Source organism: Streptomyces sp. NPDC056222 (assembly GCF_042264065.1).
In the GTDB taxonomy this organism is placed as follows: Bacteria; Actinomycetota; Actinomycetes; order Streptomycetales; family Streptomycetaceae; genus Streptomyces.
This window is the reverse complement of record NZ_JBHJTL010000062.1, coordinates 1-48,814: the sequence shown is the minus strand read 5'-3', so window position 1 is coordinate 48,814 and position 48,814 is coordinate 1. Positions and strand designations below refer to the sequence as shown.

Annotated in this window: 46 protein-coding genes and 1 other RNA gene; 27 read left to right on the top strand and 20 right to left on the bottom strand. The window is 72.3% G+C overall.

All coding sequences use genetic code 11. The features are described 5' to 3' along the window. From ACFC0D_RS25835 to ACFC0D_RS25815, 5 genes are all read left to right on the top strand, one after another. A partial coding sequence (locus ACFC0D_RS25835; RefSeq protein WP_376440381.1) for a (2Fe-2S)-binding protein occupies positions 1-222 on the top strand: 222 nt, incomplete at its 5' end. 2 nt (positions 223-224) lie between these two features. Beyond that, complete coding sequence (pucD, locus tag ACFC0D_RS25830) at positions 225-2,624, top strand: xanthine dehydrogenase subunit D (RefSeq protein WP_376440378.1); 2,400 nt, start codon at positions 225-227, stop codon at positions 2,622-2,624. A gap of 112 nt (positions 2,625-2,736) precedes the next feature. Next, positions 2,737-4,899, top strand: a complete 2,163-nt coding sequence (locus ACFC0D_RS25825; protein ID WP_376440375.1) for an acyl-CoA dehydrogenase — start codon at positions 2,737-2,739, stop codon at positions 4,897-4,899. Between the two features lie 13 nt (positions 4,900-4,912). Then, a complete protein-coding gene (locus ACFC0D_RS25820) occupies positions 4,913-6,106 on the top strand; it encodes a lipid-transfer protein (RefSeq protein WP_376440373.1) in 1,194 nt (397 codons plus the stop codon). A 49-nt stretch (positions 6,107-6,155) separates the two neighbouring features. Further along, a complete protein-coding gene (locus ACFC0D_RS25815) occupies positions 6,156-7,580 on the top strand; it encodes an MFS transporter (RefSeq protein WP_376440371.1) in 1,425 nt (474 codons plus the stop codon). Positions 7,581-7,689: 109 nt separating this feature from the next. On the opposite strand, the gene ACFC0D_RS25810 is transcribed toward ACFC0D_RS25815, so the two are convergent. Together ACFC0D_RS25810 and ACFC0D_RS25805 are read right to left on the bottom strand one after the other, a co-directional pair. After that, positions 7,690-8,295, bottom strand: coding sequence for a response regulator (locus ACFC0D_RS25810; protein WP_376440368.1), 606 nt, complete (start codon positions 8,293-8,295; stop codon positions 7,690-7,692). Further along, positions 8,292-9,446: a sensor histidine kinase gene (locus ACFC0D_RS25805; protein ID WP_376440365.1), complete on the bottom strand. Its 1,155-nt coding sequence runs from the start codon at positions 9,444-9,446 to the stop codon at positions 8,292-8,294. The genes ACFC0D_RS25810 and ACFC0D_RS25805 overlap by 4 nt, the downstream gene beginning before the upstream one ends. Positions 9,447-9,787: 341 nt before the next feature. Between ACFC0D_RS25805 and ACFC0D_RS25800 the strand changes: the two genes are divergently transcribed. Genes ACFC0D_RS25800 through ACFC0D_RS25790 form a run of 3 tightly spaced genes read left to right on the top strand, consistent with a single transcriptional unit; the run spans position 9,788 to position 12,698 of the window. After that, positions 9,788-10,651 (top strand): MaoC/PaaZ C-terminal domain-containing protein, encoded by an 864-nt coding sequence (locus ACFC0D_RS25800; protein WP_376440363.1) that lies wholly within the window; start codon positions 9,788-9,790, stop codon positions 10,649-10,651. A 14-nt stretch (positions 10,652-10,665) separates the two neighbouring features. Beyond that, a complete protein-coding gene (locus ACFC0D_RS25795; protein WP_376440360.1) occupies positions 10,666-11,742 on the top strand; it encodes a Zn-dependent alcohol dehydrogenase in 1,077 nt (358 codons plus the stop codon). 14 nt (positions 11,743-11,756) lie between these two features. Next, complete coding sequence (locus ACFC0D_RS25790; RefSeq protein ID WP_376440357.1) at positions 11,757-12,698, top strand: 3-oxoacyl-ACP reductase; 942 nt, start codon at positions 11,757-11,759, stop codon at positions 12,696-12,698. Between the two features lie 133 nt (positions 12,699-12,831). Here the strand turns inward: ACFC0D_RS25790 and ACFC0D_RS25785 are convergent, their stop codons facing one another. After that, a complete protein-coding gene (locus ACFC0D_RS25785) occupies positions 12,832-12,957 on the bottom strand; it encodes a hypothetical protein (protein ID WP_376440354.1) in 126 nt (41 codons plus the stop codon). Positions 12,958-13,004: 47 nt separating this feature from the next. Then, positions 13,005-14,120 carry a hypothetical protein gene (locus ACFC0D_RS25780; RefSeq protein WP_376440351.1) on the bottom strand — a complete coding sequence of 372 codons (1,116 nt, stop codon included), beginning with the start codon at positions 14,118-14,120 and terminating at the stop codon, positions 13,005-13,007. A 259-nt stretch (positions 14,121-14,379) separates the two neighbouring features. On the opposite strand from ACFC0D_RS25780, the gene ACFC0D_RS25775 reads away from it, so the two are divergent. The 5 genes from ACFC0D_RS25775 to ACFC0D_RS25755 all read left to right on the top strand — a co-directional run bounded on the left by ACFC0D_RS25775 (position 14,380) and on the right by ACFC0D_RS25755 (position 19,520). Beyond that, positions 14,380-15,417: an ABC transporter substrate-binding protein gene (locus tag ACFC0D_RS25775; protein WP_376440348.1), complete on the top strand. Its 1,038-nt coding sequence runs from the start codon at positions 14,380-14,382 to the stop codon at positions 15,415-15,417. 154 nt (positions 15,418-15,571) lie between these two features. Next, positions 15,572-16,405, top strand: a complete 834-nt coding sequence (locus ACFC0D_RS25770) for a Nif3-like dinuclear metal center hexameric protein (protein ID WP_376440346.1) — start codon at positions 15,572-15,574, stop codon at positions 16,403-16,405. After that, positions 16,402-17,145 carry a zinc ribbon domain-containing protein gene (locus ACFC0D_RS25765; protein WP_376440383.1) on the top strand — a complete coding sequence of 248 codons (744 nt, stop codon included), beginning with the start codon at positions 16,402-16,404 and terminating at the stop codon, positions 17,143-17,145. The genes ACFC0D_RS25770 and ACFC0D_RS25765 overlap by 4 nt, the downstream gene beginning before the upstream one ends. Further along, positions 17,145-18,617 carry a bifunctional RNase H/acid phosphatase gene (locus ACFC0D_RS25760; RefSeq protein WP_376440344.1) on the top strand — a complete coding sequence of 491 codons (1,473 nt, stop codon included), beginning with the start codon at positions 17,145-17,147 and terminating at the stop codon, positions 18,615-18,617. Before ACFC0D_RS25765 ends, ACFC0D_RS25760 begins: the two co-directional genes overlap by 1 nt. A 75-nt stretch (positions 18,618-18,692) precedes the next feature. After that, the gene (locus ACFC0D_RS25755; RefSeq protein WP_376440343.1) at positions 18,693-19,520 is read left to right on the top strand and encodes a GNAT family N-acetyltransferase; all 828 of its coding nucleotides are present in this window, start codon (positions 18,693-18,695) and stop codon (positions 19,518-19,520) included. Between the two features lie 31 nt (positions 19,521-19,551). Here ACFC0D_RS25755 and eda read toward each other — a convergent pair whose 3' ends face one another. Beyond that, positions 19,552-20,184 (bottom strand): bifunctional 4-hydroxy-2-oxoglutarate aldolase/2-dehydro-3-deoxy-phosphogluconate aldolase, encoded by a 633-nt coding sequence (eda, locus tag ACFC0D_RS25750; RefSeq protein ID WP_376440340.1) that lies wholly within the window; start codon positions 20,182-20,184, stop codon positions 19,552-19,554. Positions 20,185-20,329: 145 nt separating this feature from the next. Then, positions 20,330-21,094, bottom strand: a complete 765-nt coding sequence (gene yaaA / locus ACFC0D_RS25745; RefSeq protein WP_376440338.1) for a peroxide stress protein YaaA — start codon at positions 21,092-21,094, stop codon at positions 20,330-20,332. 96 nt (positions 21,095-21,190) lie between these two features. Here yaaA and ACFC0D_RS25740 point away from each other — a divergent pair, with 96 nt between their 5' ends. Beyond that, the gene (locus ACFC0D_RS25740) at positions 21,191-22,636 is read left to right on the top strand and encodes an RNB domain-containing ribonuclease (RefSeq protein WP_376440335.1); all 1,446 of its coding nucleotides are present in this window, start codon (positions 21,191-21,193) and stop codon (positions 22,634-22,636) included. A 1-nt stretch (position 22,637) separates the two neighbouring features. Here the strand turns inward: ACFC0D_RS25740 and ACFC0D_RS25735 are convergent, their stop codons facing one another. Next, a complete protein-coding gene (locus ACFC0D_RS25735) occupies positions 22,638-23,501 on the bottom strand; it encodes a hypothetical protein (RefSeq protein WP_376440332.1) in 864 nt (287 codons plus the stop codon). Next, positions 23,498-24,265 carry a MerR family transcriptional regulator gene (locus tag ACFC0D_RS25730; RefSeq protein ID WP_376440329.1) on the bottom strand — a complete coding sequence of 256 codons (768 nt, stop codon included), beginning with the start codon at positions 24,263-24,265 and terminating at the stop codon, positions 23,498-23,500. The genes ACFC0D_RS25735 and ACFC0D_RS25730 overlap by 4 nt, the downstream gene beginning before the upstream one ends. 77 nt (positions 24,266-24,342) lie before the next feature. Between ACFC0D_RS25730 and rnpB the strand changes: the two genes are divergently transcribed. Next, positions 24,343-24,747, top strand: an RNA gene (gene rnpB, locus ACFC0D_RS25725) — RNase P RNA component class A. Between the two features lie 147 nt (positions 24,748-24,894). Here rnpB and ACFC0D_RS25720 read toward each other — a convergent pair. Continuing rightward, the gene (locus ACFC0D_RS25720) at positions 24,895-25,209 is read right to left on the bottom strand and encodes a MazG-like family protein (RefSeq protein WP_376440327.1); all 315 of its coding nucleotides are present in this window, start codon (positions 25,207-25,209) and stop codon (positions 24,895-24,897) included. 255 nt (positions 25,210-25,464) lie between these two features. On the opposite strand from ACFC0D_RS25720, the gene ACFC0D_RS25715 reads away from it, so the two are divergent. After that, a complete protein-coding gene (locus tag ACFC0D_RS25715; protein WP_376440324.1) occupies positions 25,465-25,788 on the top strand; it encodes a nuclear transport factor 2 family protein in 324 nt (107 codons plus the stop codon). Between the two features lie 74 nt (positions 25,789-25,862). Here the strand turns inward: ACFC0D_RS25715 and ACFC0D_RS25710 are convergent, their stop codons facing one another. Further along, positions 25,863-26,618, bottom strand: coding sequence for an SDR family oxidoreductase (locus tag ACFC0D_RS25710; protein ID WP_376440321.1), 756 nt, complete (start codon positions 26,616-26,618; stop codon positions 25,863-25,865). Between the two features lie 135 nt (positions 26,619-26,753). On the opposite strand from ACFC0D_RS25710, the gene ACFC0D_RS25705 reads away from it, so the two are divergent. Then, positions 26,754-28,385: an alkaline phosphatase D family protein gene (locus ACFC0D_RS25705; protein ID WP_376440319.1), complete on the top strand. Its 1,632-nt coding sequence runs from the start codon at positions 26,754-26,756 to the stop codon at positions 28,383-28,385. Here ACFC0D_RS25705 and ACFC0D_RS25700 read toward each other — a convergent pair. Then, positions 28,372-29,382, bottom strand: coding sequence for a Gfo/Idh/MocA family protein (locus ACFC0D_RS25700; RefSeq protein WP_376440317.1), 1,011 nt, complete (start codon positions 29,380-29,382; stop codon positions 28,372-28,374). The genes ACFC0D_RS25705 and ACFC0D_RS25700 overlap by 14 nt on opposite strands. Positions 29,383-29,459: 77 nt before the next feature. Between ACFC0D_RS25700 and ACFC0D_RS25695 the strand changes: the two genes are divergently transcribed. Both ACFC0D_RS25695 and ACFC0D_RS25690 read left to right on the top strand, forming a co-directional pair. Further along, complete coding sequence (locus ACFC0D_RS25695; protein WP_376440315.1) at positions 29,460-30,731, top strand: Bcr/CflA family multidrug efflux MFS transporter; 1,272 nt, start codon at positions 29,460-29,462, stop codon at positions 30,729-30,731. Between the two features lie 123 nt (positions 30,732-30,854). Further along, positions 30,855-31,838 (top strand): small ribosomal subunit Rsm22 family protein, encoded by a 984-nt coding sequence (locus tag ACFC0D_RS25690; protein ID WP_376440313.1) that lies wholly within the window; start codon positions 30,855-30,857, stop codon positions 31,836-31,838. Positions 31,839-31,943: 105 nt separating this feature from the next. On the opposite strand, the gene ddaH is transcribed toward ACFC0D_RS25690, so the two are convergent. Further along, complete coding sequence (gene ddaH, locus ACFC0D_RS25685) at positions 31,944-32,768, bottom strand: dimethylargininase (RefSeq protein ID WP_376440311.1); 825 nt, start codon at positions 32,766-32,768, stop codon at positions 31,944-31,946. A 145-nt stretch (positions 32,769-32,913) separates the two neighbouring features. Here ddaH and ACFC0D_RS25680 point away from each other — a divergent pair, with 145 nt between their 5' ends. Together ACFC0D_RS25680 and ACFC0D_RS25675 are read left to right on the top strand one after the other, a co-directional pair. Then, positions 32,914-33,534, top strand: a complete 621-nt coding sequence (locus ACFC0D_RS25680; protein ID WP_376440309.1) for a TetR/AcrR family transcriptional regulator — start codon at positions 32,914-32,916, stop codon at positions 33,532-33,534. 113 nt (positions 33,535-33,647) lie between these two features. Further along, the gene (locus tag ACFC0D_RS25675) at positions 33,648-34,418 is read left to right on the top strand and encodes a bifunctional DNA primase/polymerase (protein ID WP_329121201.1); all 771 of its coding nucleotides are present in this window, start codon (positions 33,648-33,650) and stop codon (positions 34,416-34,418) included. A gap of 131 nt (positions 34,419-34,549) precedes the next feature. On the opposite strand, the gene ACFC0D_RS25670 is transcribed toward ACFC0D_RS25675, so the two are convergent. Further along, positions 34,550-35,545: a hypothetical protein gene (locus ACFC0D_RS25670; protein ID WP_376440306.1), complete on the bottom strand. Its 996-nt coding sequence runs from the start codon at positions 35,543-35,545 to the stop codon at positions 34,550-34,552. 271 nt (positions 35,546-35,816) lie between these two features. On the opposite strand from ACFC0D_RS25670, the gene ACFC0D_RS25665 reads away from it, so the two are divergent. Then, a complete protein-coding gene (locus ACFC0D_RS25665) occupies positions 35,817-36,680 on the top strand; it encodes a hypothetical protein (RefSeq protein WP_376440303.1) in 864 nt (287 codons plus the stop codon). Further along, positions 36,658-37,344, top strand: a complete 687-nt coding sequence (locus ACFC0D_RS25660) for a PhzF family phenazine biosynthesis protein (protein WP_376440301.1) — start codon at positions 36,658-36,660, stop codon at positions 37,342-37,344. Before ACFC0D_RS25665 ends, ACFC0D_RS25660 begins: the two co-directional genes overlap by 23 nt. Positions 37,345-37,450: 106 nt before the next feature. Here ACFC0D_RS25660 and ACFC0D_RS25655 read toward each other — a convergent pair whose 3' ends face one another. Both ACFC0D_RS25655 and map read right to left on the bottom strand, forming a co-directional pair. Beyond that, positions 37,451-38,101, bottom strand: a complete 651-nt coding sequence (locus ACFC0D_RS25655; protein WP_376440298.1) for a heme oxygenase (biliverdin-producing) — start codon at positions 38,099-38,101, stop codon at positions 37,451-37,453. A gap of 114 nt (positions 38,102-38,215) precedes the next feature. Beyond that, positions 38,216-39,073: a type I methionyl aminopeptidase gene (map, locus tag ACFC0D_RS25650; protein WP_376440295.1), complete on the bottom strand. Its 858-nt coding sequence runs from the start codon at positions 39,071-39,073 to the stop codon at positions 38,216-38,218. Positions 39,074-39,131: 58 nt separating this feature from the next. On the opposite strand from map, the gene ACFC0D_RS25645 reads away from it, so the two are divergent. After that, a complete protein-coding gene (locus tag ACFC0D_RS25645; protein ID WP_376440293.1) occupies positions 39,132-39,362 on the top strand; it encodes a hypothetical protein in 231 nt (76 codons plus the stop codon). A 22-nt stretch (positions 39,363-39,384) separates the two neighbouring features. Here the strand turns inward: ACFC0D_RS25645 and ACFC0D_RS25640 are convergent, their stop codons facing one another. After that, the gene (locus tag ACFC0D_RS25640) at positions 39,385-40,698 is read right to left on the bottom strand and encodes an MFS transporter (protein WP_376440290.1); all 1,314 of its coding nucleotides are present in this window, start codon (positions 40,696-40,698) and stop codon (positions 39,385-39,387) included. Positions 40,699-40,762: 64 nt separating this feature from the next. Continuing rightward, entirely contained in the window at positions 40,763-41,365 is a 603-nt protein-coding gene (locus tag ACFC0D_RS25635) for a hypothetical protein (protein ID WP_376440288.1), read from the bottom strand. A gap of 102 nt (positions 41,366-41,467) precedes the next feature. Here ACFC0D_RS25635 and npdG point away from each other — a divergent pair, with 102 nt between their 5' ends. Both npdG and ACFC0D_RS25625 read left to right on the top strand, forming a co-directional pair. After that, positions 41,468-42,166, top strand: a complete 699-nt coding sequence (gene npdG, locus ACFC0D_RS25630) for an NADPH-dependent F420 reductase (protein ID WP_376440286.1) — start codon at positions 41,468-41,470, stop codon at positions 42,164-42,166. Positions 42,167-42,189: 23 nt separating this feature from the next. After that, entirely contained in the window at positions 42,190-42,417 is a 228-nt protein-coding gene (locus ACFC0D_RS25625; protein ID WP_376440283.1) for a hypothetical protein, read from the top strand. Here the strand turns inward: ACFC0D_RS25625 and ACFC0D_RS25620 are convergent. Continuing rightward, positions 42,414-43,208, bottom strand: coding sequence for a site-2 protease family protein (locus ACFC0D_RS25620; protein WP_376440281.1), 795 nt, complete (start codon positions 43,206-43,208; stop codon positions 42,414-42,416). The two genes, ACFC0D_RS25625 and ACFC0D_RS25620, sit on opposite strands and share 4 nt — an antisense overlap. A gap of 99 nt (positions 43,209-43,307) precedes the next feature. On the opposite strand from ACFC0D_RS25620, the gene ACFC0D_RS25615 reads away from it, so the two are divergent. After that, positions 43,308-46,826, top strand: a complete 3,519-nt coding sequence (locus tag ACFC0D_RS25615; protein WP_376440278.1) for a BTAD domain-containing putative transcriptional regulator — start codon at positions 43,308-43,310, stop codon at positions 46,824-46,826. A 12-nt stretch (positions 46,827-46,838) separates the two neighbouring features. Here the strand turns inward: ACFC0D_RS25615 and ACFC0D_RS25610 are convergent, their stop codons facing one another. Further along, entirely contained in the window at positions 46,839-47,702 is an 864-nt protein-coding gene (locus ACFC0D_RS25610) for an ABC transporter permease (protein WP_376440275.1), read from the bottom strand. Beyond that, positions 47,699-48,691 carry an ATP-binding cassette domain-containing protein gene (locus ACFC0D_RS25605; protein WP_376440272.1) on the bottom strand — a complete coding sequence of 331 codons (993 nt, stop codon included), beginning with the start codon at positions 48,689-48,691 and terminating at the stop codon, positions 47,699-47,701. The genes ACFC0D_RS25610 and ACFC0D_RS25605 overlap by 4 nt, the downstream gene beginning before the upstream one ends. Positions 48,692-48,814: the final 123 nt, after the last annotated feature.

Below are 48,814 nucleotides of genomic sequence, written 5' to 3'. Positions count from 1 at the left end.
TCGCCGATCCAGCAGGCGTTCATCGACGCCGGCGCCGTCCAGTGCGGCTTCTGCACCCCCGGTCTGCTGGTCGCCGCCGACGAGCTCCTGGAGCGTCAGAGCGACCCGTCCGACCAGGACATCCGCGAGGCCCTCTCCGGCAACCTCTGCCGCTGCACGGGCTACGAGAAGATCCTCGACGCGGTCCGCCTCGCGGCCGCCCGTCAGGGAGAGGCGGTCTGACCATGGCTCAGAACACGCGCACCGCTCCGGCGGGTACGCCGACGAACGTCACCCAGAACCACACCAAGGGCGGCATCGGCGAGTCCACGCTCCGCCCGGACGGCACCCTCAAGGTCACCGGTGAGTTCGCGTACTCCTCGGACATGTGGCACGAGGACATGCTGTGGGGCCAGATCCTGCGCTCCACGGTCGCGCACGCCGAGATCGTCTCCATCGACACCTCCGAGGCCGTGGCCATGTCGGGCGTCTACGCGGTGATGACGTACGACGACCTGCCGGCCGAGATGAAGTACTACGGCATGGAGTTCAAGGACACCCCGGTCCTGGCGCACGGCAAGGTCCGCCACCACGGTGAGCCGGTCGCCCTGGTGGCCGCCGACCACCCGGAGACCGCGCGCCGCGCCGCCGCGAAGATCAGGGTCGAGTACAAGGAGCTGCCGCTCGTCACCGACGAGGCCTCCGCGCTCGCTTCCGACGCCGTGCTCGTGCACGAGAGCCGCGACGACCATCACGCCGGTCACGTCCCGCACCCGAACATCGTGCACCGCCAGCCGATCTTCCGCGGCGACGCGGACGAGGCAGCCAAGAAGGCCGACGTCATCGTCTCCGGCGAGTACACCTTCGGGATGCAGGACCAGGCCTTCCTCGGTCCGGAGTCGGGCCTCGCCGTGCCCGCCGAGGACGGCGGCGTCGACCTGTACTGCGCCACCCAGTGGCTGCACTCGGACCTGTACCAGATCGCTCCGGTCCTCGGTCTGCCCGAGGAGAAGGTGCGGATGACCATGGCCGGTGTGGGCGGTGCGTTCGGTGGTCGCGAGGACATCTCGATGCAGATCCACGCCTGCCTGCTCGCGCTGCGCACCGGCAAGCCCGTCAAGATCGTCTACAACCGGTTCGAGTCCTTCTTCGGCCATGTGCACCGTCACCCGGCGAAGCTCTGGTACGAGCACGGGGCCACCAAGGACGGCAAGATCACGCACATGAAGTGCCGGATCGTGCTCGACGGCGGCGCCTACGCGTCGTCCACGGCCTCGGTCGTCGGCAACGCGGCGTCCCTCTCGGTCGGCCCGTACGTCATCGACGACGTCGAGATCGAGGCGATCGGCCTCTACACGAACAATCCGCCCTGCGGCGCGATGCGCGGCTTCGGCGCCGTCCAGGCGTGCTTCGCGTACGAGGCGCAGATGGACAAGCTCGCCGCGAAGCTGGGCATGGACCCGGTGGAGTTCCGGCAGAAGAACGCGATGGAGCAGGGCACGGTCATGCCGACCGGCCAGGTCGTGGACTCGCCGGCCCCGGTCGCCGAGCTGCTGCGCCGGGTCAAGGCGCGCCCGATGCCGCCGGAGCGCCAGTGGGAGGTGGCCGGTGAGGGCGCGGACGTCCGCGCGTTGCCGGGCGGCCTCTCGAACACGACGCACGGCGAGGGCATCGTCCGCGGCGTCGGCTACGCGGTCGGCGTCAAGAACGTCGGCTTCTCCGAGGGCTTCGACGACTACTCGACCGCCAAGGTGCGTATCGAGGTCGTCAACGGCGAGCCCGTCGCGATGGTCCACACGGCCATGGCGGAGGTCGGCCAGGGCGGTGTCACCATCCACGCGCAGATCGTCCGTACCGAGCTGGGTGTCACGCAGGTGACCATCCACCCGGCCGACACCCAGGTCGGCTCCGCCGGTTCGACGTCCGCGGGCCGCCAGACGTACATGACCGGCGGCGCAATCAAGAACACCTGCGAGCTCGTCCGGGAGAAGGTTCTGGAGATCGGCCGGCGCAAGTTCGGCTCGTACCACCCGGCGTGGGCCACGGCCGAACTGCTGCTGGAGGGCGGCAAGGTCGTCACCGACGGCGGCGAGGTCCTCTCCACCCTCGTGGACGTCCTGGAAGACGAGGCCGTGGAGGTCGAGGAGGAGTGGCGGCACCGCCCCACCGAGGCCTTCGACCTGCGCACCGGCCAGGGCAACGGCCATGTCCAGTACTCGTTCGCCGCGCACCGCGCGGTGGTCGAGGTGGATACCGAACTCGGTCTGGTCAAGGTCGTCGAGCTGGCCGTTGCGCAGGACGTCGGCAAGGCGCTCAACCCGCTCTCCGTCGTCGGCCAGATCCAGGGAGGCACGACCCAGGGTCTGGGTGTCGCGGTGATGGAGGAGATCATCGTGGACCCGAAGACCGCGAAGGTGCGCAACCCCTCCTTCACGGACTACCTGATCCCGACCATCCTCGACACTCCGACCATCCCGGTCGACTACCTCGAGCTGGCCGACCCCAACGCGCCGTACGGAGTGCGTGGCATCGGGGAGGCCCCGACCCTGTCCGCGACACCGGCCGTCCTCGCGGCGATCCGGAACGCGACGGGCCTGGAGCTCAACAAGACGCCGGTCCGCCCCGAGCACCTCACCGGGATCTGACCAGCGCCCTTCTCCGGGCGGGCTCCGGGCGGCGCGGGTCGGTGCGTCGCGCCGCCCATCACTTCGGTATCTGACCTTCCGTCAGAATGGAACGTGTTCTAGTCTGCCGCGCATGGGCATCGGAATCACGCAAGAGCAGCGGGAGTTGGCCCGGTCCGTGCGCGGCTGGCTCGGTAGGGCCGTGCCGCCGGAGGATGTGCGCAAGCTCCTCGACGCGCCGGCGGACAGCGTCACCGGACGCCCCGCCCACTGGGACGGGCTCGCCGCCCAAGGGCTCCTCGGGATCCATCTGCCCGAGGAGTACGGGGGAGGAGGCGGCGATCTCGTCGATCTGGCCGTCGTGCTCGAAGAGGCCGCGAGGGCGCTGCTCCCGGGGCCGTACCTGCCCTCCGTCCTCGCCGGCGAGGTCCTGGCCAGGGCCGGGCAGCGGGAGCTGGCCGCCGCACTCACCGCCGGGGAGCGCATCGGGGCCGTCGCCCTCGCGCCCGGCGGACTGACCGCCGTCGAGACCGAGGGCGGGCTGCTCCTCGACGGGGCCGCGCCGCCCGTCCTCGGCGGCTCCCAGGCCGATGTGCTGATCCTCGCCGTGAGCACCGCGGGCGGCACGGTCTGGGCCGCCGTGGACACCGACACCCTCGCCGTACGCCCGCACCGGAGCGCCGACCCCACGCGCCCCACCGCCGAGGTCACCGCGGCCGGCGCACTCGTGCCCGCGCACCGGATCCTGGACGTCGGCCCCGACCTCGTCACGGATCTCGCGGCCGTGCTGTACGCCGCCGACGCCTGCGGGAACGCCGCCCGGGCGCTGGAGACGGCCGCGGAGTACGCCAAGGTGCGCGAGCAGTTCGGCCGGCCCATCGGGCAGTTCCAGGGGGTCAAGCACCTCTGCGCCGACATGCTCGTACGGGTCGAGCAGGCCCGCGCCCTCACCTGGGACGCGGCCCGGTCCACCGAGGACGCGTCCCGCTCCCTGACCGCCGCGCTCGCCGCCGCCACCGCCCTCGACGCCGCCTACGACTGCGCCAAGGACTGCATCCAGATCCTCGGTGGCATCGGTTTCACCTGGGAGCACGACGCCCATCTCTCCCTGCGCCGGGCCCTCGTCGCACGCCAGCTCCTCGGCCCCGGCGACACCCACCGCGCACACGCCGTCCGGCTCGCCGCCCAGGGCACCCGGCGCGAACTCCGGCTCGAACTGCCGCCCGAGGCCGACGCGTTCCGCGCCGAGGCGCGTGCGGCGATCGCCCCCGCCGCAGGCCTCGACCCGGGCGCCGCCCGCCGCACCCTCGCCGACACCGGCCATGCCGCCCCGCATCTGCCGCCGCCCTACGGCCTGGGCGCGGGACCGCTCCAGCAGCTCGCCGTACAGCGGGAGCTGGACGCGGCCGGCGTCGAGCTCAGCGGGCTCGGGATCGCGACCTGGGTCGTCCCCTCCCTCCTCGCATACGGCACGGCGGAGCAGCGGGAGCGCCACCTGGGTCCGACCCTGCGGGGCGAGCTGCTGTGGTGCCAGCTGTTCTCCGAGCCCGGCGCCGGGTCCGATCTCGCCTCCCTGCGCACCAGGGCGGAACGGACCGAGGACGGGCGCTGGCGGATCAACGGGCAGAAGGTGTGGACGAGCGCCGCCCAGTGGGCCGACCACGGCATCCTGCTCGCCCGAACCGACCCCGACGCCCCCAAACACCGGGGGCTCACGTACTTCCTCGTCGACATGAAGAACACCCCGGGGATCGACATCCGGCCGCTGAAGGAGATCACCGGCGACTCGCTCTTCAACGAGGTGTACTTCGACGACGTCCTGCTGCCGGCCGACGCCGTCGTCGGCGAGGTGAACGACGGCTGGAAGGTCGCCCGCAACACCCTCGGCAACGAACGCGTCCACATGGCCGACCAGGTCGCCTTCGACTCCGGCCTGGAGGCGCTGATCGACCGGGCGGCCGACGCCGACAGCACCGTACGGGTACGGATCGGGGCGCTCGCCGCCGAGGCGCACGCGCTCGCCTGCATCGGGTTGCGGACCACGATGCTCCAGGTCTCCGGGCTGGAACCGGGCGCGGGAGCATCCGTCCGCAAGCTCGTCCAGACCGTCCACCAGCAGAAGGTCGCCGAGCTCACGCTCGAACTGCTCGGCCCCGAGGGAGCGGTACGGGAGGGCGTGGGGGAGCGGGCCGTCCACGGCCTGTTGATGTCCCGCTGCCTGACCATCGCGGGCGGCACCACGCAGGTCCAGCTCAATGTCGTCGCCGAGCGCCTGCTCGGCCTGCCGAGAGACTGAGGGGGAACCGGAGATGGGGAAGGCGTACATCGTCGGCGTCGGGATGACGAAGTTCGAGAAGCCCGAGACGCGCGACTGGCAGTACTGGGACATGGCGCGCGAGGCGGGGACGGCGGCGCTCGCCGACGCCGGGATCTCGTACGCGCAGGTGGAGCAGGTGCCCGTCGGCTACTGCTTCCAGGCGTCGACGGCCGGGCAGCGCGCCGCGTACGAACTCGGCCTGACCGGCGTCCCCGTCTACAACGTCAACAACAACTGCGCGACGGCGTCCACGGCGCTGATGATGGCCCGGCAGTTCGTGGAGGGCGGGATCTCCGACTGCGTCCTCGCCCTCGGCTTCGAGAAGATGGCGCGGGGGGCGCTGGGCGGGGGATCCGACGGAGGAGACTTCAAGACCTCGCCGGTCGCCCGGCACTACGGGATCATGGCAGCCGCCCACGGCTTCGAGGTGTCCCCGCCGACCGCGCAGATCTTCGGGAACGCGGCCCGGGAACACATGGAGCGGTACGGGACGACGGAGGTCCAGCTCGCCGCCGTCGGAGCCAAGAACCACCGGCACTCGGCGAACAACCCCAACGCCCAGTTCCAGGACGTGTACTCGGTCGACGAGATCCTCGCGGCGAAGACGATCCACCGGCCGCTGACCAAGCTGCAGTGCTCGCCGACCTCGGACGGCTCCGCGGCGGCGGTCGTGGTCTCGGAGCGGTTCGTCGTCGAGCACGGGCTGCACGACAAGGCCGTCGAGATCGCGGCGCAGGCCATGACGACCGACACCGGGGAATCCTTCGACTCGGGATCGTGCATCGACGCGGTGGGCCGGCCGATGTCCCGCGCCGCCGCCCGGCAGGTGTACGAGCGCTCCGGCCTCGGCATCGAGGACGTGGACGTGGTGGAACTGCACGACTGCTTCTCCATCAACGAGCTCCTGACCTACGAGGCCCTCGGCATGTGCGAGGAGGGCGCGTCCGGCAAGCTCGTCGAGTCGGGCGCGACGACGTACGGCGGGCGGTGGGTGGTGAACCCCTCGGGCGGGCTGATCTCGAAGGGCCACCCGCTGGGTGCCACCGGTCTGGCCCAGGCCGCCGAACTGGTCTGGCAGCTGCGGGGCGAGGCCGGCGCCCGTCAGGTCGAGGGCGCCCGCGTCGGCCTCGCGCACAACATCGGGCTCGGCGGCGCGGCGGTGGTGACCATGCTCCGGAGGTCGTAGGACCGAATCCCGATGTACGGGGCACGGGCCGTCTGCGACCATCACAGGCATGGTCCGCACCGAGTCAGTCACCGAGCAGCCCGCCTCCCTACGCCCCGCCCCGCGCACCTGGCTCGTGGTACTCGCCGCGTGCGCGGGCCAGTTCCTGGTGGTGCTCGACGTGTCGGTGGTGAACGTCGCGCTCCCGTCGATGCGGACCGACCTCGGCCTCTCGGCCACCGGACTGCAGTGGGTCCTCAGCGCCTACTCCATCGCCTTCGCCGGATTCATGCTGCTCGGCGGCAGGGCGGCCGATCTCTTCGGCCGGAAGCGGATGTTCCTGCTCGGTCTCGGGCTCTTCACCGCCGCCTCCGTCGCCGGCGGGCTCGCGCAGGAGGGCTGGCAACTGATCGCGGCCCGTGCGGCCCAAGGTCTCGGCGCCGCGGTGCTCGCGCCGGCGACGCTCACCATCGTCACCGCCGCCGTACCGGTCGGGCCCGCGCGCACCCGGGCCATCGGCACCTGGACGGCGGTCGGCGCGGCCGGTGGCGCGGCGGGCGGGTTCGTCGGCGGTGTGCTGGTGGACCTGCTCTCCTGGCGCTGGGTGCTCCTGATCAACGTCCCGGTCGGCGTCCTGGTCCTGGTGGGCGCCATGCTGTGGCTGAGCGAGAGCAGGACCGGGGGCGGCCGACGGCTGGACCTGCCGGGCGCCGTCCTCGTCACCGCAGGCCTCGCCGCCGTCGCGTACGGCATCGTGCAGACGGAGGAAGTCGGCTGGGGCGATCCGGCCACGCTGCTGCCGCTGTCCGGTGGCCTGGTGCTGCTCGGGGTCTTCGTCGCCGTCGAGGCGCGCACGGCAGCCCCGTTGATGCCGCTGAAGGTGTTCCGCTCGCGCGCCGTCGCGGCCGCCAACGTGGCGATCCTGGTGTGCGGTTCGACCTCCTTCGCCATGTGGTTCTTCATGACGGTGTACGCGCAGAACGTCCTCGGCTACACCCCGCTCCAGGCCGGTCTCGCCCTGGTGCCCAGCTCGGTCAGCGTCATCGTCGGCTCCAAGCTGGCCCCGCGTCTGATGCCGGCGGCAGGCGCCCGCAATCTCGCCGTCATCGGCGCGCTCGTCGCCGCGACCGGCTTCGGCTGGCAGTCGACGATGACCGCCGACGACACCTTCCTCACCGTCATCCTGGGCCCCGGCATCCTGATGATGCTCGGCATGGGCCTGCTCACCACCCCCCTCGCCACGCTCGCCACCTCGAGCGCCGCCCCCGGTGACGCGGGTCTCGTCTCCGGCCTCGTCAACACCTCCCGCACGATGGGCGGCGCGCTGGGCCTGGCCGTCCTCTCCACCGTCGCGGTGGCACGGACCGGCGGCGCCACGACCCCCGAGGCGCTGACCGAGGGCTACGCCCTGGCCTTCCGTACGGCGACGGGCGTGCTGGTCGCCGCGGCGGCCCTCATGCTGATCTGGCTGCCGCGGCCGGAGCCCAGGGCCTGACGACTCGGAGCCCGACCGCTGAGGAACCGACGGCTCAGGAAGCGATCGCCCAGGAGCCGACCGCCCAGGAGCCGATCGCCCAGGAGTCGACCGCCCAGGAACCGACGGCTCAGAGCCAGCCCTGCTGCCGGGCCGCCCGTACCGCCTCCATACGGTTGCGGGTGCCGGTCTTGCCGATCGCGGACGAGAGGTAGTTCCGGACGGTCGACTCGGACAGATGCAGCGTCGTGGCGATGTCGGCGATCGTCGCACCGTCCACGGACGCGCCCAGAGCGTCCCGTTCGCGTGTGGTCAGTGGATTCGGGCCCGCGCTCAGAGCGGCTGCGGCGAGCGCCGGGTCGATGACCGTCTCACCCCGCAGGACCTGGCGGATCGCCACCGCCAGCTCCTCCACCGGCCCGTCCTTCACCAGAAAGCCGGCCGCCCCGGCCTCCATCGCCCGGCGCAGATAGCCGGGGCGCCCGAAGGTCGTGAGGATGAGGACCCGGCAGTCGGGCACCTCGTCACGGAGATCGGCGGCGGCGTCGAGGCCGGAACGGCCCGGAAGTTCGATGTCGAGGAGAGCCACCTCTGGCCGGCTGTTCAGTGCCGCGTCGACGATCTCGTCACCCCGCCCCACCTGGGCGACGACTTCGATGTCGGGCTCCATCCCGAGCAACAGCGCCAGCGCGCCCCGCATCATCCCTTGGTCCTCGGCGAGCAGAACTCTGATCATCCCGTGGTCTCCCACTCCTGCGACGCCTGGGTCTCCACGGGGAGTTCCGCGGTGACCCGGAACCCTCCGCGCGGGGCGGGTCCCGAGTCAAGCGTGCCGCCCGCGGCCGCGACCCGCTCGCGCAGGCCCTTCAGACCGCTGCCCGCGGTGGCGGCGTCACCACCGCGGCCGTTGTCGGTGACGGTCAGCCGGACCCGTTCCGGGGTACCACCGACCTTGATCTCGCAGCGGGTCGCCCCGCTGTGCCGGAGGGTGTTCGTGGCCGACTCCCGTACGACCCAGCTCAGCAGCGCCTCCGTCCGGGGCTCCAGGGGAGGGCCGGACTGGCGGACCACCGGCTCTATCCCACCCGAGGACAGGGCGTCGCGGGCCCGGTCCAGCTCGGTGGCCAGGCTGCCCTCGCGGTAGCCCGTGACGGCCTCCCGGATCTCCGTGAGGGCCTGACGGCCGACGGACTCGATGTCGGCGACCTGCGCGAGCGCGGCGTCGATGTCGTGCGGGGCGAGCCGGCGGGCGGCCTCCGACTTCACGACGACGACCGACAGGGTGTGCCCGAGCAGGTCGTGCAGATCCCGGGAGAACCGCAGCCGTTCCTTCTCGACGGCCGTCCGGGCCAGCTCCTCCCGGGTCGCCCGCAGCTGCCGGACCGTCTCGTCCAGGGCGAGGATCGCCGCCGTCACCATGACCGAGATGAACGTGCCGTACACCACGCCGAAGGAGTTCCAGCCGTCCCGCCAGAACGTCACCACCCCGACCGCCAGGACCAGCGGGACGGTGATCCTCCCCAGCCGCTTCCTCCGTCGCACCACCGCCCCCACCGCGAGTCCCAGGAGGGGGAAGAGGAGCAGCCACTCCCTTCCGTAGCCGATGGCCAGCGCGAAGGTGAGTGCGGCAAGGGCGGTGAGAAGTCCCCAGGTGAGCGGGGTCTCCCGGTGGCACGGGGAGAAGGCCCTGACCACGATCGCGATGTAGAGCGTGTTGAAGGTGAACAGACCGAGACCGCCGATCACCGGGTTCGGCGCGTCACCCTGAATGAGGTGGGAGAGCGCGCCCATTCCCATCAGCAGCCACGGCAGCAGGCTGAGCCCGTTCGGTCCCCGATCCGACCGTGCTCGTGCCGTCACGGTCCACCGCCGCCGGATGTCCCCCATGTCCACTCCCTAACACCGTCGCGGGATCGTTCGTCATGTCATCGAAGCTACGGACCCGGGCCCGTCCGGCGGCAGGAGCGAATGTACGGACCTCATGGGGACAAATGTCCTGCCCCTCGCGTCGGAGCGGTAGCTGACGTACCGTCAGCCATGAGTGTCAGGGGGTTCTCAACTCACCCCCGCTCGGCTATACATGAGGATCTACCGACCTAGAACGCGTTCTAGAACGGGCGTGTACGGGGCGGTCCCGCACGGCCTCGGTGCGGCCGACGGTGCGGACGGTCGCACCGAGGTCTTCCCTCTTCACGGATCCTCCGGGATCTCCAAGGAGCAGCATCCCGATGCCCATTGACGCCGCCAAGGCCGTGGCCGCCGAGCCCCGCAGCGCCGAGATCGCCTGGGACCACAAGGACATCCAGCTCTACCACCTCGGACTCGGTGCCGGCGTCCCCGCCACGGACCCCGACGGGCTCCGCTACACCCTCGAGTCCCGGCTGCACGTCCTGCCCAGCTTCGCCACCGTCGCCGGCGCCGGCATGGGAGTCGTCGGCGGGCTCTCCGCGCCCGGCATCGACATCAACCTCGCCGCGGTCCTGCATGGCGGCCAGACGATCACCCTCCACCGGCCCATCCCCGTCAAGGGCAGGGCCGTCACCACCTCGCGCGTCGCCGCCGTTCACGACAAGGGCAAGGCCGCCGTCCTCGTCCTGCGCTCCGAGGTCGCCGACGACGACGGCCCGCTCTGGACCAGCGACGCCCAGATCTTCGTACGGGGAGAGGGCGGCTGGGGCGGCGACCGAGGGCCCTCCGAGCGCCTCGAACTCCCCGGCCGCGAGCCCGACAAGACCGTCGAGCGGGCCATCCGCCCGGACCAGGCCCTGCTCTACCGGCTCTCCGGCGACTGGAACCCGCTCCACGCCGACCCCGAGTTCGCCGAGCTCGCCGGCTTCGACCGGCCGATCCTCCACGGACTCTGCACGTACGGCATGACCCTCAAGGCGGTGGTGGACACGGTGCTCGGCGGAGACGTCGCCCGTGTCCGGTCCTACCGCACCCGTTTCGCCGGGATCGTCTTCCCCGGCGAGACCCTGCGTATCAGGATCTGGCAGGACTCTCCCGAGCCCGGCCGCGTCCAGGTGTCGGTCACCGCGGTCGAGCGCGACGACGCTCCGGTGCTCGCCGACACCCTCGTCGAGTATTCGTGATTGGAGCCCGCACCATGCGCGCAGCCGTACTGCACGAGATCGGCCAGGACAAACTGGAGGTCCTCGACGACGTCGAGGCGGTGGGCTTCGGCCCCGGCAAGGTGAGGATCCGGGTCAGGGCGACCGGACTGTGCCACTCCGACGTCTCCGCCATGAGCGGCGTGCTCCCGCAGCCCGCGCCGTTCATCCCCGGCCACGAGGGCGCGGGCGAGATCCTCGACGTCGGCGACGGCGTCACCGGGCTGAGCGAAGGGCAGCGGGTGCTGCTGTGCTGGCTGCCCGCCTGTGGGGTCTGTCCTGCCTGCAAGCGCGGCCAGACGCAGCTGTGTCTGGCCGGATTCATGAACGCCGGCACCCCCAACTTCCGCAGGCCCGGAGGGGAGGTCTTCGGATTCGCGGGGACCGGCACGTTCACCGAGGAGGTCGTCGTCGACGCCGGCTGCGCCGTGCCGATCCCCGACGACGTGCCCTTCGACATCGCCGCCCTCATCGGCTGCGGCGTCACCACCGGGCTCGGCGCGGCCATCAACACGGCGCGGGTGCAGGCCGGTTCCTCGGTCGCCGTCATCGGCTGCGGGGGCGTCGGCATCTCGGCGATCCAGGGGGCCAAGCTCCAGGGGGCCGCCCAGATCGTCGCCGTCGACCCGGTCGAGTCCCGGCGCGAGGCGGCCCTGCGCTTCGGCGCGACGGAGGCCGTCGCGCCCGACGCGCTCGCCGACGCCAAGCAGCGGATCACCGCGGGCGAGGGCTTCGACTACGTCTTCGAGGTCGTCGGCAAGTCCGCCACCGCCCGCACCGCGTACGAGACGACCCGGCGCGGCGGCACGCTCTGCGTGGTCGGCGCGGGCGCGCTCGACGACTTCCTGCAGCTCAACATGTTCGAGCTGTTCTTCGACGAGAAGAAGATCCTGCCGTCGATGTACGGGGGCGGTGACGTGCTGCACTCGTACGAGCGGGCCATCGCGCTCTGGCGGGCGGGCCGGATCGACCTGGAGTCCCTGATCACCCACCGGGTCCCGCTCTCCGGGATCAACGAGGCGATCGAGCAGATGCGTACGGGTGTCGCGCTGCGTACCTGCATCGAGATCTGAGAGGACCACGACACATGTCACTCCCCCTTGAGGGTCTGTCCGCGATCGTCACGGGCGCCGGCCGGGGTCTCGGCCGGGCCGAGGCGCTGGAACTCGCCCGGCTGGGCGCGTCCGTCGTCGTCAACGACTACGGGCAGGCGGGGCGGGACGGCTCCGGCGCGGCGTCGGCCGCGCCCGCCGAGGAGGTCGCGGCGGAGATCCGCGCGGCGGGCGGCCGGGCGGTGGCGCACCTGGGCGACGTCGCCGACTTCGAGACCGCGCGGGGCCTTGTCGACCTGGCGGTCGGCGAGTTCGGCAAGCTGGACGTCCTGGTCAACAACGCGGGCATTCTGCGGGACCGGATGGTCTTCTCGATGAGCGAGGAGGAGTGGGACTCGGTGATCCGGGTCCACCTCAAGGGGCACTTCAACACCACGCACTTCGCGGCGGTGCACTGGCGCGGGAGGGCGAAGGCGGGGGAGTCCGGGGTGTACGGCCGGATCGTCAACACCTCGTCCGAGGCCTTCCTCGCGGGCTCCGCCGGGCAGCCGAACTACGCGGCGGCCAAGGGCGGGATCGTGGGTCTCACGACGTCGACGGCGTTGGCGCTGGCCAAGTACGGCGTCACGGCGAACGCGATCTGCCCGCGGGCGCGCACCCGTATGACGGAGGACGTCTTCGCGGGCTTCGCGGAGCCGGCGGCGGGGGAGCTGGACGCGCTGGCACCGGAGCATGTGGCCCCGCTGGTCGGCTATCTGGCCTCGCCGGCGGCGGCGTCGGTCAACGGCCAGCTGCTGGTGGTCCACGGCGGGATGGTCGCGATCGTGGACCGCCCGAGGGTGTCGGCCAAGTTCGACACGTCGAAGGACGCCTTCACGTACGAGGAGCTGGACGGACTGCTGTCCCCGCACTACGCGGGCCGCCCGCCGGGCGAGACGTTCGCGGCGGCGGAGGTCCTGGGTCTGAAGAAGGGCTGACCGGCGGCCTCGTGCCGTCGAGCGTTTCGGGAACGGGAACGGCCCCGGGGATGCCCCGGGGCCGTTCGTGTCTGCCGTGGCGGCGGCGGGGCCGGACGGGGAGGTCGTCCCCGAAGCGGGCGCCGTGCCGTCGCTACTGGTCGGCGTCGCGGCGGTGGCGGCCGTGGGGGGAGGAGGTGGAATCCTCCGACGGCGCCGCCTCGCCGCGATGCTTTCCGGAGCCGTTCGGCTCCGTCCCGTCCGTACGTGCTTCCGACATGGTGGAACTCACCCCGTAGTGATTGCTGTTGTCGTGCGGGCGTGAGTCTAGTCAGCGGCTTTGCGGTCGGCGAGCGGTGCCTGCTGGAGCGGGACCGGGCGGCAGACCCGCGGCTCCACGGTGACCTCGACCCGTGCCGGTTCCGGGTCGGGCGGGACCTCCAGGCCGGCGAGTCCGCAGGGCGCCTCCTCCGTCGCGTACGGAAGCCGCAGCACGCCCTCCGCGGTCCAGAGCCCCGACCCGGCCAGCCACCCCGCCGGGACCGCCAGCTGGTGCATCCGGCGATCCGACGGGCGCCACATTCCGACCCAGCTTCCCGCCGCCGCGTCGATCCGCAGCGCGACCGAGCAGGTCTCCGGCAGCAGCACCTGCCCCGGCTGCACCGCGAACGGGGTGACCGCCGCGTCGTCCAGCCGCAGGCACTCGGGGAAACGAATCGGCAGCAGACTGCCGAGGACGCCCCACCCCAGTCGCTCGTGCCCCGGTGACGGAGCGTCCGAGCGGATCAGCAGCAGCCCGCTGTCCGGGTCGGCCATCAGCAGCCGGTCGTCGCTCTCCTCGGTGAGCTGGAGCAGCGGCGTCGCCTCCCCGCTCCGCTCCAGGTCGACCGCCACCGCCTTGACCGGGCCGTCGCCCAGCCGCCGGTCGAGGGCGAGCATCCGTCCCGTACGGTCGAGCCAGACCCCGCCCGTGCAGCGGCCCTTGACCTCGGCGACCTGCTCGGGTCCGAACGCCCCGCCCGCCACCAGCCAGATCGTGGTGGTGTCCGCCCCGACGCACATCGCGTACGCGCAGATGCCGTCGGGCGAGGGCGGCAGCAGGGTGAGGTCCGCGGACTCGACGGACCCCAGGGACAGTTCTCCCGTCCCCGGTCCCGTCGGGTACAGCAGCGAGAACGTGTGGCGGTCGCCGTCCACCCGGCGTCCGGTCAGCACCCGTCCGTCCGCCAGGGGCAGAAGCTGCGTGTGGCGCTCCTCGGGCTGGTCGAGCGGAAGGGGCACGGCGTACGGCTCCGGCCCGTCCAGCGTCCAGCGCTCCGCGTACAGGGCGTCGCCGGTACCGGCGAGCCGTGCCGCGTACGCCCCGTTCGCCGTGATCGTGAACCGCGAGGGCCACACGGCGCCGCCGCCCCCCGCCGCCGTCTCGATGGCACAGACTGTCATCGTCTCGTCACCTCCGGCCACCGAAGCTAGTTTTCGCACTTCCTGCCGAACAACACGAGCCCGGTCACTTCACACATAAGGGTGGCCGTGAATCGATTCTGCTGAGGGGAGGGGGGTGGCTGTGCTGGCGAGAGCGGTGGGGCTTAAGGTAAGGCGACCCTAAGTGGAGTCTGGGACTCCGGGCGCGAGGCCGGGTAGGGGACCCGTTCCGTGACCGATCCCTAGCCGCCGTCCTCGTACCCGTACAGGAGAACCCCTCATGTCACTCCGCCGCCGCGGCACCGCCGCAGCCGTCGCCCTCGCCGCCGCGCTCTCCCTCGCGGCATGCGGAAGCGGCGACGGCGCACCGGGCGCCACCTCGGAAAAGAAGGAAGGCGCCGCCAAGAAGGACGTCGCCACGGGCGGCAAGGACTTCGGTGACGCGGCGGCCAAGACAGCGGCCATGGGTACGGACGCCAAGGCCGGCCAGTTCCCCCGCACCCTCACCCACGCGCTCGGCACGACCGAGATCAAGTCCGCCCCCAAGCGGGTCGTCGTCCTCGACGTCGGCGAACTCGACAACGTCGTCTCGCTCGGAATCCAGCCGGTCGGCTACGCCCCCGCCGAGGGAGACGATGGCATCCCCACGTATCTGAAGAAGGACGCCGGCAGCCCCAAGTCCGTCGGCACCATCAACAACCTCAACCTCGAGGCGATCGCCAACCTGGAGCCCGATCTGATCCTCGGCAGCCAGCTGCGCGCCGCGGACAAGTACGACGAGCTCTCGAAGATCGCGCCCACCGTCTTCTCCATCCGCCCCGGCTTCACCTGGAAGGAGAACTACCTCCTCAACGCCGCGGCCCTGGACAGGACCGCCGACGCCAGGACGAAGCTCGCCGCCTACGAGACCAAGGCGAAGCAGCTGGGCGCGGACATCGGCCCGAACAAGCCGACCATCTCCATGGTCCGCTACCTCCCGGGCAAGATCCGCCTCTACGCCAAGGCGTCCTTCATCGGCACGATCCTCGAGGACACGGGCCTGCCCCGGCCCAAGAACCAGCAGATCGACGACCTCGCCGCCGAGATCAGCCCCGAGAAGATCGACCAGGCCGACGCCGACTGGATCTTCACCGGCGTCTACGGCGACCCGAAGGCCACCAAGCGCGACACCGCCCAGGCCAACCCGCTGTGGAAGAACCTCACGGCGGTCAAGGCCGACCGGGCCAAGGACGTCCCGGACGAGACCTGGTACCTCGGCCTCGGCGTGACGGCGGCCGACAGCGTCCTCGACGACCTGCGCGCCGACCTCGTGAAGTAGGCGGCGAAGCCCCTGGCGCCGACCGGCGGCGCCAGGGCTCCGCTCGGCCACGGTCACCCGAGACCATCGATGGAGCAACCCCGACGGCGCCCGGCCACCTCCGCGAAAGCCGCGCCGGTTCAGGCGCGCAGGGCGGCCAGGTAGCCTTTCCCCCGTGCCCCGTCTGTCTGAAGTCATCGCCGCGCTCGACGCCCTCTGGCCGCCCGAGCGGGCCGAGGAGTGGGACGCCGTCGGCACGGTCTGCGGCGACCCCGACGCCGAGGTCGGCCGCGTCCTGTTCGCCGTGGACCCCGTCCAGGAGATCGCCGACGAGGCGATCGCGCTCGGCGCCGACCTGATCGTCACCCACCACCCGCTCTATCTGCGCGGCACGACGACGGTCGCGGCCTCCCACTTCAAGGGCCGCGTCGTGCACACGCTGATCAAGCACGACATCGCCCTGCACGTCGCGCACACCAACGCCGACACCGCCGACCCCGGGGTGTCCGACGCCCTCGCCGGCGCCCTGGACCTGCGGATCACCGGCCCCCTGGTCCCCGAGACCAACCTCGGCCGGATCTGCGAGCTGGACCACCCCGAGACGCTGGCCGAGTTCGCGGCCCGCGCCGCGAAGCGGCTGCCCGCCACCGCGCAGGGGATCCGGGTCGCCGGAGACCCGGGCATGACCGTCCGCCGGGTCGCGGTCAGCGGCGGCTCCGGCGACAGCCTCTTCGGCGCCGTACGGGCCGCCGGAGTCGACGCCTTCCTCACCGCGGACCTGCGCCACCACCCGGTCTCCGAAGCCACCCAGGCCGCACTCACGTCGACCGGGCCGATCGGCCTGGTCGACGCCGCCCACTGGGCCACCGAATGGCCCTGGTGCGAGCAGGCCGCCGCCCAGCTCGACGAGATCTCCGACCGCCACGGCTGGGACCTGCGCGTCCACGTCTCGAAGACGGTCACCGACCCCTGGTCCTCCCATCACAACTCCCCTGGAGCCCCCAACTGAACGCCGCGCCCGCCGACCAGATCCGACTCCTCGACGTCCAGGCCCTGGACGTCCGTCTCCAGCAGCTCGCCCACAAGCGCAAGTCCCTGCCCGAGCACGCCGAGATCGAGTCGCTGAACAAGGACCTCACGCAGCTGCGCGACCTGCTCGTCGCCGCGCAGACCGAGGAGAGCGACTGCGCCCGCGAGCAGACCAAGGCCGAGCAGGACGTCGACCAGGTGCGCCAGCGTGCCGTCCGGGACCAGCAGCGCCTGGACTCCGGCGCCGTCTCCTCCCCGAAGGACCTGGAGAGCCTCCAGCGCGAGATCACCTCGCTCGCCAAGCGCCAGGGCGACCTGGAGGACATCGTCCTCGAGGTCATGGAGCGCCGTGAGTCCGCGACCGAGCGGGTCGCCGAGCTGACCGAGCGGGCCTCCGCCGTCCAGGCCAAGGCCGACGACGCGACCGCCCGCCGTGACGCGGCGCAGGCCGAGCTGGACGGCGAGGCGGCGTCCGTCGGCAAGGAGCGCGAGCTGGTGGCCGGCTCCGTCCCGGCCGACCTGCTGAAGCTCTACGAGAAGCTGCGCGAGCAGCAGGGCGGTGTCGGCGCGGCGCGGCTGTACCAGCGCAAGTGCGAGGGCTGCCACATCGAGCTGAACATCACCGAGCTCAATGACGTCCGGGCGGCCGCCGCGGACACGGTGGTGCGGTGCGAGAACTGCCGTCGGATCCTGGTTCGCACGTCGGAGTCCGGCCTGTAATGACGGCCATCACGGAAGTCGTCGTCGAGGCCGACGGAGGCTCCCGGGGGAACCCGGGGCCGGCCGGGTACGGGGCCGTGGTCCTGGACCCGGTGACCGGCGAGACGCTCGCGGAGCGGGCCGAGTACATCGGCGTCGCGACGAACAACGTCGCCGAGTACAAGGGCCTGGTGGCCGGTCTGAAGGCGGCGCGTGAGCTGTTCCCGGACGCCAAGGTGCACGTCCGGATGGACTCCAAGCTGGTCGTCGAGCAGATGTCCGGCCGCTGGAAGATCAAGCACCCGGACATGAAGCCGCTGGCGGCGGAGGCGGCACGGGTCTTCCCCGCGCGCCAGGTCCGCTACGAGTGGATCCCGCGCGAGAAGAACAAGCACGCCGACCGCCTCGCCAACGAGGCGATGGACGCGGGCAAGCGGGGCAAGCAGTGGGAGCCTTCGGCCTCCTCGGCCGCCCTGGAGTCGTCGGCGGCGCGCAACGCGGCGCGCGGCGCGGCGACGGCGCCCTCGGGCCCTCCCGGCGACGCGACGGCGGGCGCGGCCCGCGCGCGGGCAGCACTCGCGGGTACGGGTGCGGCCTCCGGTGCGCGTACGGGCTCCGGTGCCGGTACGCGTGCGGACGCGGGTGTCCCGGCCGACGACGGCCTCTTCGCCGCCGACGAGACCATCGCGGCCCAGGCACGCGCCTCGCTGGCGGCGGCCGCCACGGCCGAGCGTGAGTCCGCGGAGAGCGGCGACTTCGAGGCCGAGGCGGGTGTCCTCGGCCACGAGCCCAAGCCTGCCGTGTCCGGTGCCGAGGGCGCAGCCCGCACCGGCGGTGCCGCCGCGCCCGGTTGGGGTGCGCCCGACATGGGGGCTCCCGCCACCTTCGTGCTGCTCCGGCACGGGGAGACCGCGCTCACACCCGAGAAGCGGTTCTCGGGGAGCGGGGGCACCGACCCCGAACTGTCCGCCGCCGGGATGCGGCAGGCCGAGGCCGTCGCCGCCGCGCTCGCCGCGCGCGGGACGATCCAGGAGATCGTCAGCTCCCCGCTCAAGCGCTGCCGCCGGACCGCGGAGACCGTCGCCGCCCGCCTGGGCCTCGATGTGCGCATCGAGGACGGGCTGCGCGAGACCGACTTCGGTGCCTGGGAGGGGCTGACCTTCGCCGAGGTGCGGGAGCGTCACGGCGACGACCTCGACGCCTGGCTCGCCTCGCCCAAGGCCGCCCCGACCGGTGGCGGCGAGAGCTTCGCGACCGTCGCGCGCCGCGTCTCCGCGACCCGGGACCGGCTGACCGCCGCGTACGCAGGCCGTACGGTCCTCCTCGTCACGCACGTCACGCCCATCAAGACGCTCGTGCGGCTGGCCCTCGGAGCCCCGCCCGAGTCGCTGTTCCGGATGGAGCTCTCGGCGGCCTCGCTGTCGGCGGTCGCGTACTACGCGGACGGCAACGCCTCCGTACGGCTCCTGAACGACACCTCGCACCTGAGGTGATCCGCGACGGAAGCAGAGGGAAGGGGTCACGGAAATCCGTGGCCCCTTCCCGCGTTCCGTAGCACCATCGACGCCATGAGCTGGCACATCACCGAGGACGTCGACGCCTTCCGCGCGGCGGCCCACGAGCACTTCGCCGCCGATCCCGCGCGGAACACCGTGCTGCTCACCCTCAGCGAGGGAGCCCGGCGGCGGCCCGTCGAGTCCGCGCGGTACGGCTGGTGGAGCGAGCCGGACGGCCGGGTCACCGGCGCGTTCCTGTTCACGCTGCCGCACGAGCCGGCGCTCGGACCGATGCCCGTGGAGGCGGCCCGCGCCCTCGTCCATGTACTGCCGGACGCGGCCGAAGTGACCGGCGTGCGTGGCGAGGAGGAGACGACGGAGGCCTTCGTCCGGGAGTTGTGCGGCGAGAACCGCGCGTGGACGACCACGCGCCGGATGCGGCTCTACCGGCTCGGCACGCTCACCCCGCCGGACCCCGCGCCGCCGGGACGGTCGCGGCCGGCGGTCGCCGCCGACATTCCGCTCGCGGTGTCGTGGATGAGTGACTTCGCCCGGGACATCGGGGAGGACGGCGACGTGGACTACACCCCGAACATCGAGCCCCGTGTCGCCGACGGCCGCCTCCACCTCTGGGAGACCGCCGAGGGGCCGGTGTCGATGGCGAGCATCTCGCCGATCGTCGCGGGCCAGGCCCGGGTCTCGCCGGTGTACACACCGGCCGAGCTCCGCGGCCGCGGCTACGCGGGAGCCGTCACCGGTGCGGTCAGCCGGGCCGCCCTGGACGCGGGCGCGGAGCAGGTCCTGCTCTTCACGGACCTCGCCAATCCCACCAGCAACGCGTTGTACCAGCGGCTCGGGTACCGCCCCGTGACCGACCACGTCGGCCTGACGCTCTCCTGACGGTCGGTCGGCGAGCGCGCGCCGGCGCCTCTCAGCGCGCTCGCAGCTCCGCCGCCTCGCGCGCCAGCGATTCGACCCGCGCCCAGTCGCGGGCCGCGAGGGCGTCGGCGGGCAGCATCCATGTGCCGCCGACGCAGCCGACGTTCGGCAGCGCGAGGTAGGCGGGGGCGGAGCCGAGGGAGACGCCGCCGGTCGGGCAGAACCGGGCCTGGGGGAGCGGGCCGGAGAGCGACTTCAAATACGGGACGCCGCCCGCCGCCTCGGCGGGGAAGAACTTCATCTCGCGCACCCCGCGCTCCAGGAGCGCCACGACCTCGGAGGTGGTGGAGACACCCGGCAGGAACGGCACGCCCGAGGAGACCATGGCGTCCAGCAGGCTCTCCGTCCAGCCGGGGCTCACCAGGAAGCGTGAACCGGCCGCGACCGCGTCCGCGACGCCGGCCGCCGAGATGACGGTGCCGGCGCCGACGACCGCGTCGGGGACCTCGGCGGCGATCGCGCGAATGGCGTCGAGCGCCGCCGGGGTCCGCAGGGTCACCTCGATCGCGGGCAGTCCGCCCGCGACGAGGGCGCGGGCGAGAGGTACGGCGTCGGCGGCGTCCTCGATGACGACGACCGGGACGACGGGGGCGAGGTCGAGGACGGAGGGCAGCGCGGAGGTCATGGCCCCATCCTGCCCGGGTGCGACAACACACGCAACGGGCGTTGCGCACAGTGCAACGCGCGAGGTCTGTCGGGCGTTCGCCGACCGATCGGCCCGCGACGTCACATGCGCCCGGGCACCCCACTCCGGGTTCGTGCGGGCACGCCTAGTGGATCTCCTCCACCAGGACGTCGAGGGCCCCCGCCTTCCCCTCCTCCACCACGTACTTCAGGTCCCGCAGCGCCTCCACCAGCTCCACCGGGTCCTTCGGCGCCGCACCCGCCTTGAGAAGGCTGCGCACGATCCGCCCCTTCGTCGCCTTGTTGAAGTGGCTGACCACCTTGCGGGTCGGCGCGTGCAGCACCCGCACCGTCGCCGTCCGCGCCGCCACCTCGCCCTTCGGCTTCCACGCCGAGGTGTACGCAGAGGACCGCAGGTCCAGAACCAGTCCGTCGCCCGCCGCCTCCGGCAGCACGCTCGCCATCGCACCCCGCCAGTGCGCACCCAGTGCCCCGAGCCCCGGCAGCTTCACGCCCATGGAGCAGCGGTACGACGGAATCCGGTCGTCCACGCGCACCGCGCCCCACAGCCCCGAGAACACCAGGAGCGAGGCCCGCGCCCGCTTCCGCGCCGCCGCGTCCAGCGTGGCCAGCCCCAGCGCGTCGTACAGCACCCCCGTGTAGATCTCGCCGGCCGGACGAGCCCCCGCCGTCCGCAGCTCCGTGTTCTTGGCGATCTCGCCGCGCAGCCCCTCGCTCAGCCCGAGCACCTCGCGCGCCTTCTCCTCGTCGGCGACGCACAGCTCGACCAGCTCGTCGAGGACGGCCGCCCGCGCCTCGGCCAGGCCCGGCAGCGACAGGGACTCCGGCTTGAGCGGCGCCCCACGCCCCGAAGCGGCCTTACCCTCCGACGGCGGCAACAGCACGAGCACGGTGGTTCTCCTTCGTACGTACGGGGCTGGGGGTGCGGCCCCAGAACGTTCAGCCTACAAAGTGCCGGGCAGGGTCCCCCGCCATACGCTCGGTCCATGCCACGCCGCCACATTCACGTGACCGGCGCAGCCGAGGACCTACGGGCCGCGCTGCGCGCACTGAGAACCCGGATGCAGGTCCCGGCAGGCTTCCCGCCGGCGGTCCTCGCCGAGGCGGAGGCGGCCGCGGCGTCCCCGCGGCTGCCGGATCACGACGCCACCGACATTCCTCTCTTCACCATCGACCCGCCGGGCTCCCGCGACCTCGACCAGGCCATGCACATCGCCCGGCGGCCGGGCGGCGGCTACCGCGTCCACTACGCCATCGCCGATGTCGCCGCGTTCGTCACCCCCGGTGGCGCCGTCGACAAGGAGGCCCACAAGCGCGTCGAGACCCTCTACTTCCCCGACGAGAAGATCCCGCTGCACCCTTCGGTCCTCTCCGAGGGCGCCGCCAGTCTGCTGCCCGACCAGACCGTGCCCGCCCTGCTCTGGCGCCTCGACCTGGACGCCGATGGCCGCCAGGTCGCCGTCGACGTACGCCGCGCGCGTGTCCGCAGCCATCTCAGGCTCGACTACGCCGGCGCCCAGCAGCTGATCGAGACGGGCACGGCGGGGGAACCGCTCGCCCTGCTCAAGACCGTGGGCATGCTCCGCGAGGCCCTGGAGGTCAAGCGCGGCGGAGTCTCCCTCGACCTCCCCGAGCAGGAGGTCGTCGAGAACGGCGACTCGTACACCCTCGTCTACCGCGCCCCGCGCGCCGTCGACGGCTGGAACGAGCAGATCTCCCTGCTCACCGGCATGGCCGCGGCCGATCTGATGATCGCCGAGGGCACGGGGATCCTGCGCACCCTCGGCACCACCCCGGACGGCGTCGAGAAGCTGCGCCACTCCGCGCAGGCGCTGGAGATCGCGTGGCCGCACCACGTCTCGTACGCGGAGCTCATCCGCTCGCTCGACCCGGCGAACAACCCCCAGCACGCCGCGTTCCTGCTGGACGCCACCGGCCTGTTCCAGAAGTCCGCCTACATCGACTTCGCGGACGGCCACCTTCCGGACTCCGTGGTCCATGCCGCGATCGCCGACGAGTACACCCACTGCACCGCGCCCCTGCGCCGCCTGGTCGACCGCTATGTGGGCGAGCTCTGTCTGGCGGCCGTCGCGGGCCAGGAGCCACCCGCGTGGGTGAAGGACGCGCTGACGGCGCTGCCGGCCGACATGGACAGAGGACGTGGCAAGGAGGCGGACAGGGAGAGCATGGACGTCGTCGAGGCGGCGCTCCTGAAGAACCGGATCGGCCAGGTCTTCGACGGGTTCGTGATCGACATCAAGGACACCGCGAACAAGCGGGGTGTCGTGCATCTGAAGGACCCGGCCGTGGTGGGCACCGTGAAGAGCCGGCAGGCAATGGAGCAGGGGAAGCCGGTGCGGGTGAAGCTGAAGAAGGCGGACCCGGCGGACCCCGGCAGGGACAAGGTCCTCTTCGATCACGTACCGGAGTGAGTCAGACCTCCACGACGGCCTGCCTCAGAGCCCGGTGCAGCGCGCGGGCGTCGTCCGCGTGGAAGCGGAGGGTGTGGACGGGCCGGGGCCCGCCGAGGAACCGGGGCGCGTCGACGGGCTCCGTCAGCTCGACGGTGACGGAGGTCTGGGAGGCGACGGGCAGGTTCAGCTCCCCGTCCTTCTTCTCGTGGGTGAAGAGCAGTTCGTACCGGACGGCGGCGATCTTCTCCAGCGGGATGCGGAGGTCGATGTGGGCGGCCCTCCGCAGACGGAGCGCGTCGGGGGCGAGGATGTGCGGCCGGGTCACGGAGGCGGCGTGCACCCCGAGGACGAACAGAATCCCCGAGTACACGTCGAGGACCAGCACGATCGCGTGGACCACGGGCCAGTCGGCCAGCAGGTACGACATCCCGACGGTCTCGACGAGGCAGACGAACGCGAATCCGTACATGAGGGCGGCCTGGTCGCGGGCGTGCGGGAACACCTGGTCGCCGGGGCGTACGCCGCTGCGGCGCCGGGCGACCCACAGCGCGAGGCTCGCCAGGAGCCGCAGCTCGTGCCCGATGAGCCGCAGCACCGGCTCGGGCACGAGTTCGCCGAGGGCCTCCCGGGCGGAGAACCCGAGGCGACGGAGCCGTCCGTACGCCACGAGTCCGGCGACCAGCAGAAGCAGAGCGGCGGCCTCGGCGGCGACCAGGGCGAGCGGAGCGATCCGTACACCGGCGACGAGACAGACGACGATCACGACTTCGGCGGGGAGCGAGGCGTACGCGACGCCGCGCAGCAGCCGGGTGGCGAGGCCACGGCTCCCGGGGGTCCTTCCGGCGGCACGTGGCGCTGCGCCGGCCGGCCGACGGCCCGTCATCGGGCCCGCTCCTGGACCAGGAGCAGAGCGTGATGGACGGCCGCGGCCTGGGCGGGCGAGAAGTCCCCGAAGAACACCTCGGTGAGCCGGCCCTGCGGCAGGCCCTCCCTACCGAGCTGCGCCACCACCTCGTCCGGCAGACAGTCGGCGAGCGCCTGCGCCGCCTCCGCCACGCGCGGGTCGTCGGGCGCGGCGTCCACGAGGGCGTCGAGCCGGGCGTACACGTCGTGGGCGCGTGCGACGGCCCGCGGATCCTCGGCCATGCTCCGCATGGTGCTCATGAGCTTCGTCCTCTCCTCCTCCGGCGCCACGGTGTCGAGCAGGGTGAGCAGCTCCCGGTCCATCGCGGCCATTCGGGACGCCGGGGGGACCTCGCCCAGATCCGCGAACAGTCCGGCCAGCTCCGTCGACACCGGCCCCTCGGCGGGCACCCGCCCGGCCCGCGCCTCGTGCAGCAGCTCGGCGAGGCGCGCCCGCCGCTCGCGGATCACCGCCTCCTGCCGCCCGAGGTCGGCGTCCAGCTCCTCCAGCACCTCCACCAGCTCCCGCCCCTCGTCGTCGGCGAGTACGTCCCGTACCTCGTCGAGCCCGAGGCCGAGCTCGGTCAGCCGCCGGATCCGGGCGAGCAGGACGGCGTCCCGGATGCCGTACTCGCGGTAGCCGTTGGCCAGCCGTACGGGCTCGGGCAGCAGCCCGAGATGGTGGTAGTGGCGCACGGCCCGCGGGGTGACCCCGACGAGCGCGGCGATCTCGCCGATTCGCATGCGCCCAGTAGAAACCCTGACGCTGCGACAAGGTCAAGCGTGCCCGGCACGGCGGGTAGCATGGTCGGCACGGCAGACGAGCCGGGCGGGCGGCCGCGTGGGGATCCTCGGATCCTCCCGAGGAACGTCCGGGCTCCACAGGGCAGGGTGGTGGCTAACGGCCACCCGGGGTGACCCGCGGGACAGTGCCACAGAAAACAGACCGCCGGGGACCTCGGTCCTCGGTAAGGGTGAAACGGTGGTGTAAGAGACCACCAGCGCCTGAGGTGACTCAGGCGGCTAGGTAAACCCCACCCGGAGCAAGGTCAAGAGGGGCCGCCTGGAGACAGGCGACTCTGCGCGAACGCTTGAGGGCTGCCCGCCCGAGTTCGCGGGTAGACCGCACGAGACCGGCGGCAACGCCGGTCCTAGATGGATGGCCGTCACCCCGACGACCGCGAGGTCCCGGGGTACAGAACCCGGCGTACAGCCCGACTCGTCTGCCTCAACCCGTCCGACCCGGCTGAACTCCCGGGCCAGGCGGGTTTTCGCGTCTCCCCGCGCCTTCGGCGTCACCCGTCGGTGCGCCGTGCGGGCCGGCCGGGCCTACGGAACCGTCCCAGGAGTTCCTGACGGCCCGTCCCCTGACGTCACTTCTCCAGCGATCGCTCCGCCACCCGCCGGACGTGGCCCGCGAAGACCTCGGCCGCGTCCGGGGTCAGCGTGCGCAGTGCCACCATCGCCGTGATGATCACGTCGCACAGCTCGGACTCGACGTCCTGCCAGGTGTGCGACGTGCCCTTGCGCGGGTTCTGGCCCGTCGCGCCGATCACGGCCTGCGCCACTTCGCCGACCTCCTCCGAGAGCTTCAGGACACGCAGCAGGACGTCCTGTTCGGGCGGGAGGGTGTGGTGTGCGGCGATCCAGGAGGCGAGCCGCTCGATGGTGTTCCACGGGTCGGTCATGGGGGAGAAGAATGCCAGCTCGATGCGGTCGGCGGGGTGCGCGGACGATGTTCCGGCGCGGGCGGCCGCAAGCCGCCGTGAGTGGGTTCGAGACCGCCGTGCGGGCGCAGGACGGCGCTGCCGCCGAGCGGGCCTTCGGAGGGCTGCGAGGCCGCGGTCCTGCTCGTCCAGGTGGCCGAGTCCGTGCGCTGAGGTGCGCCACATGTGCGGCCCGGGTCCGTCGGGAACCGGGCGGTCCGGTGTACCGGTAGGCCCATGACCATCCCTGTGGACAAGATCGGCGACCCTGCCGTGCGCGCCTTCGTCAGCGCGCTCAACGCCAATGACCCCGAGGCCTTCCAGGCCGCCCTCACCCCGGGCGCCACCATGTCGGACGACGGGTCCGACCGTGATCTCCAGGAGTGGACCGAGAAGGAGATCTTCTCCTCTCGCGGCCATATGGAGATCGAGTCCGCCAAGGACGACGGGCGGTCCCTCGTCGCCCGCTACCGCAACGACACCTGGGGCGAGATGCGGACCGCTTGGCGGTTCGTCGTCCAGGACGGAAAGGTCGCCCGGTTCGAGACCGGCCAGGCCTAGGGGGGTGTCTTGCTGACCCGGGTTGATCGGCAAGACACCCCTGGAGCGCCGGGTAGGGGGTCGTGTCCCGCCCCCTACCCCCGGCCGATGTACGGCATCGCCGTCGCCATCACCGTCGCGAACTGCACGTTCGCCTCCAGCGGCAGCCCCGCCATGTGCACCACCGTCGCCGCCACGTCCGCCGCGTCCATCACCGGCTCCACCGCCAGCTCCCCGTTGGCCTGCAGAATCCCCGTCTGCATCCGCGCCGTCATCTCCGTCGCCGCGTTCCCGATGTCGATCTGACCGCAGGCGATCCGGTACGGGCGCCCGTCCAGGGACAGTGACTTCGTCAGCCCGGTCATCGCGTGCTTCGTCGCCGTGTACGCGATCGAGTTCGGGCGCGGTACATGCGCCGAGATCGAGCCGTTGTTGATGATCCGGCCGCCCTGCGGGGACTGCTCCTTCATCGCCCGGTAGGCCGCCTGGGCGCACAGGAAGGCGCCCGTCAGGTTCACGTCGACCACCGAGCGCCAGGTCTCGTGGTTCAGGTCCTCGACCGGGACGCCGCCGCCCGCGAACGTACCCGCGTTGTTGAAGAGCAGGTCGACCCGGCCGAACCGGTCCCGTACCGCGTCGAAGAGGGCGGTCACCGCCTCCGGTGAGGTCACGTCCGTCGGCACGCACAGGACGTCGGACGACGAGACGGACGCCGCCGTCTCCTCCAGGGGCTCCCGCCGACGGCCAGCCAGCGCCACCGACCAGCCCGCCTCGGCCAGGGCCCGTGCCACGCCGCGGCCGATGCCCGAACCCGCTCCCGTCACCACTGCGATGCGCGACTCAGTACTCATGGGCGCGCAGCGTACGGCAGACGCGTGCCCCATGAACTCATCCGTCCGACACGTGGATGTTCTGTACCCGACAACGTGACGTCGTCCCGCCCCACTCGAATACCGGACGGACAACATCCGCCTGGGGAGGGGTACATGACACACATCCAGCAGCACGACGGCGAACTACGGGCCGCCGCCCGTCACTTCGGCCGACGTCGCTTCCTCACCGTCACCGGGGCCGCCGCCGCGCTCGCCTTCGCGGTCAACCTGCCGGCCGCCGGCGCCGCGAGCGCCGCCGAGCTGAACCCCGCCCGTATCACCGAGAACCCGTTCACCCTGGGGGTGGCATCCGGCGACCCGCTGCCTGGCTCCGTCCTCCTGTGGACCCGGCTCGCGCCCCGTCCCTTCGAAGCCGACGGCGGACTGCCCCGCTCCCGCGTCGCCGTCCGCTGGGAGCTCGCCCACGACGAGCGCTTCACCCGGACCGTCCGGCGGGGCAAGGTCACCGCACACCCCGAGTTCCAGTACAGCGTCCATGTCGAGATCGACCACCTCGACCCGGATCGCATCTACTTCTACCGGTTCCGCGTCGGCGACTGGATCAGCCCCGTCGGCCGCAGCCGCACCGCGCCCGCCCCCGACGCCCGGATGTCCGAGCTCACCCTCGCCGCCGTCTCCTGCCAGGCGTACCACGACGGCTACTTCACCGCGTACGGACATCTCGCCAGGGAGGACGTCGACGTCGTCTTCCACCTCGGCGACTACCTCTACGAGTACGCCGTCAACGCCACCGGCGGCGCCCGCGCCTACACGGACCGGCGCCTGCCCGCCGTCTTCAACCGGGAGACGATCACCCTGGAGGACTACCGGCTGCGGTACGCCCTCTACAAGTCCGACCCCGACCTGCAGGCCGCGCACGCCGCGCACCCCTTCGTCGTCACCTGGGACGACCACGAGACCGAGAACAACTACGCGGGCGAGATCCCCGAGAACGACGTCCCGCCGGAGGAGTTCCTGCTCCGGCGCGCCGCCGCCTACCGCGCCTACTGGGAGAACCAGCCGCTCCGCAGGCCCCAGCGGCCCGAGGGCGCCGACATGCGGCTCTACCGCCGCCTCCGCTTCGGCCGGCTGGCGCAGTTCGACATCCTCGACACCCGTCAGTACCGCTCCGACCAGGCGTACGGCGACGGCTGGCAGGTCCCCGGGCCCGAGTCCGAGGACCCGAGCCGCACCATGACCGGCGCCACGCAGGAGCGCTGGCTGCTCGACGGCTGGCGCGACTCGCGCGCCCTGTGGAACGTCCTCCCGCAGCAGGTCGTCTTCGCCGAGCGGCGCAATGTGCCCACCGCCGACTTCAAGCTCTCCATGGACTCCTGGGACGGCTATCCGGCCTCCCGGCAGCGCCTCCTGGACGGCGCGGGGGCGGCCGGGATCGAGAACCTGATGGTGCTCACCGGCGATGTCCACGTCGGCTACGGCCTCGACATCAAGGCCGACCACCGCGACCCCGCGTCCCGGACCCTCGGCACCGAGATCGTCGCCACCTCCATCGCCAGCGGCAAGGACGGCGCCGACCGGCCCGCCAACTACGACGCTCTCACGCAGGCCAACCCGCACATGAAGTTCTACAACGGGCGGCGCGGCTATGTGACGGTCACGCTCGGCCGGGACAGCGCCCGCGCCGACTTCCGTACGGTCTCGGCCGTGACGACCCCGGGCGCCCCGGTCGCCACGGCCGGCTCCTACGTCACGGAGGCGGGCAACCCGGGGCTCAGGCCCGCGTGACCGACAGCTCGGACGGATAGCGGACGCCGACGCGGTCCCGTACCGCGTCGAGCGTCCGCATCACCGCGAGCGAACCCTCCAGCGGCACGAGCGGGGACTCGGTCTCGCCCGCGCGCAGGCAGCGCATGACCTCCGCCGCCTCGTGGCGCAGGGAGTGCGGATCGTCCTCGTTCACGAACTCCTCCGGCTCCCGGCCGGCGCGGTGCAGCGTGAACCTGTCCAGGAAGAAGAAGCCCCGCGGAATGTCGATCCGGCCCGCCGACCCCGTCACCGACGCGGTCAGCGGGGTGTCCGCCACGAGCGAGCAGGACAGCAGCGCCGAGGCGCCGGAGTCCCAGCCCAGCAGCATCCCCGTGTTCAGGTCGACGCCCTCGGGCGAGAGGAGGGCGTGCGCCTGCACCGAGTCGGGCTCGCCGAGCAGCAGCTGTGCGAACGAGACGGGGTACACCCCGAGGTCCAGGAGCGCCCCGCCGCCCACCGCAGGGTCCCGCAGCCGGTGGTCCGCGGCGAACGGGCCCGCGAGCCCGAAGTCCGCCTGTACGGTCCTGACCTCACCGATCGCCCCGTCCGCGATCAGCTCGCGGATGCGCCGGATCAGGGGGTTGCAGTACATCCACATGGCCTCCATCAGGAAGAGGTCCCGCTCCCGGGCGAGGGCGACCAACTCCTCCGCCTCGCCCGCGTTGAGCGTGAACGCCTTCTCGCAGAGGACCGCCTTGCCCGCCTCCAGGGCGAGCCCGGCGGCCGCGCGGTGGGCGTGGTGCGGGGTCGCCACGTACACCACGTCGACGTCGGGATCGGAGGTGAGCGCGGCCCACTCCCCGTACGCCCGCGGTATCCCGAACCGGTCGGCGAAGGCCTTCGCCGACGCCTCCGTACGGGAGGCGACGGCCACGACCTCCGCGCCCTCCATGGTCAGCAGATCGGTGGTGAACCGGGCGGCGATCCCGCCGGTCGCCAGCACACCCCATCGCACGGTCTTCCCGGACGTTCCCATGCCCCACCCCAAAAAGGTCTCGACCATCCCGGACGAGCTGAGAGCATAGGGAAAGTTTCAACGAAATGGAGCAGTCGATGCCGGAGAGCGGCCGGACCCGCACGAAAGATCACATAGTCGAAGGGCCGGTCGTCGCGGCCCGTCGCGCGGGGCTGCTCGTCACCCTGGTCCTCGGTGGACTCACGGCCCTGCCCCCGCTCTCCATGGACATGTACCTGCCGGCCCTGCCGGAGGTCACCGAGTCGCTGCGCTCGCCCGCCGCGACCGTCCAGCTGACCCTCACCGCCTGCCTCGCCGGCATGGCACTCGGTCAGCTCGTCGTCGGCCCCATGAGCGACAAGTGGGGACGCCGCCGTCCGCTGCTCATCGGCATGATCGTGTACGTCGCCGCCACCGCGGTCTGCGCGCTCGCGCCCTCCGCCGAACTCCTCATCGCCTTCCGGCTGCTCCAGGGCCTGGCGGGCGCGGCCGGCATCGTCATCGCCCGGGCCGTCGTCCGCGACCTGTACGACGGCGTCGACATGGCGCGGTTCTTCTCCACCCTGATGCTGATCTCCGGCGTCGCTCCGATCATCGCCCCGCTCATCGGCGGCCAGATCCTGCGGATCACCGACTGGCGGGGCGTCTTCTACGTCCTCACCGTCATCGGCGTCCTGCTCACCGTGGTGGTGTGGAAGTTCCTCGCCGAGACCCTGCCGCCCGAGCGGCGGCACGCGGGCGGGGTGGGCGAGGCGCTGCGGACGATGCGCGGGCTGCTCGCGGACCGGGTCTTCACCGGCTACATGCTGGCCGGCGGACTCGCCTTCGCCGCGCTCTTCGCGTACATCTCGGCGTCCCCGTTCGTCGTCCAGGAGATCTACGGCGCCTCCCCGCAGACCTTCAGCCTCCTCTTCGGTCTCAACTCCATCGGGCTCGTCGCCGTCGGCCAGATCAACGGCAAGCTGCTCGTCGGACGCGTCAGCCTGGACAAGGCGCTGGGCTGGGGGCTGAGCGTGATCCTGCTCGCCTCGGTGGCGCTGGTGCTCATGACGAGCGGCCTGTTCGGGAAGGTGGGTCTCGTCCCGATCGCCGCCGGTCTCTTCGTCCTGATGTCGGCGATGGGTCTGGCGATGCCGAACACCAACGCGCAGGCGCTGATGCGCACCCCGCACGCGGCGGGCTCCGCGTCGGCGCTGCTCGGCACCTCGTCCTTCCTGATCGGCGCGATCGCGTCGCCACTGGTGGGCATCGCGGGGGAGGCGACGGCGGTCCCGATGGCGGTGGTGCAACTGGTCTGCGCGATCGCGTCACTCGGCTGCTTCCTCGCACTGTGCCGCCCATGGCGAAAGGCCCAGGCGCAGGAGGCCTGACCGGACCGACGCGGGGCGAGGCCACGGGTCGGCCGGTGCCGTGCGGCCCACGGTCGCGTCCCGGGCTGCCGGACCTCCGCGGGCGGGGGCCGGGGGCGTGTTTCGGCCGCCTAAAATGTGGAGGTGAACGCCTCCCCCTCCCTCGCCTCCGGTGACACGTTGCGCGTCGCCCTCGCCGGGCTTCTCGACGGGCTGCCGCCGCGCCAGGCGGCCCAGGCCGTCGACCGGCTGATCGCCAACTACCGGGGGACCACCCCGACCGACGCCCCCGTGCTGCGCGACCGCTCCGACGTCGCCGCGTACGCCGCGTACCGGATGCCGGCGACCTTCGAGGCGGTACGGGCGGCGCTCGGCGCGCTGCGGGACGCGGCGCCCGCGTGGGAGCCGGCGACGCACACCGACATCGGCGGCGGCACGGGCGCGGCGAGCTGGGCGGTCGCCGAGGCGTGGGACAGCCCCCCGAGCACGACGGTCCTGGACTGGGCGGAGCCGGCGCTCGCGCTCGGCCGGGAGCTGGCGGCCGGCGTGTTCGAGGCGGAGTGGCGCCGGGCCCGCATCAGCGGCGCGCTCAAGCTCGACGAGACGGACCTCGTCACGGTCTCGTACGTCCTGAAGGAGCTCACCGAGGCCGACCGCCGCGCGGTCGTCACCGAGGCCGCGCGGGCGGCGCAGGCCGTCGTGATCGTCGAGCCCGGCACCCCCGACGGCTACGAGCGGATCATCGCGGCCCGCACGCTCCTCGTGGAGGCGGGGCTCACCGTGGCCGCGCCGTGCCCGCACAGCGGGGCCTGCCCGATCGAGCCGGGCGCGGACTGGTGCCACTTCGCCGCGCGGGTGAGCAGGTCGTCCCTGCACCGGCAGGTGAAGGGCGGCTCGCTGCCGTACGAGGACGAGAAGTTCAGCTACGTCGCGGCGACCAGGTTCCCCGTGACGCCGACGGTGTCCCGGGTGACCCGTAAGCCCCAGATCCGCAAGGGCCAGGTCCTGCTGGAGCTCTGCGGGGCGGAGGAGACGGGCCTGACGCGTGAGACGGTCAGCAAGCGCCACGGCGCCCTCTACAAGGCCGCGAGGGACGCGGAGTGGGGCGACGCCTGGCCCCCGGCGTAGCGCAGCCGGGGACGACGGGCGGGGTCCCGCGGCGCCCGATCCTCGGAGTCGCCGAGTGGGGCGAAGCCCCGCCCCGAGTCAGGGCCGGGCATCGCCCCCGCGGTGTCAGGAGCGCAGCTCCTGGGTGCAGCACTTCACGCTGCCGCCGCCCTTGAGGAGTTCCGACAGGTCCATCCCCAGCGGCTCGAAGCCCCGCTCACGCAGCGGGGCGAAGAGCCCCACCGCCGCCTGCGGCAGCAGGACGTGGCGGCCGTCGCTCACCGCGTTCAGACCCAGCGCCCCCGCGTCGGCCTCGGCCGCCAGCAGCGCGTCGGGGAAGAGCCGGGCGAGGACCGCCCGGCTGCCGGCGGAGAAGGCGTCGGGGTAGTACATGACCTCGTCGCCCTCCGAGTCCAGGACGCACAGCGCCGTGTCCAGGTGGTAGTAGCGCGGGTCCACCAGCTCCAGGCCGATGACCGGGCGCCCGAAGAACTCCTGTGCCTCGTGGTGCGCGAGTGGGCTGGAGCGGAAGCCGCGGCCGGCCAGGATCCACGACGCGGTCACCGCGAAGTCGCCCTCGCCCTCGTTCACGTGCTCCGGTACCCACACCTCCGGGTAACCGTTCCTGCTGAACCAGTCCCGATGCGCCGCCGCCTCGTCCGTACGTTCCGGATAGGCGAACTTCGCGCCCAGCACCCGCCCGTCCACCACGGTCGCGCCGTTCGCGGCGAAGACCATGTCCGGCAGGCCGGGGTCCGGGTCGAGGAGCTCGACGGTGTGGCCGAGCGAGACGTAGCGGGCCTGCAGGTCCTCCCACTGTGCGAGGGCGAGCGGCAGGTCGACCGGTTTCGTGGGGTCCATCCAGGGGTTGATGGAGTACGTCACCTTGAAGTGCGTGGGTGGGCACATCAGATAACGGCGGGGCGAGGCCTCGCGCGGAGTCAGGCGCAATGAGGGCTCCTCACGGACGAAGTGAGATGGTCGGACGGAGCCCATGGTCCGCCTTCCGTCGCCTCAGCGCAGTGGACCGTTCGGGTGGTTCGACTGAACATCACGTAGCGAGACGCGGCGTCTCGCCTGCTGCTAGATTGGACGCATGTCCGACACCAAGGCCCCCGACGCCTCCCGCCGCAGCGAACGCTCCCGCCGCGCCATCTTCGACGCCGCCCTCGCCCTCGTCTCCGAGGCCGGCTACACCAAGACCACCATCGAAGGCATCGCCGCCCGCGCCGGTGTCGGCAAGCAGACCATCTACCGCTGGTGGCCCTCCAAGGCCGCCGTCCTGCTCGACGCCTTCCTCGACCTCGCCGCGCAGGCCAACGAGGCTCTCGGCGGCGACGCCGAGAGTGAGATCCCCGACACCGGCGACCTCGCCGCCGACCTGAAGTACGTGCTCCGCGCCACCGTCGACGAGCTGAACAACCCCACGTACGACGCCCCCTCCCGCGCCCTCGCCGCCGAGGGCATCGTCAACGCCGAACTCGGCGCCCAGTTCGTGGAGCGACTCCTGGAACCTCAGCTCCAGCACTACGTACGCCGCATCGAGGCCGCCCAGACCGCCGGGGACATCGACCCCGCCGTTGACCCCCGCATCGCCCTCGAATTCCTCGTCGGCCCCCTGAACCACCGCTGGCTGCACCGCACGCTGCCGCTCACCCACGCCTACGCCGACACCCTCGTCGACTACGCGCTGCGCGGGCTCGCGCCCAGGGCGTAACCCCGGTACGTACCCCGGTTGGGGACTCCGGTCACCTGAGGCAGCGGAAGATGCGACGATGGGCAGAGCCGAACGGGCGAGCACAACGGGCTAGCGCAGGTGTGAGGGGATAGATGGGCGACGGTATCGGCCGCTACCGCGGCACGGAGAGCAAACTCGCGCAGTGGCTGCGCAGGCGTCCCAAGCGCACAGCGGCGGACGACGAGAACCACCGTGTGAAGCTGCTCCTGGACGCCGCTGCCGCAGGCCTGCCCCTCGCCCCCGCCGCGTACCCCGTCGGGTACCGCTGTTCCTGTGAACGCATCGGCTGTCCGACCCCGGCCCGGCACCCCGTCTCCTTCGCCTGGCAGACCCAGTCGACCACCGACCGCGCCCAGATCGAGCGCTGGGCACTGGGCGAGCCCGAGGCGAACTTCATCACCGCCACCGGCATGGTCCACGACGTCCTCGACGTCCCCCTGGAGGCCGGCCGCGCCGCCCTGGAGCGACTGCTCGCCCAGGGCATCGACGTCGGGCCCGTCGCCGAATCCGCCGAGAGCGCGGGCGACGGCGGCCGGATGCTCTTCTTCACCGCCACCCGCGGCACCCCCGAGGACGAGGACGAGTGGTGGCCCTGCGAGCTGGACTGCCATCCCGAGACCATGGACGAGCATCCGGGGCTGCGCTGGCACTGCCGCGGCAGCTACGTCCTCGTACCACCGGCCCGGCTCATCGGTGACGAGGACGAGCAGCCGGCTCTCGCCTGGGTCCGCGGCCCCGAGCACGCCCTGCCCGACCCGCTGAACCTGCTGGAGACCCTCACCGACGCCTGCGCCCGGCACGCCGCCGAGCAGGGTGAGCAGCACACCGGGCACGAGGTGGCCTGGCCGCTCGGCCGCCGCTGAGGGACGGCGGCCTCGGGGGAGTACGAAGCGGGAGGCGGGGATCCGGCGTGACCAACCCGGGGTCCGATCCCGCGGCCGCTACGAGCGGGCGACGAAGAACGGGCGTCTCGAGCGGGGTGGCGAAACCGGCGCTACGAGCCCTTCGCCCCCGTCACGCCCTGCAGCCGGCCCGCGATCGTGACCCCGTCCTGCTCCGTGCCCGTCGGCTTCACGAGGACGGCCTGGCTCGACACCCATTCCTTGGTGACCGTGTTCTTCACCTCGCCGGTCAGCAGGGCCTTCACATCGGGCGTGACCTTCGGCCGGTAGCCCTGCGCCGCCGTCTGCCGTTCGAAGTAGCGCGTCGCGAAGAAGACCAGCGCCCCGCCGTCCTCGGTCGCGAGGCCCAGCGGCGCGAAGTCCCCGGCGTCGGTGACCTGGTCGATGTACTGCGTCGCCATGCCGACCCGCTTCGCGGCCTTCTGCCGCTCGTCACGCCACTCGGTGGTGTGCGGCCCCGCCGCGAACTGGCCCTGCTCCCCGCCGCCGAGGAGCGAGACATAGTTCCGGCCCAGGTCCTTGGGCGCCACAGCGAGTTCGGCGGAGTCCGCGTCGACCGGCACCGCGAACCCGCCGTCCGTCTTGAACGCGGGGATCTCGTCCGGCGTCAGGATCGCCAGATACGCGGCCTCCCACAGCTGCTCGGAGCCGTTGCGCACGAAGACCAGGAGCCAGCGGTTGTCGCCGCTGCCCTGGTCGGTGTCCCGGTTGGAGTCGGTGTCCACGACGAACCAGCGGGGCCAGCCCGCCTTCTTCGGCAGCACGAACTTCGCGTCCGTCAGCTCCAGCGGGCGGTGGTTGGCATTGCCGTTGGGACTGGTGATCGAACGGGACTTCAGACCCGCCTGGTTGATCGCCCCGAGCGGTCCGGTGACCCGGCCGGCGTCCAGCGCGGGGTCGTACGCCTTGTCCGCCTTGTTGTAGGCGTCGGTGAAGTCCTTGAGGGCCTGCTCGGCCTCACTCTTCGTCGCCGCCGGGAGCAGTTCCAGCTCGCCGTGCACCGTCACGCAGCCGCTCGCCGTCAGCGCCAGCACGGTCGCCGCCGTCGTCGCCACGAGTGCCCTCGACGGTCGCCTCAGCCTTCTCATCGATCGCCTTCTGCTTCTTCACCGGCACGGACGGACCCGACCCTACCGGGGTCGGGGACGGCGCGAGCGCCGGGATCGGATAGAGCACCCACACCGTGACCTGAAGCTCCGTCGGTTCGGGCCGGTTGACTTCAGGCGCGTGCCTTGCCGACGGTGAGCGGGGTGCGGCGCGGGACGACCAGCTCCTGAAAGGCCGCCACCCTCCACAGGCAGGGCCGCACCCCCGGAAAAGGCGGTGCGGCCCTGCCGCGTGCGCGGCTAGCGTGCGGGCATGCGACTGTTCCGGGAGAGCCCCTTCGGACCGGTGTACCGCGCGGAGGGTGGGGCCGAACCGCCCGCACTGCGCTGGGAGACGACGGACGGTCGCGGGATGCTGCTCCGCCAGGCGGGACGGCCGGTGCTGCTCGCCCGCGTCGACGAGGACCGGCACGGGATCATGCTTCACCGCCGCGCGGGGTACCGCTCACCCCTGCCGCCGGTACGGGCCGACGAATCCCGGCCGATGCCCGACTGGCAGCGCCGGTACGCCGATCGGCTGGCAGCCTCCGACGACGGGCCCCTGCATCCGGGGCGTTGGATGTTCGGTACCCGGGACGTGTTCCCGCCGTACGTCTGGGGCGAGGACTTCGTCACGGCGTGGCCGTGCGGACACCTGGACTGGGACAGGAACGGCTGGAACGGCGTCGTCCCGCTGCGGAAGCTGTCGCCCCCGGACGCTCCTCGCGTCAAGGCGTACCGCAAGCGGGCCAGGGACGGCACTCTCGCGCCCGTACTGCTGTGGTGGATCACCACCCTCGACGGCTGGCTGCTCCTCGACGGGCACGATCGTGCCGTCGCGGCGCTCGCCGAGGATCGCGCGCCGCACGCGGTCGTCCTGGCCATGGCGGAGGACGCGGAGACGACGGCCGAGCGGTTCGCGGCACTCCCCGAGTACGAGGAGGAGCTGCGGACGCGCGCCTTCCGCGGCCCCGACCCGGAGCGGCAGCGCACGGCCTCCCTGCGCGGCCTCAACGACTACGCCGCATCGATCCCGTACGAGGAAGCCGCGACCCGTGCCTGGCCGATTCCCGGTGGACCGGCGGAATGGGACGCCTGGATGCTTGAATTCCGCCATGCACACGACCGTGACGAGTAGCGCCACCGACATCGACGTCCTGCGGGTCTTCTGCGCGGGCGACGGCCGGTACGGCAACGCCCTGGGTGTCGTACGCGACGGGCGCACGTATCCCGACGAGGCCTCCCGGCAGGCGCTCGCCAAGGAGCTCGGTTTCAGCGAGACCGTGTTCGTCGACGACCCCGAGCGTGGGGATGTCGACATCTACACGCCCGGGGTGCGGCTGCCGTTCGCCGGTTACCCGCTCGTCGGCGCGGCCTGGCTGCTCGATGTGGAGGTCGTCCGCCCGCCCGCGGGCGAGGTCTGGGTGCGCGGGGACGGGGAGTTCACCTGGATCGAGGCGCGGGCGGAGTGGGCCCCGCCGCGGACCCTGCGGCGGTACGGGTCGGCCGCCGAGGTCGAGGCGCTGGACGTGCCCGAGCCCGGGGAGTGGATCTACGCCTGGGCCTGGGAGGACGAGGCGGCCGGACGTATTCGGGCGCGGGGGTTCCCGGGGCGCGGGGACGGCATCGACGAGGACGAGGCGACCGGCGCGGCCGCCCTGCTGCTCACCGCCGAACTGGGCCGGGCCCTGAACATCACCCAGGGCCGGGGGTCGCAGATCCTGACGGCACCCGGCCCCGACGGCGTGATCGAGCTGGGCGGACGGGTCCGCATCGAGCGGAGCGTCACCCTCCCGCGCTGACGCTCATACGGTGGCGCCGGCGTCCACACGCCGGCGCCTCACGCGCCGAGGCGCCTCACGCGCTGACGCGCCTCACGTGCCGAGGCGGCTCACGCGCTGACGCGGCTCACGCGCTGAGCGGGAACTCGACTCCCAGCTCCCGGAACACCGCGCCGTTGAAGTCGAACGCGCGCTTGCACTCGTCGATGATCCGCTGCTTCTCCAGATCGTCGGCGTTCACCGCGTCGAGCAGCTCCCGATAGCCCCGCTTGAAGGCCGCCGGGTTCGTGATCTCGTCGAAGACGTAGAACCGGACCCCGTCGCCCTTGCGCGCGAAGCCCCAGGTGCGCTCGGCCTTGTCTCGGATGATCTGACCGCCGGAGAGGTCGCCCAGGTAGCGCGTGTAATGGTGCGCCACATAGCCCGCCGGCCACTCCCGCGCGCACTCCGCCACGCGGGCGGCGTACGCGACGGTCGCGGGCAGGGGCGTGAGTCCCGCCCGCCACTCCGGGCCCCGCAGATGGGCGAGGTCCTGCTCCAGGGCGGCGGTGCGGAACAGCTCCGGCTGTATGAAGGGCCCGGCCACCGGGTCGTTCCTCAGCGCCTCGGCGCCGTCCTCCAGGGCGCGGTACACGAACCAGAGCTGCTCCGTGTACCGCGTGTAGGCGTCCACGGCGAGACGTCCCCCGAGGAGGTCGCTCATGAAGGTCGACGTCTCGGCCTCGGTGTGCTGTTCGTGCGAGGCCGTGCGGATGAGCGTCGAGAAGGGCGTGTCCAAGGCGTGCCTCCGGGACCGATGGGGACGAGAACCTGCTGCGATACTGCTACTTAGGCTTACCTAAGTCAACTGGTTCCCGACGACCTGTCGGTAAAAAGCTACCCCGCCACGGGCTCAGGGCAACGTGAGAATTTCGGCCCCGGTGTCCGTGACGACGAGCGTGTGCTCGAACTGCGCCGTCCGCTTGCGGTCCTTGGTCACGACCGTCCAGCCGTCGTCCCACATGTCGTACTCGTGCGTCCCGAGCGTCAGCATCGGCTCGATCGTGAACGTCATGCCGGGCTGGATGACCGTGGTGGCGTGCGGGGAGTCGTAGTGCGGGACGATCAGCCCGGAATGGAAGGACGAGTTGATGCCGTGCCCGGTGAAGTCGCGCACGACGCCGTAGCCGAAGCGCTTGGCGTACGACTCGATGACCCGGCCGATGATGTTGATCTGACGGCCCGGCTTGACGGCCTTGATGGCCCGGTCGAGCGACTCGCGGGTGCGCTCGACCAGCAGCCGGGACTCTTCGTCCACATCGCCGCAGAGGTAGGTGGCGTTGTTGTCGCCGTGCACCCCGTTGATGTACGCCGTGACGTCCAGGTTCACGATGTCGCCGTCGTTGAGGACGGTGGAGTCGGGGATGCCGTGGCAGATGACCTCGTTGACCGAGGAGCAGAGCGACTTCGGGAAGCCGCGGTAGCCGAGGGTGGAGGGGTACGCCCCGTGGTCGCACATGAACTCGTGCGCGACCCGGTCCAGCTCGTCCGTGGTCACACCCGGCGCGATGTGCTTGGCGGCCTCCTCCATCGCCTGCGCGGCGATGCGGCCGGCGATCCGCATCCGCTCGACGGTGTCGGAATCCTGCACCTCGGGCCCCGTGTACGGGGTGGGCGCGGGCTTCCCCACGTACTCGGGACGGCGGATGGCTCCCGGAACGGAGCGGTGGGGGGAGATCTCCCCCGGTACGAGCAGCGACTGGCCAGACATGTCAGCGAGTCTAACGACCGCGACTGGGGCAGCATGGCCTCAGAGGAAGGAGCCGACGATGGCCCTGTTCAAGAAGCGCACGGTGGGCAAACCGGGCGAGTGGTACTACTGCCTGCAGCACCGCAAGGTCGAAGAAGGCCCGGAGTGCCCGGCCAAGGACCGTTTCGGCCCGTACTCCACGCGCGAGGAGGCGACCCACGCGATGGAGAGTGCGCAGGAGCGCAACCTGGAGTGGGACACCGACCCGAAGTGGCACGACACCCCGAAGCCGACCGAGCCGCCGGACTAGGCGTTGCCCGACGGACCGCTCGTCAGGCCGGGGCCCCGGTCCCGGCCTCTCGCGCGTCCCGTGCCTCCCGCTCCTCCTGCGCGGCCTTGTGGCGCAGCGCGTCCTCGTCGGTGTCGGAGTCGTACATGAGGAGCTTCGGCAGCGTCAGGCAGAGCAGGCCCACCGAGGCCACGCAGGCCACGCCGCCGGACCAGACCGCGGCCCGCGTCCCCGTCCAGCCCGCCATGGCGCCCGCCCGGACCTGGCCCAGCTGGGGCCCGACGCTGTAGGAGAGGACCTCGATCCCGGCGAGCCGGCCGCGCAGCTCCTCCGGGATCGTCTGGTTCCAGATCGTGGCGCGGCCCAGGCCGCTCGCCATGTCGCCGGCGCCCGCGAACGCCAGGCACAGCAGCACCAGCCAGATGTTCGAGAACCAGCCGGCCGCCGCGATCGCCAGCCCCCAGGCCGTCGCCCCGCACACCACCAGAAGCCCGTGCCGGCGGATCCGCGAGGTCCAGCCGCTGGTCAGGCCGAGGACGAGCGAGCCGACCGAGCCCGCGGCGTACATCAGGCCCAGCGACCAGTCCGCGTCCAGCTCGTCCGCGAGGAACGGGAAGATCGTGTTGGGGAAGGCGAAGAACATGGCGGCGAGGTCGATCACGTACGTACCGAGCAGCACCGGCCGTGACCAGGCGTACCGCGCTCCCTCGACGATCCCGCGGAGCGACGGCTTGTCCGCGTCGTGCGCGGGCGGTGCGGGGGAGAGCCGCAGACACAGGAGTACGGAGACGAGGAAACCGGCGATCGTCACGCCGTACGCGGGGGCGTGACCGGCGTACGCCACCAGCAGGCCCGCGAGGGCCGGTCCGGCGATGGTGCCCATCTGCCAGCGCAGCGAGTTGAGCGCCGCGGCGGCGGTCTGCTGGTCGTGCGGCACGATCCGGGCGAGCAGTGAGTCCAGGGCCGGGCGCTGGAGCCCGGCGAGCGCGGAGACGCCGGCCGCGACGACGTACAGCGGCCAGAGCATCGGTTCGGGCAGGAGCGAGTTGAGGAGCAGGAGCAGGGCCAACAGCCCGAGCCCGGCCTCGGTGGAGACGAGGACCTTGCGCCGGTCGACGGCGTCGGCGAGCGCACCGCCGTAGAGTCCGAAGACGACCAGCGGGACCAGCTCGACCGCGCCCATCGCGCCGACGGCGAGCGGCGATCCGGTCAGATCCTTGATCTGCAGCGGCAGCGCGATCATCGCCACGGCGCTGGAGAAGAAGGCGACGAGCCCCTGGACCCAGAGCAACCGGAAGTCGCGGGAGGACCGCCACGGCGTCAGATCGGGCAGCACGGCGGAGAGCTTCGAGGTCACGAGGTGCCATGCTCCGGCGGCGCTCGTTCGCACGGCAACCGAATTACGGCGTCGAGGCCCCGCGCTACCAGCCCTGCGGCGGTGGTGACGTCAAGTGGTCGGCCAGGCGGGACAGCCGGTCCCGGAAACGGCGGCGACCGCGCGGGGAGGGCAGGCTGTTCTCGCCGGCCGCCGCGCTCACCAGGTGCTGCACGGTGTCCAGGTCGACCTCCGAGTCCGCGGCCACTGTCAGCGTCTCGTGGGCCAGGCCGCGGACCTCCGGGTCGCCGGCGTCCAGGGAGAGCACGGTCGCCCCCGCCCTTCGGGCGTCGTGGACCCGCTCCAGCACCCCCGCGTCGGGCCGCTCCGGCGCCACCATGAGCAGCGTCGCCCCGCGCCGCGCCGCCTCCAGTCGGCCGAGCCCCACCGCCAGGTGCGCCGGATCGCCGGGCCGTACCTGGTGGCGCACCAGCGTCGGCGCCAGCTCCGGCTGCCCCGACCAGGTCGCCTCGTCCACGAGATGCGCCGTCAGATGCCACGGCTCGTACCCCGCCGTCCCCACCAGGAGCAGCCCGCCCCCGTGCGGGACGACGGAGGACCGGAGCGAACCCGCGAAGCCGCGGGCCGCGGCCGGCCACGCGGTCCCGGCCAGCACTTCCCGCAGCAACGCGACCCGTACGGCATCCATGGGGCCGCATCCTGCCGCAGCCGCGCCGTGCGCGAGGCCGGTTGCCGAGGAACCACCCGTACGGGAGACGCGCCGTCACCACCGGCCAGTAATGTCGAGGCCATGACTTCCTCCACTCCCGCCCCCGCCCCCAAGGACCCCTGGGACCTCCCGGACGTGTCCGGTCTCGTCGTCGGTGTCCTCGGCGGTACCGGCGACCAGGGCCGCGGTCTCGCCTACCGGCTCGCGAAGGCCGGCCAGAAGGTGATCATCGGCTCCCGCGCCGCCGAGCGCGCGCAGACCGCCGCCGACGAGCTGGGCCTCGGCGTCGAGGGCGCCGACAACGCCGAGTGCGCCCGCCGCAGCGACATCGTGATCGTCGCCGTTCCGTGGGACGGGCACGCCAAGACCCTGGAGTCGCTGCGCGCCGAACTCGCCGGCAAGCTCGTCGTCGACTGCGTCAACCCGCTCGGCTTCGACAAGAAGGGCGCCTACGCCCTCAAGCCGGAGGAGGGCTCCGCGGCCGAGCAGGCCGCCGCCCTGCTGCCCGAGTCCCGGGTCGCCGCCGCCTTCCACCACCTCTCCGCCGTCCTGCTCCAGGACCCCTCGATCGACGAGATCGACACGGACGTGATGGTTCTCGGCGAGGAGCGCGCCGACGTCGAGATCGTCCAGGCGCTCGCCGGCCGCATCCCCGGGATGCGCGGCGTCTTCGCCGGCCGACTGCGCAACGCCCACCAGGTCGAGTCGCTGGTCGCCAACCTGATCTCGGTCAACCGCCGCTACAAGGCCCACGCGGGCCTGCGCGTCACCGACGTCTGACCGGGGCCCGAGCGGTCGGGGGCATGGGGGACACTGGACGGGCACCATCAGCCGTACCCGGACAGGAGCCGACCCCCATGCCCCGCCTCGCTCTCTACGCCCTCGCCGTCTGCGCCCTCGCCGTCGCCGCGGCCGTCGTCTCCTTCGTCTCGGGCAGCTGGCTCGGCGTCGTCTGGGTGCTCCTCGCCGGCCTCTCCTCCAACATGGCCTGGTACTACATCCGCCGCGCCAAGGCCACCGAGACCGCCTAGACCTCGCAGAGCTCCGGCGTCTCCTGCCAGAAGCGGTAGAGGTTCGAGCCGCAGTAGCGGGAGATCTCCGGCACGCCGAGCGCCCGCATCAGCGCGTCGATCGCGTCGAAGAACGCGCCGTTGATCGCCGGGACGAAGAGCAGTGCGATCACGATGAAGAAGCCGTACGGCGCGTACGGCTCGATCTGCCGCTTGATCTTGTACGACAGCCAGGGCTCGATGACCCCGTAGCCGTCGAGGCCCGGCACCGGCAGGAAGTTCAGGAGCGCGGCCGTCACCTGGAGGAACGCCAGGAAGGCCAGCGCGTACTGGAAGGCGAGCGGAACGCCGTCCAGCGCGTCCAGCCAGAACGGCGCCGTGCACACGATCGCGAACAGGACGTTCGTCAGCGGGCCCGCCGCCGAGATCAGGCTGTGCTTCCAGCGGCCCTTGACCCGGCCCTGCTCGATGAAGACCGCGCCGCCCGGCAGACCGATACCACCCATGATCACGAAGAGCACCGGCAGGATGATGCTCAGCACGGCGTGGGTGTAGGCGAGCGGGTTGAGCGTGAGGTACCCCTTCGCCCCCACCGTGATGTCCCCGCCGTGCAGCGCGGTGCGGGCGTGCGCGTACTCGTGGAGACAGAGCGAGACGATCCACGCCGAGGTCACGAAGAGGAAGATCGCCACGCCGGGGGAGGCCGCGAAGCCGGTCCACACGGCCCAGCCGGTGACCGCCATGACAGCGAGGATCGCCAGGAAGACCGGGCTGATCCTGCGCTCGTGGCTACGGGTGATGGCCGTCGTCATCGGTGGGACTCCCTGGGGCGCGGCGGGGTGTGTGCGGGAAACGTGCCGGGGTGGGGGTGAGTTCCTGCGATGATCCCCGGCTCACGGAGAATAGGGCCTGTGCGCTATTCCGTCCTCGGCCCTACCCAGGTCCACACCGTCCACGGCACCCCCGTCGCTCTCGGCGGGGCCCGGCTGCGGGCGCTGCTGACCGTACTGGCCCTGCGCGCAGGGCGGACCGTGCAGGTCGGCGTCCTCGTCGACGAGGTGTGGGACGGTGCCCCGCCCGCCGACGGCGCCGCGGCGCTCCAGGCCCTGGTGGGCCGGTTGCGGCGGGCGCTCGGGCGGGAGGCCGTGGAGTCGTCCCCGGGCGGCTACCGGCTGGCGGCCGCACCCGAGGACGTGGACGCGCACCGCTTCGAGCGGCTGACGGGGGAGGGCGTACGGGCGTTCGGCGCGGGCGACCCGGTGCGGGCGGCGGAGCTGCTCGACGAGGCACTCGCCCTGTGGCGCGGGCCCGCGCTCGCCGACCTGCCGGACCGCACGGCGGAGGCCGCTCGCTGGGAGGCCCGCCGCCTCGACGCCCGCCGGGCCCGCCTCGGCACCGCCCTCGCACTGGGCGAGGCCGCATCGGTCCTCCCCGAGCTGGCCGCGCTCTGCGAGGCCCACCCGCTCGACGAGCCCCTCCAGGCCCTGCGCATCCGCGCCCTCCGCGACACGGGCCGCGCGGCGGAGGCTCTCGCCGCGTACGAGTCCTTCCGCCGCGACCTGGCGAACCGCCTGGGCGCGGACCCGTCCCCGTCCCTGCGCGCCCTCCACGCGGAGCTGCTGTCGCCGGAGCCGGAGGCCCGGCCGGCGGGCCCGGGGCAGGGGCCGTACACCGACGGGGTACGGGACGGGGTACGGGGCGCTGCCCGCCAAGCCGTCGCGCCCGCCGGGCCGGGCGGATCCGGTGACCCCGCGGGGCCGGGTGGATCCGGGGCCGCGGTGGCCCGTCCCGGCGGTCTCGTCCGGGGGCCGGGTCCTGCGTCGGCACAGGCCGCCGTCGCGGGGCGCGCGTCGGAACCCCTCGCGGAGCCGAACCGTCCCGCCGCCCCACCCCGCCCCGGGAATCTCCGTGCGCGGCTCACCAGTTTCGTCGGGCGCGGGGAGGACATCGCGCAGCTCCGGGACGATCTGTACGGCAGCCGGCTCGTCACCCTTCTCGGGCCCGGTGGGGCCGGGAAGACGCGGCTCTCGCAGGAGGGGGCCGAGCGCGCCGCCGTCGGCGGGGCGTGGCCGGACGGGGTCTGGCTCGCCGAACTCGCGCCCGTGACCGACCCCGAGGCCGTCACCGAGGCCGTGCTCGGCGCCGTCGGGGCCCGCGAGACCGTGCTGCGCGGCGCCGGCGCCGAGGAGCTGCGCGGTACCGACACCCCGCTCGGACGCCTCGTCGAACACTGCGCCTCGCGCCGGCTCCTGCTGATCCTGGACAACTGCGAACACCTGGTGGACGCGGCCGCGGCCCTCGCGGAGTCGCTCCTCGCCCGGTGCCCGGGTGTGACGGTCCTCGCCACGAGCCGCGAACCGCTCGGCGTCCCGGGGGAGTTCCTGCGCCCCGTGGAGCCGCTGCCGCCCGAGAGCGCGCTGCGTCTGCTCGGGGAGCGCGGGGCCGCGGCCCGGCCCGGTTTCGACCCGGGCGACGACCCCGAGGCGTGTGACGAGATCTGCCGGCGCCTCGACGGCCTCCCGCTCGCGATCGAGCTGGCGGCGGCCAGGCTCCGGTTGCTGACACCGCGCCAGATCGCCGACCGCCTCGACGACCGCTTCCTTCTCCTCACCTCGGGAGCCCGTACCGTCCTGCCCCGGCAGCAGACCCTCCGCGCGGTGGTCGACTGGTCCTGGGATCTGCTCGACGCGCCCGAACGGGCCGTCCTGCGCCGCCTGTCCGCCTTCACGGGCGGCTGCGACCTGGAGGCGGCGGAGTCGGTGTGCGGCACCGCCCCGGACGACGTCCTCGACCTCCTCGGGTCGCTCGTCGACAAGTCGCTGGTCGTCGCCACGCCCGCCGACGACGGGACGATGCGTTACCGCCTCCTGGAGACCGTCGCCGAGTACGCCGGCGAGCGCCTCGACGAGGCGGGGGAGCGGGCGGAGACCGAGCGGCGCCATCTCGTCCACTACCGCGAACTCGCCCGCCTCACCGACCCCGAGCTCCGGGGCGGCGGCCAGCTCCGCGCCATGGCCTGGTTCCGCACCGAGTACGAGAACCTGCGCACGGCCCTGCGCCGCGCCGTCGCCGCCCGCGACGAGCACGAGGCCCTCGTGCTCGTCCACTGCCTGCTCTGGTACTGGCAGATGTGGGATCTGCGCGCCGACGCCCTGCACTGGGCCGAGGCCGTCGCCGCCCTCGGGCCCGACCCCTTCGGGCCGGACGCGCCGCCCGTGACCCCGCTCTTCGAGCCCTGCACCGCCGCACCGCCGCCGCTGAGCGAGGAGCTGCTGTGGGAGGCCCGCCGCGGGGTGCGGCTGGTCGAGCTGCTCAACATGGACTACCAGACCGGCCGGTGGACCACCCCCGAGGGCGGCGAGCGACTGCGCCGGATCACCGCCATGTACCGCCCCGGGCTGCCGCAGACCTGCCGACTGCCCGGCTTCTTCGCCGTCTTCGCCGTGCTGCTCACCGGCGAGGTCGGCCGGATGCGCGAGCGCCTGGACGCCACCGTCGAGGCGTGCCGCACCCACGGCTACGACTGGGAACTCGCCAGCGCCCTCCAACTGCGCGCCAACATCCTCGCCAACCGGTCCGACTCCGCCGTCCCGGCGAGCGCCGACGCCGACGAGAGCCTGCGGATCTTCCTCCGTCTCGACGACGACTGGGGCGCCGCCGAGGCCCTCGCCTCGCGCGGCGAGGCCCACGAGAAGCGCTGCGACTTCGAGGCCGCGGCGCAGGACTTCGCCGCCGCCATCGAGTACGCCGAGAGGATCGGCGCCCAGTCCCAGAAGACCCTGCTGCGCGCCCGCTACGCCGACATGCTCACGCTGACCGGCCGGGCCGAGGAGGGCGAGGCGATCCTGCGGGAGGTCCTGGAGACCGGTCACCCCGGGCACGAACCGATGCTCGCCGCCCGGATCTTCCTCGCGGTCCTCCTCGGCCGCACCGGCCGTACCGCCGAGGCGCGCGAGCATCTGACCGCGCTTCTGCGGGAGTTCGACTCCGTCACCCTCTCCATCTTCGAGGGGTTCACTCTCGGCAGCCTGGCCTGGCTGGACAACCTGGACGGGAGGTACGCCGACGCGCTCCCGCATGTGCGGGAGGCCCTGGAGCGTTCGCGAGGAGCCCTGTCGATGGCGGTCGCCCCGCAGATGCCGGCGGCCCATCTGACCACCGCGGCCTGGGCGTTGAGCGGTCTCGGCGGCGCCGTCGCGGTGCTCGGGGCCCGGCTCCTCGGCGCCCGGGAAGGGCTGCTCCCGAAGGGCCACACACTCTCCCCGCTCGAGCGGGAGAGCCTGGAGGCGGCGACCCGGCTGTCCCGCTCCGTGCTCGGCGACGGGGCCTTCGAGTCCGCATACGCCGAAGGCGGTGGCCTCTCCCTGGAGGAGGCCACCGCCCTGCTCGCACGCGGCGCCGACGCGATCAACGGGCGCGCCGAGCCCTGAAATCCGTAGGACTCAGGTCTTCTTGCGGAACTTGGCGACCGCGAGCGGCGCCGTCACTGCCGTGATCACCACGGCCCAGCCGAGCGTCATCCACACGGAGTCGCCGACGGGGGTGCCGTTGATCATGGCGCGGGCGGCGTCGGCGAGATTCGAGAGCGGGTTGTAGTCGGTGAAGGTCTCCAGCCAGCCGGGCATCGAGGTCGGCGGGGCGAAGATCGAGGAGCCGAACTGCAGCGGCATCAGAACGATCATGGCCATTCCCTGGACGGCCTGGGCCGTCTTCATCGCGAGACCGAGCAGGATGAAGATCCACATCAGCGAGGCGCCGAAGACCATGGACAGAGCGATGGCGCCGAAGAGGTCCAGGATCGAGCCCTTGATCTCCAGGCCCAGCAGGAAGCCCATGCCGAGCAGGATCGCGGTGGCGATCAGCATCCGGCCGATCTCGACGACGATCTTCGCGATGAGGACGGAGGACCGGGCTATCGGCATCGTCCGGAACCGGTCCATGACCCCCTTCTTGAAGTCGTCGTTGATGCCCGTGCCGACGGCCATCGCGATGTTCATGCCCATCATCGCCATCAGGCCGGGGACCACGTAGTTGACGTAGTCGTCGTTGTTTCCCTTGCCGGCGATCGCGCCGCCGAAGACGTACACGAAGAGCAGGACGAAGATGATCGGCATCAGAATGACGTCGAACATCGACTCCGGGTCCTGCTTGATCTGCAGCGCGTTCCGCCGTGCCAGGGCGCCGATGTGGCGGAGGTTGGCGCGCAGGCCGATCCGGCCCTCGCCGCCGGGGTGCGTGCGCACCGGCGACGGCCCGGGCGCGTCGACGGGAGCCTTGGTGAGCTCTGTGGTCGTCGTGGTGCTCACGCGGCGACCTCCTCGAGGGTCGTGTCGGAAACGGTGGTCTTCTCGCCCGTGATGGCGAGGAAGACCTCGTCCAGGCTGGGCAGGTGTGTACCGATGTGGGCGATGCCGTAGCCACGCGCGCCCAGCAGGCCGACGACGGCGGTCAGCTGCTCGTCGCTCAGGATCGGGACGTACAGCACGCCCTCGTCGGGGACGACGGTCGAGCCGGCGATGCCGTCCAGGCCCGACTCCCGCAGCGCGCCGGCCATCGCGGGCAGGTCGGCCGGGTCAACCGGGCGGATCGTGAGCGTGCGGCCGCCGACGCGGGCCTTGAGCTCGTCGACCTTGCCGTTGGCGATGACCTTGCCCCGGTCGATGACGGTCAGCTCGCTCGCGAGCTGCTCCGCCTCCTCCATGTACTGCGTGGTCAGCAGCACGGTCACGCCCTCGGCGACCATGCGCTTGACCTCGTCCCAGACCTCGTTGCGGGTGCGCGGGTCGAGGCCGGTGGTGGGCTCGTCCAGGTAGAGGACGGCGGGCTGCCCGATCATCGAGGCGGCGAGGTCGAGCCGCCGGCGCATGCCGCCGGAGTACTGCATCGCGGGCCGCTTGGCGGCCTCGGTGAGCGAGAACCGCTCCAGGAGGTCGTCGGCGCGGCGCCGGGCGTCCTTGCGGGAGAGGTCGAGCAGCCGCCCGATCATGTAGAGGTTCTCCCAGCCGGAGAGCTTCTCGTCGACCGAGGCGTACTGGCCGGTGAGGCCGATCGTGCGGCGGAGCTGGCGGGGCTGCTTCACCACGTCGTAGCCGGCGACGGTGGCGGTCCCGGAGTCCGGGACGATGAGGGTGGACAGGCAGCGGACGAGGGTGGTCTTGCCCGCCCCGTTCGGGCCGAGCACGCCGAGAACCGTGCCCTCCCGGACGTCGAGGTCGACCCCGTCGAGGGCCTTCGTCTCGCCGTAGTGCTTCACGAGGCCTCGTACCTCGACGGCGTTGTGTGCGGATCGCGTCATGCCCCCATGAGAACAGCCGCCACCGACAAGGCACCGACAGAAGACCGACAAGGGACCGACAGCCCGCCGACGACAGGACGGCCGCCCGACGAACGGCTGGACGCGGGCCGCGCGTTCTTCACG

Coding starts and splice junctions, on each gene's coding strand:
- pucD (WP_376440378.1), top strand. CDS start 225: ATGGCTCAGAACACGCGCACCGCTCCGGCGGGTACGCCGACGAACGTC.
- ACFC0D_RS25825 (WP_376440375.1), top strand. CDS start 2,737: ATGGGCATCGGAATCACGCAAGAGCAGCGGGAGTTGGCCCGGTCCGTG.
- ACFC0D_RS25820 (WP_376440373.1), top strand. CDS start 4,913: ATGGGGAAGGCGTACATCGTCGGCGTCGGGATGACGAAGTTCGAGAAG.
- ACFC0D_RS25815 (WP_376440371.1), top strand. CDS start 6,156: ATGGTCCGCACCGAGTCAGTCACCGAGCAGCCCGCCTCCCTACGCCCC.
- ACFC0D_RS25810 (WP_376440368.1), bottom strand. CDS start 8,295: ATGATCAGAGTTCTGCTCGCCGAGGACCAAGGGATGATGCGGGGCGCG.
- ACFC0D_RS25805 (WP_376440365.1), bottom strand. CDS start 9,446: ATGGGGGACATCCGGCGGCGGTGGACCGTGACGGCACGAGCACGGTCG.
- ACFC0D_RS25800 (WP_376440363.1), top strand. CDS start 9,788: ATGCCCATTGACGCCGCCAAGGCCGTGGCCGCCGAGCCCCGCAGCGCC.
- ACFC0D_RS25795 (WP_376440360.1), top strand. CDS start 10,666: ATGCGCGCAGCCGTACTGCACGAGATCGGCCAGGACAAACTGGAGGTC.
- ACFC0D_RS25790 (WP_376440357.1), top strand. CDS start 11,757: ATGTCACTCCCCCTTGAGGGTCTGTCCGCGATCGTCACGGGCGCCGGC.
- ACFC0D_RS25785 (WP_376440354.1), bottom strand. CDS start 12,957: ATGTCGGAAGCACGTACGGACGGGACGGAGCCGAACGGCTCCGGAAAG.
- ACFC0D_RS25780 (WP_376440351.1), bottom strand. CDS start 14,120: ATGACAGTCTGTGCCATCGAGACGGCGGCGGGGGGCGGCGGCGCCGTG.
- ACFC0D_RS25775 (WP_376440348.1), top strand. CDS start 14,380: ATGTCACTCCGCCGCCGCGGCACCGCCGCAGCCGTCGCCCTCGCCGCC.
- ACFC0D_RS25760 (WP_376440344.1), top strand. CDS start 17,145: ATGACGGCCATCACGGAAGTCGTCGTCGAGGCCGACGGAGGCTCCCGG.
- ACFC0D_RS25755 (WP_376440343.1), top strand. CDS start 18,693: ATGAGCTGGCACATCACCGAGGACGTCGACGCCTTCCGCGCGGCGGCC.
- eda (WP_376440340.1), bottom strand. CDS start 20,184: ATGACCTCCGCGCTGCCCTCCGTCCTCGACCTCGCCCCCGTCGTCCCG.
- ACFC0D_RS25740 (WP_376440335.1), top strand. CDS start 21,191: ATGCCACGCCGCCACATTCACGTGACCGGCGCAGCCGAGGACCTACGG.
- ACFC0D_RS25735 (WP_376440332.1), bottom strand. CDS start 23,501: ATGACGGGCCGTCGGCCGGCCGGCGCAGCGCCACGTGCCGCCGGAAGG.
- ACFC0D_RS25730 (WP_376440329.1), bottom strand. CDS start 24,265: ATGCGAATCGGCGAGATCGCCGCGCTCGTCGGGGTCACCCCGCGGGCC.
- ACFC0D_RS25720 (WP_376440327.1), bottom strand. CDS start 25,209: ATGACCGACCCGTGGAACACCATCGAGCGGCTCGCCTCCTGGATCGCC.
- ACFC0D_RS25715 (WP_376440324.1), top strand. CDS start 25,465: ATGACCATCCCTGTGGACAAGATCGGCGACCCTGCCGTGCGCGCCTTC.
- ACFC0D_RS25710 (WP_376440321.1), bottom strand. CDS start 26,618: ATGAGTACTGAGTCGCGCATCGCAGTGGTGACGGGAGCGGGTTCGGGC.
- ACFC0D_RS25705 (WP_376440319.1), top strand. CDS start 26,754: ATGACACACATCCAGCAGCACGACGGCGAACTACGGGCCGCCGCCCGT.
- ACFC0D_RS25700 (WP_376440317.1), bottom strand. CDS start 29,382: ATGGGAACGTCCGGGAAGACCGTGCGATGGGGTGTGCTGGCGACCGGC.
- ACFC0D_RS25695 (WP_376440315.1), top strand. CDS start 29,460: ATGCCGGAGAGCGGCCGGACCCGCACGAAAGATCACATAGTCGAAGGG.
- ACFC0D_RS25680 (WP_376440309.1), top strand. CDS start 32,914: ATGTCCGACACCAAGGCCCCCGACGCCTCCCGCCGCAGCGAACGCTCC.
- ACFC0D_RS25675 (WP_329121201.1), top strand. CDS start 33,648: ATGGGCGACGGTATCGGCCGCTACCGCGGCACGGAGAGCAAACTCGCG.
- ACFC0D_RS25670 (WP_376440306.1), bottom strand. CDS start 35,545: ATGAGAAGGCTGAGGCGACCGTCGAGGGCACTCGTGGCGACGACGGCG.
- ACFC0D_RS25665 (WP_376440303.1), top strand. CDS start 35,817: ATGCGACTGTTCCGGGAGAGCCCCTTCGGACCGGTGTACCGCGCGGAG.
- ACFC0D_RS25660 (WP_376440301.1), top strand. CDS start 36,658: ATGCACACGACCGTGACGAGTAGCGCCACCGACATCGACGTCCTGCGG.
- map (WP_376440295.1), bottom strand. CDS start 39,073: ATGTCTGGCCAGTCGCTGCTCGTACCGGGGGAGATCTCCCCCCACCGC.
- ACFC0D_RS25645 (WP_376440293.1), top strand. CDS start 39,132: ATGGCCCTGTTCAAGAAGCGCACGGTGGGCAAACCGGGCGAGTGGTAC.
- ACFC0D_RS25635 (WP_376440288.1), bottom strand. CDS start 41,365: ATGGATGCCGTACGGGTCGCGTTGCTGCGGGAAGTGCTGGCCGGGACC.
- npdG (WP_376440286.1), top strand. CDS start 41,468: ATGACTTCCTCCACTCCCGCCCCCGCCCCCAAGGACCCCTGGGACCTC.
- ACFC0D_RS25625 (WP_376440283.1), top strand. CDS start 42,190: ATGGGGGACACTGGACGGGCACCATCAGCCGTACCCGGACAGGAGCCG.
- ACFC0D_RS25620 (WP_376440281.1), bottom strand. CDS start 43,208: ATGACGACGGCCATCACCCGTAGCCACGAGCGCAGGATCAGCCCGGTC.
- ACFC0D_RS25605 (WP_376440272.1), bottom strand. CDS start 48,691: ATGACGCGATCCGCACACAACGCCGTCGAGGTACGAGGCCTCGTGAAG.